This is a genomic window from Streptomyces sp. DH10 (genome assembly GCF_029813805.1).
GTDB classification, from domain to species: Bacteria; Actinomycetota; Actinomycetes; order Streptomycetales; family Streptomycetaceae; genus Streptomyces; species Streptomyces coeruleofuscus.
In genome coordinates, this window is sequence record NZ_JARVKU010000001.1 from 115,344 (window position 1) to 173,014 (window position 57,671).

Sequence of the window (57,671 nt, forward strand, 5' to 3'; positions counted from 1 at the left end):
GCGGGAGAACCGGCTCCAGGACGGGCCGTCCCTCGGCCAGGCATCCGGCCTGCGGTGTGTCGGGCCCGAACTCCACGCGCTCGCCCTCGGGGTGGGGCGGTCCGGGTCGCTGGGCACCGACACCGGAGGTCCCCAGCCGGACCACAGGTCCTGCCACGGCGCGCGTCGGTTCCTCACCGCGCGTCACCGCCTGAAGCAGGTCCACCGACGCATGGTCGGCGAGGTGGGGCACCATCACTTCGGCCAGTTCCCGGGCGGTCTCGGCCACGTCGAGCGTGGTTCCGATACGGCTGCCCAGCTGGTCGAGGAGCGCGAGCCGGCGCTGGGCCCGATGGCGGTCGGTGATGTCCTCGATCATCTCGGCCACACCCAGGACGCGCCCGGAGGGATCCTCCATCCGGAAGGACGAGACCAGCGCGACGCGCTCTCGTGCCGGATCCTGCTCCAGGCGAACGAACTGCTCGGAGTAGACCAGCGGTCTTCCGGTCTGCATCACCTGGCGTACACGGTCCACCGCCTTGCGCGCGTCGTCGGCGAGGAGCAACCGGCCGGTGGACAGCCCCCGGAAGTCCGCCGCCGGGACGCCGCTGAACCGTTCGATGGCCCGATTGACCCGGAGAATCCTCTGGTCGGGGCCGTGGATGACCAGGCCGATCGGGCACTGGCGGTACAGACCGTCGAGAACCGCGCGGTCCCTTTGCCATTCGAGGACGTCACTCGCGAGTGCCCCCGCGAGAAACCACTCAGGGCCCCGGTCGCCGCGGGACAGCTCATGGGCCCTGAGCCCCAGCTCCACGAGCCGCCCGTCGCGGTGGCGCAGGGTGAGCACGCCGAACCAGCCACCGGCTCTCCTGCACTTGGCCGCGGCCTCGGTGACAGCCGGCAGGTCACGAGGATCGACAAGGACCTCGAACGCCGGACGACCGATCACGGCTGTGTCCGGATGGCCGAGCAGTTCCTGGGCCCGCCGACTCCATCCGACCACTGTCCCCCGGTCGTCGAGCACCACCAAGGCGGCGAGGTGCAGGGCGAACGGATCGTCGTGGCTTTCGCTGAGCTCCGTCATCGGCTTCTCCACCGCTGGACACCACCGTGTGCTCGGTCGCCGATGTTCTGCCGCGGGTCCCGACCGCGGCCGGTGACCGGCATGACGGCGTCCGTGGCGGTGGCTCGGTGTTCCCGAATGCACGCCGGCCTGCTGACCCTGTAAGCCTATTGAAACCCGGCAAGGGCCGCGGCCTTGTCCGGCGCGCGGCGTGGCATCAGTCAGTGTCGAGCCCGTCGATCAGGCGGTTGAGGAAGCGGGTGAAGGTGGCCTCGGGGGTGAGGGGGCGTCCGGGGGCGGAAAGCGCTTCGGCGAGCTCCGGATGGCAGCCGTCGGCGGCGACAGCGGCGAGGTAACGGCCCTCGGCGGCGGCCCGGTCCGGCGATCGTGACACCGCGGCCTGCCCGCTTCCCCGTCGGCCACCGCATACGCCGGCAGATCAGCGGAGGCAACCACCCGCGCCACGCCCGCAATCCCGGCACCGGTGAGTCGCCGGTGGAGGCCACCACCTTCACACCGGTGCGCATCTCGCTCCACACGGACTCGGCACTGGTACTGCCCAACAGCTCCGGGCGTGGTCGAGGCTGAAGTTGCATTGACAGTACTCGATGGGCCCTCATATGGTCGACAAACGACAATGCGGCGGCGATTTTGAGCCAACCTGCGGCGTTTTTTCGCCACCTGTTGGTCAAAAGGAGAACCGAGTACAGATGATCGAGATTCACGCGAAGACTTCGGCGGCAAACACCGGCTCGGCTTCCGATCGGCTCCACACCTTGGGGCTGGCCCTTCCCGACCTCCGCGGCAACCCGTACTACGTGCACCACCGGACGGTGGACTCCAGCATCTACATCTCGGGTCAACTGCCTTACCAGGACGGTCGGCTGCTGGGTCAGGGCATCGTCGGCCGGGACGTCGAGCTGGAGACGGCTCGGGAGCTCGCGCGCCATGCCGCGCTCAACGCACTCGCTGCCGCTGTGCAGGCGGTGGGCGAGCTGGACCGGGTCCGGATCGTGCAGATGCTGGTCTTCGTGGCCAGTACGCCGGACTTCGGTGAGCAGTCGAACGTCGCCAACGCGGCCAGTGACCTGCTCATCGAGGTGCTGGGCGAGAACGGACGGCACGCTCGCACCGCGATCGGTGTCGCCGGGCTGCCTCTCAACAGCCCGGTCGAGATCCAGATGGTCTGCACCGCGGTGTAGGGCGGACACGACGGCGGTGCGGCGCGAGCGCGCGACGTCGCGGGCCGCGCCCGTTCGCGTCCAAGGGATTCAGCACCCGCGCCCCTCGATCATTCCCGGACAGAACCAGAAGGAGGGCAGCGTGAACCGGCTCCAGCGAGCACTCGAGACTCTGGTCGAGCGAATCGACACCCCCGCGCCGATCGTGCTGGTCGACGTCATGCAAGACAACATCGACCGCATGCAGGCCTTCGCCGACCAGCACGACCTCGACGTCAGGCCGCACGTCAAGACCCACAAGTGTGTGGAGATCGGGCGGCGGCAGATCGGGGCCGGGGCGGTCGGAATCACCGCGGGAAATGTCGGTGAGGCCGAGGTCTTCGCCGCGGCCGGCTTCGACGACATCTTCCTCGCCTACCCGATCTGGCCCGCGGGAACGAAGGGGAGCCGGATCCGCCGGCTCGCCGAGTCCGCTCGGCTGCGGGTCGGTGTCGACAACGTCGCGGCGATCGAGGCCCTCGCCAACGCGATGGGAGACGCACGGGACCGGCTGCATGTTGTCATCGAGGTCGACTGCGGCGCCCGTCGTTCCGGGGCGCCGCCCGAGGCTGCGGGCGACCTCGCGCTCGCCGCCCGCAAGCACGGTTTGGTGCCGGTGGGTGTCTTCACCTATCCAGGTCACGGCAGCGCAGGTCGGGACGCTCGCAGGTGCGCCGCGCAGGACCAGGAGGCCGCACTCACCACCGCGGTACGCGGTCTCGCCGGTGTCGGAGTCACCGCCGACGTGGTCAGCGCCGGCTCCACCCCCACCGTCGAGTTCTCCACCAGCAGCGTGATCACCGAAATCCGTCCCGGCGAGTACGTCTTCGGCGATCTGAACAACGCTCGGCTGGGCGCCTGCGCAGACGACCAGATCGCGCTGTTCGTCGCCGGCACCGTGGTCAGCGACTGGGTCCCCGACCAGGTCATCCTCGATGTGGGCACCAAAGCACTCGGTCGTGAAGGCAGCCCCGAGATCGGCTACGGCGGCGTCGCCGGCACGAAGGCGGTCCTGGCCAAGCTCAACGAGTACCACGGATTCCTCCCGCTGCCGGTCGGCGACTTCCGCCCTAGCGTCGGCACCGTCGTCGCGGTGGTGCCGAACCACGTATGCCCGGTCGTCATCAATTTCGAGGAGCTGATCGTCACCGACAGCACGGGCACATCTCTGCTGCGGTGGCCGGTCGACGCCCGCGGATTCCTCAGCTGACCGGCACCGGGACGAGACCTTCGTACCCGAGCCCGCAACCCGACCCACCTCTCCCAAGGAGTGCCTGACATGAGACTCGAGAACGTCACCGCCCTGGTGACCGGCGCCGGCAGTGGCATCGGGCAGGCAGTGAGTTCCCACTTCCGCCGCGAGGGCGCACGCCTGCTGCTCACCGGCCGCAAGGAGCGACTCGACAGCGCTGAACCCGACGACCTGTACGTTCCGGGGGACCTCAATGACGAGGCCTTCGTCGAGGACCTGGCCAAGCAGGCCGCCGCGTCCTTCGGCACCGTCGACGTCGTCGTCCTCAACCACGGCCTGCAGGCCAGCAGTCCGCTCACCGAGATGGCCTACGACGACGCGAAGAATGTGCTCGAGAGCAATCTGCTCAGCGCGTTCCTGGTGATGAAGCACTTCGCGCCGCTGATGCCCCAGGCGGGAGGCTCGTTCGTCTGCGTCAGTTCACGGCTCGGCATCGTCGGCAAGCCCCGGGAAGTCCTGTACTCCGCCGCCAAGGGAGGCCTCATCATGCTCGCCAAGGGCGCGGCGATCGAATGGGCCCCGCGCAACATTCGCGTCAACGTCGTCGCTCCAGGCCTGACCGCCACCCCGATCATCGAAGCGTCGATCCAGCGCAGCCCCGACCCCGAGGCCTACCGCCGCGAGCGCGAGTCCCAGATCCCGCTCCAACGCCTCGCCACCCCCGAGGAGGTCGCCGACGCGGTGCTCTTCTTCGCATCATCGGAGTCGTCGTACGTCACCGGATCGGTCCTGACCGTCGACGGCGGGTACACCGCTTTCTGAATGTCGGAGCGTTCTCCGGGACAACCGAGGACGCGGGCGAGCTCTCGACGTCTTCGCAGCGCCCGTCCGTCAATCTTCTTTCTCCGCGCCGATGAGGACGAAGGCCATCGTGACCGGTTTGCCGCTGCGGTTGCGCCAGGCGTGCCGGGTTCCGTTCTGGATGACGATGTCCCCTGCCGAGAGCGGAGTGCAGTGACCGTCGTCGAGTTCGAGGGTGATCTCGCCACGTTCCTCGACACCTGGGACGCGGTGGGCCTGCGTGCCACGCAGAGCACCGACTTCACGATCGACGACGTCTTCGTACCGGCGCGCTTCACCGGCCCGCTGATGGGCGGCAACAACATCCCCGCGCCGTTCTACGGTCTGCCGTACACCGCCACCGGCGCCTCGCACGACGCCGTGATCATCGGCTGTCTGGAGGGCGCGTTGGACGATCTCGCCGAACTGGCCGCCACCAAGCGGCCGGCGTTCGACCCCAGGGTGGTCATCGGTGAGGACCCGGTGTTCCAGGAGAGGTTCGCCGAGCTGCACCTGCGCACGGCGGCACTCAACGCCCTGCTGGAACAGACCGGCCGCGTCGTCATGGACCGGGCGTTCAGGGGCGAGGAGCCCACCCCGGGCGAGTGGTTCAGCTACACCGGCGGTCACCAGCACATCCACCACGAGGGCATCCGCATCCTCAACGAGGTCATGACGCTGTCCGGCAGCTCGGGGCTCTACAGCTCCAGCCCGATGCAGCGCCGCTGGCGCGACGTCCGCTGCGTCTCCCAGCACGTGGCGGGCAACAACGGCTCGCTGCGGCGTCTGGGCGCGGTTCTCTCGGGTCAGGGGGACGTCCTATGAGCCCGCTCGCGACGACACCGACGGATCCCGCCGTGCTGCGCCAGGCGTTCGGCTGCTTCCCGTCCGGGGTGACAGCTCTGTGCGCACTTGATTCGGACACGCCGGTGGGCATGGTCGCGAGTACGTTCACTCCGGTCTCCCTTCGGCCGCCTCTGGTGTCGGTCTGCGTCCAGGACACCTCGTCGACCTGGCCGAAACTGCGCCAGCAGAACCGCCTGGGCCTGAGCGTCCTGGCCGAGGGACAGGACCTGGTCTGCCGTTCGCTGGCCGGCAAGGACCGGGACCGGTTCGCGGGGGTCGGCTGGGAGGCCTCCAAGGAGGGCAGCGTCCATATCCACGGTGCCGCCCTCTGGCTGGACTGCTCGGTCCACGCCGAGCTGCCCGGAGGCGACCACACGATCGTCCTGCTGGAAATCCACGCCCTGAGGGCCGAACCCGACCGGGAGCCACTGGTGTTCCACGGCAGCCGGTTCCGGCGCCTGGCCGTCTGACGGTCCACTGACCGACGCGGGAGCTCCCGACCCATCTGTGCCTGTGGCAGGGGTCGGGACTCCCGCGTGGTAACCCTCCGCCGACGCCCCGCCGAGCGCCTATTCGCTTGTTCGTGCCCTGACCGGCTGCGCGGAGTCGGGTCCCATGGACACGACGGTGACCTCGGGCGCCCCCGTCTCCTTCAGCGTCAGGACCTCCTCCGCGGCGCGCTCGTTGATCTCGTCCAGGACGAGATCGGCGTTCTCTCGGTCAAGGGTGTGGTCGGCCTCGGACAGGGTGCGTTTCGGCAGCGGTGTCCGGAACCTGTTCGGCCAGTACGACGACGTTCACGGTCGCCTTCCCTCAGCCTGCGGTGATCAGCGGAACGCCGGGTAGCCGGTGATCGCCTGACCGACGACCAGCGTGTGCATCTCCCCCGTGCCTTCGTAGGTGAGGACGGACTCCAGGTTGTTGGCGTGACGCAGGGGCGAGTACTCCAGGGAGATACCGCCCGCGCCGAGGATCGTGCGGCATTCCCGGGCGATCGCGATCGCCTCCCGGACGTTGTTGAGCTTACCGACGCTGATCTGCTCGGGCCGGATGCGGTGCTGGTCCTTCAGACGGCCCAGATGCACGGCGAGGAGTGCGGCGCTGCCCAGGGACACGGTCATGTCGGCGAGCTTCTTCTGGGTGAGCTGGAAGGCGCTGATCGGCTTGTCGAACTGCACCCGGGAGTCGGCGTAGTCGATGGCAGTCCGGATCGAGTCGCGGGCGGCGCCGACCGCGCCGAACAGGATGCCGAAGCGGGCCTCGTTCAGGCAGGACAGCGGACCGCGCAGGCCCTCCGCGAGCGGGAGCCGCGCGGAGTCCGGCAGCCGGACGTTGTCGAAGTACAGCTCCGAGGTGATCGAGGCGCGCAGCGACATCTTCTGCTTGATGTCCTGCGTGGTGAAGCCGGGCGTGCCGCGCGGCACGAGGAAGCCGCGGATGCCGTCCTCGGTCTGTGCCCAGACGGTGGCCACATCGGCGATGCCACCGTTGGTGATCCACATCTTGGAACCGTTCAGGATCCAGTCGTCGCCGTCTCGGACTGCCCTGGTGCGCATCCCGGACGGGTTGCTGCCGAAGTCTGGCTCGGTCAGGCCGAAGCAGCCGATCGCCTCACCGGCGGCCAGGCGGGGCAGCCACTCCTGCTTCTGTTCCTCCGATCCCCACTTCCAGATGGAGAACATCGACAGCGAGCCCTGCACGGAGACGAAGCTGCGGAAACCGGAGTCGGCCGCCTCCAGCTCCAGGCAGGCCAGGCCGTAGCCGACCGCGTTGGTGCCGGCGCAGCCGTAGCCTTCGAGGTGCATGCCGAGAACACCCAACTTGCCGAGTTCGGGGGCGAGTTCGCGGGCGAAGTGGGCGTTCTCGAACCATTCGGCGATGTGCGGGCGCACCCGGTCGGCGAGGAACTTGGCGACGGTGGCCTGGATCTCACGCTCCTCGTCGGTAAGGACGGAGGCGATGTCGAGCAGGTCGAGGGGGTCCTTCAGGGGCTTGCCGCTCATCGTTTGGGCTCCTTGTCATCAAGGTCGGGAAATCGGGTGGTTGGTTCGGTCGCGGTGCCGGCGCTGGGAACGGGTCGAGGCATGCGCCGGGTCACAGCGAGGGATGGCCGGACGGGCCGTGGAGGAACTCCGCTGTGTGCCGGCCCAGGCCGGGCGGGGGCAGGCGGTACTGCGCGGGTGTCCCGCTCAGCGCGATGGGGTGGGCGACCTGGCGGGAGGGCCGGCCTTTTTCCCTGTCTGCGGGTGCGGCGGGGATGTCGACGATGCCGGGGAGGCCGAGCGTGTGGGCGAAGGCGAAGGCGTCGTCGATGGTGTTGACCGGTCCGGCGGGCACTCCGGCGGCCAGCAGGACGGTCGACCAGTGGTCGGCGCCGGCGGCACCGAGCCGCTCGGTCAGGATGTCCCGGAGTTCGGCCCGCTGGGCGACTCTGTCGGCGTTGGTGCGGAAGCGGTCGTCGACCGCGAGACCGGGGTCCCCGACGGCCTCGGCGAGCGCCGCGAACTGCCGGTCGTTGCCCACCGCGAGGGCGAGTGGACGGTCGGCGGTGGGAAGGGTCTCGTACGGGGCGATGCTCGGGTGCGCGTTGCCCATGCGTCCCGGAACCACACCGGCGACGGCGAAGGCCGAGGCCTGGTTGACGAGGGCCGACAGCAGTGAGCTGAGCAGGTTCACCTCGACGAGCTGCCCCTCGCCGGTGGCGTCCCGGTGCCGGAGGGCCGCGAGGATGCCGAGCGAGGCGTGCAGTCCGGTGATCACGTCGACGAGGGCGACGCCGGCCTTCACCGGCTCTCCGTGCGCCTCCCCGGTCACGCTCATCAGACCGCCGACGGCCTGCACGAGCAGGTCGTATCCGGGGATCGCGGCGCCAGCACCGCTGCCGAAGCCACTGATCGAGCAGTAGATCAACTCCGGGTTGCGCGCACGGAGCTCCTTGTGGCCGAGGCCCAGCCGCTCCATCGTGCCGGGCCGGAAGTTCTCCACCAGCACGTCGGACTCCCCGACCAGGGCGCGTGCCCGTTCGCGGCCGGCCTCGGTGTTCAGGTCGAGCACGATCGACCTCTTGTTGCGGTTGACGCTCAGGAAGTAGGTCGACGTGCCGTCCTGGTCCGCCGGCGGGTGCCAGGCCCGGGTGTCGTCCCCGGTGCCCGGCCGCTCGACCTTCACCACGTCGGCGCCGAGATCGGCGAGGAGCATGGTGGCGTACGGCCCGGCGAGAACCCGGGAGAAGTCTGCGATGCGCAGACCGTCCAGCGCGCCCCTTCCCGATGCGCCGGGATCGTCGGCCCGTGCGTCCGGAACCCTGTACTCGGTACTCACGCACTCTCCTGTCTGATCGTCCCTGCCGACCGTGGTTCGGATTGAGCCGGGAGCCGTCACCACCAGCGCTCCAAGGACATCGCCCGGTAGGTGAGTTCGACGAGAGGAAGCCCCTGGTCGAGGGGAGCCACGGCCCGCACGACTCGTACCCTCGCCCCGACCGCGACCACGACCGGCTCCGTCCTGGTGACCTGGCAGAGCAGGTTGAAGCCCTCGTCCATCGCGACGAACCACGTGTCGAGCTGGACCTGGCCGATACGGCGAACGAGCACCCCGGCACCGGCGCTGCGCTCCCGTTTGAACGCAGTGGCCCCACAAGCCCGGCAGAACGAGCGACGGTAGGACGGAGTGCCGCACCAGAGGCACCTCTGGAAGATGAGGTCACGGTGGATCGTCGGCAGGGGCGGCGCGACCGTCGGTGTCGTGTCGGCGGCAGCCGCCTCGGCGTCTTGTCCGAGCTCGTTGTCTGCGCGGGTCTCTGTCTGGAGCATCGCGGCCTCCTGCACGCACTTCGGTGACCGGAAACACTCGATCGGAATCCGATGTCCCCTTAACCCTGGCTCTGTCGCGGAGGGCCGGTCAACGACGAGTCGACGCATCTTTGTGCGTGGAAAACGACCCATCCGCCGAGGTCAGAGCCGGTGTCCCGGCGCTACGCCGGGATCGCGGGACAGCCACGGAGGACCGGATGCCCACCGCGGCGCGCAGCGCGCGGTGGACCGGGCAGCGGCGTACGCCTGCGTGTCCGCGGCGGCCGACTTCACCACCCGGTAGTGGTCCGTCCGCTCAGTGGCACAGACACACGAAGTTAACGCCGGGGACCCGGGCGTGAGACGCGTCCGCCCCACCATCGCCATACCTGTCAATCGACAGGTATTCCTTGATCGACCGGAGGTGCCGCGATGGGCCGGCCCGAACTCGCCCCTGGGCAGAATCCCGACGGTGGCGTCGCGACGAGTCCCGCCACCCTTGGCTACCAGCAGGAACTTCGCCGGGGGGTGGGCAGCTTCGCCTCGTTCGCCGCCGGCTTCTCCTTCGTATCGATCCTCACCACCGTCTTCCAGCTCTTCGGCCTCGGCTTCGGTCTCGGTGGGGCGGCGTTCTTCTGGACCTGGCCGCTGGTCTTCGCGGGCCAGATGCTGGTCGCGCTCTGTTTCGCCGAACTGGCGGCTCGCTGGCCCATCTCGGGGGCGATCTACCAGTGGTCGAGCCGGCTGGCCGGGACCACGGTGGGCTGGTTCGTCGGCTGGATCATGATCATCGGCCAGATCCTCACCGTCGCGGCGGCCGCGATCGCGGGGCAGGCGGTGCTGCCGGGCATCTGGTCCGGCTTCCAGATCGTCGGCGGAGCGGGAGCCGACCCGTCGGTCGGCTCCCCGACGGGCGCACAGAACGCGGTCCTTCTGGGCTGCCTCCTGCTGGTGCTCACCACGGTGGTGAACATCCTCGGCATCCGCCAGATGGCCGCCGCCACCAGCATCGGCGTCGCGATCGAGATCGTCGGTGTGATCGCGCTGGTGCTGGTGCTCTTCTTCCTGCCCGAGCGGGGCCCGCAGGTGGTGGCCCACCACACCGGCTGGGCCGGCGACGGCGGTTACATCGGGGCGTTCCTCGCGTCCTCGCTGATGGCGGCCTACGTCATGGTCGGCTTCGACTCGGCGGGCGAACTCGCCGAGGAGACACACAACCCACGCCGGACCACTCCCCGGACCATCCTGCGGGCGCTGATCCTCTCGGGCGTCGGCGGCGCTCTGCTGATCCTCTCGGGACTGATGGCGGCGAGCAGCCTGACCGACGGGAACCTGGCCACCGGCGGTCTGTCCTGGGTGCTCACCGACCGGCTCGGTGACGTCCTGGGCCGACTGCTGCTGTGCTGCGTCGCGGTCGCGGTGTTCGCCTGCACGCTCGCCGTGCAGACCTCCGGCGCACGGATGATCTACTCCATGGCGCGCGAGGGCGCCCTGCCGTTCCACCGGCACCTCGGCAAGGTCTCGGCCCGTACCGGTACGCCGATCACCACGTCGGTGGTGGTGGGTGTGGGCGCCGCGATCGCGCTCGTGGTCAACCTTCGCCAGACGGCCATCTTCACCGCCCTCGCCAGCCTCTGCATCGCCATGCTGTACCTGGCCTATCTGGGCGTGACGCTGCCGCAGTTGGTCGCCCGGATCCGCCACCGGGGGCTCCCGGAGGGCGTCGACGAGACAGGCCGGCCGCTGTTCTCACTGGGCCGCTGGGGGATGGCGGTCAACACGCTCGCCGTGCTCTACGGGGCCGGTATGACGGTCAACCTGATGTGGCCTCGTCCGGAGATCTACGACCTCACCGGCGGCACGTGGTGGCTGCGGTGGAGCGCGCTGCTGTTCATCGGGTTCAGTCTCGCCGTCGCCGCCGCCTACTTCCTGGCCCGGCGGCTGCACCGCCGCATCGAGTTGAGGCACGTGCCCCAGACGCACGCCGAGCCGCCCGCGCAGGTTGAGGCCGTCGCCGAGCCCGCATGAGGGGTTCGACGGCCGTGCGCCGCAACCAGACGCACTGACGACGTACTGACGAAGGGATCACGGGACATCCATGACCACAGCCGACGAGCCGACGGCCATCGCACCGCACGCCCAGGAACCCACCGGAGTCCGTGATCTGCACCTGACCGACAGTGTCCGAAGTGCCCGCGACGACGCCCGCGCCCAGTGCGGACAGGCGAGCGAGTGGATGCCGTACCTCCCGGCGTCCGGCAGCCCGCACTGCCCGCCGGCGGTGGAACCGGACGCCCTGGTATGGGCGGAGACGGTGGCACCCGGCGGTTACACCCACAAGGTCCTCGCCCGCGGCACCCGGCTGCGCTTCGACGACCCGACCGGTGACGCCTGCCCCCACCTGCTGCTCTTCAACGCCCTGGAAACGACGGAGCGGCTCAACGTCGCCGACACCCAGAAGATCCCGTGGCAGGCCTACCTCGGCGAGAACCATCCGCTGCTGTCCGGCGACGGCCGGATCCTGGCCGTGGTCACCGGTGACTCCTCCGGCCGGCACGACGCCTTCTGCGGCACCACCACCGACGCCTGGAACGAAGGCAAGTACGGTGATGCCCGCCCACACGGGCCGTCCCCCTCCGGCCGCGCGCTCTTCCTCAAGGCGGCCGCCAAGCACGGCCTGAGCCGCCGCGACCTGCCGCCCAGTCTCTCCTTCTTCCAGGGCGTACGCGTCGAGGCCGACGGTGCCCTCGCCTGGCGGGGCAGCGCCGGTGCGGGCACGCATGTCGAACTCCTCGCGGAAATGCCCTTGTTGGTGCTGGTCGCCAACGTCGCGCATCCGCTGGATCCGCGCCCCGGCTACGTCGTCGGGCCGCTGCGCGTGCACGCCTGGCGCGCAGCCGCCACCGGCCCGGACGATCCGCGGTTCACCGCCACGCCCGAGCTGCACCGGGCCTACCTCAACACCGTCGACTACTGCGAAGCCCGGGGGCTGTGACATGGCGACCACTCAGACCGAGAGCACGTCGGCCACCTGCCCGACCACCTCGGGCGGCACCCTCCCCTCCACCGTCCCGGTCGGCGCGGTGTACGCCGAGGGCTCCCCCCTGGACTGGGGAGCGAGCCTGGTCGAGGGCGCCGTCGTCCTGGACGAGAAGGTGGCCCCCAACGCGCCCTGGTCGGCGGTGGTGGCGGAGGGACACGTCCTGACCATCGTCGACGTCGGCGGCAACCAGTCGGCCGACTGCCTGCTCTACAACGCCGACGACCCCGAGGAGCGCTACAGCGTTCCCGACACCCTGGCCTGGCAGGGCAACGCCTATGTGCGCACCGGCACCGTGCTGCGCAGCGGCGAGGGCCGCCCGCTGATGACCGTCGTCGCCAACGAGATCGACCGTCAGGACACCATCGGCGGTGCCTGCGGCAAGGAGTCCAACTCCCTGCGCTACGGCCACCACGTGATGTTCCATCACGGCTGTCGCGAGAACTTCCTCGCCGAGGCGGGGCGGCGCGGTCTGGGGGTGCGGGACATCGTCTCCAACCTCAACTGGTTCATGAACGTGCCCGTCGAGGCGGACGGCGCGCTGGGCATCGTGGACGGCATGTCGGCGCCCGGCCGCCGGGTCGCGGTGCGCGCCGAGACGGACGTCCTGGTGATGGTGTCCAACTGCCCGCAGATGAACAACCCGTGCAACGACTTCAACCCGACCCCGTTGCGAATGATCGTCGTGGACCCGGCACCTGGCGGGGGCCCCGGCCCCGTCGCGGGTGGCCCGCGGTCCGCGCCGGCCCCGCGCACCCCGGGGGACGCCGCGTGAACCGCCCCACCGCTGTTCTCGTCGCCAACCGCGGTGAGATAGCCCGCCGTGTCATCCGCACCGCCCGGAAGCTGGGCCTGGGTACCGTCGCCGTCTTCTCGGACGCCGACCGGGCCGCCCCGCACGTCCGCGAGGCCGACCACGCGGTCCGCCTGGGTCCGGCGCCCGCCCGTGACTCGTATCTGCGCGGCGACGCGATCACCGAGGCCGCGCTCGCCCATGGCGCCGGAATCATCCACCCGGGCTACGGCTTCCTCTCCGAAAACACCGCCTTCGCCCGTGCCGTCGAGGAGGCCGGCCTGCGTTTCGCGGGCCCGACCGCCGAACAGATCACCGCCTTCGGCGAGAAGCACACCGCACGCGCCCTGGCCAGGGCGGCCGGGGTCCCGCTGCTGGCCGGGACGGAGTTGCTCGGGAGCGCCGAGGAGGCCGTCGCCGCGGCCGAGTCGATCGGGCTGCCCGTGATGGTCAAGGCCACGGGCGGTGGTGGCGGCATCGGCATGCGGGCCTGCGCCACCGGCGACGAGGTGCGCGAGGCCTTCGCCGGGGTGGCGGCGCTCGCCGAGTCCCACTTCGGGTCGGCCGGGGTGTTCCTGGAGCGTCTGGTACGCCCGGCCCGCCACGTCGAGGTGCAGGTCTTCGGCGACGGCACCGGCCGGATCGCCGTGTTCGGCGACCGCGACTGCTCGCTGCAGCGCCGCAACCAGAAGGTGATCGAGGAGGCCCCGGCCCCGGCCCTGCCCGCCCATGTCCGGGAACTGCTGCGGGACTCGTCGCGCCGGCTGCTCGCCTCTGTCGGCTACCGCGGCGCGGGGACCGTGGAGTTCGTCTACGACCCGTTGCGCGAGGAGGCCGCCTTCCTGGAGGTCAACACCCGGCTCCAGGTCGAGCACCCGGTGACCGAGGAGGCGTACGGCGTCGACCTCGTCGAACTCATGCTCACCCTGGCCCGCGACGGCAGGGTCGACGACGGGGTGTTCGACCGGGAGTGGACGCCCGCCGGACACGCCGTGGAGGCCCGCGTCTACGCCGAGGACCCCGGCAAGGACTCGGCTCCCTCCTCCGGCCTGATCACCCGGGCGGTCTTCCCCGGTCAGGGCGCCGACGAGATTCCCGGCGTCCGCGTCGACGGCTTCGCCGAGACCGGCCTGGAGGTCTCGCCGTACTACGACCCCATGCTCGCCAAGGTGATCGCCAAGGGTCCCGACCGCGGCACCGCGTTCGACGTGCTCGGCCGGGCCCTGGCCGCCAGCCGGGTCGACGGCGTCGTCACCAACCTGGGCCTGCTGCGCTCGCTGACCGTGCGGGACGAGGTGCGCGGGGCCGTGCACAGCACCAGCACCCTCGACACCACCGCCGACCCCGAGCCACGCGTCGACGTCCTGGTGCCGGGAGCGATGACCACCGTCCAGGACCTTCCCGGCCGGCTCGGTCACTGGCATGTCGGCGTGCCGCCGAGCGGGCCCTTCGACCCCGTCTCCTTCGCCGAGGCCAACCTGGCCGTCGGCAACCAGGCCGGGGCGCCCGCACTCGAGGTCACCGCGGGCGGGCTGACCCTGCGCTTCTCCGCCGCCTGCGTGATCGCCGTCACCGGCGCCCCCGTCCCGGTCACGGTGGACGGCGCCGCGGCGGCCCTGTGGGAGCCGGTGCCGGTCCCGGCCGGCGGCACCCTGGTCCTCGGCGCCTGCCGCGGTCCCGGCCTGCGCAGCTACGTGGCCGTCCGGGGCGGCCTCGACGTACCCGCATACCTGGGCAGCGCCTCGACGTTCACCCTCGGAGGCTTCGGCGGACACGGCGGTCGGGCACTGCTCGCCGGGGACGTCCTGCGGACCGGGGCCGCCGCGACCGCCGGTGGCGGGCCGACACCGCCCGAGCGCCGGCCGGCGATCACCCCGCACTGGCGGATCGGTGTCACCGAAGGCCCGCACGCGGCGCCCGAGTTCTTCACCCGCGAGGACATCGACACCCTCTACGCCACCGACTACCGGGTGCACCACAACTCGGCCCGCACCGGTGTCCGCCTGATCGGACCCAGACCCCAGTGGGCCCGCCAGGACGGCGGCGAGGCAGGGTTGCACCCCTCCAACATCCACGACACGCCGTACGCGGTGGGCGCCCTCGACTTCACCGGCGACACGCCGATCATCCTGGGCCCCGACGGGCCGTCCCTGGGCGGTTTCGTCTGCCCCGCGGTGGTCGCCAGCGGGGATCTGTGGAAGCTCGGTCAGCTCCGCCCCGGAGACACCGTCCGCTTCATACCGGTCAGGGAAGCCGAGGCGGCCGCCCTGGATGCCCGCCGTGCCGCGCCCGCGCTGATCAGCGCGGGCGGAGACGGCGACGACGGCATACTCGGCCGCCTGGAGGCCACCGACGACCGCCCTTGCGTCACCTATCGCCGGGCCGGCGACGACAACGTCCTGGTCGAGTACGGCCCCATGGTGCTCGACCTCGGGCTGCGGATGCGCGTGCACGCCCTCCAGGAGGCCTTCGCCGCACACGCGCCCGACGGCATCGTCGACGTCACCCCGGGCATCCGCTCACTGCAGATCCACACCGACACCCGGCGGCTGAAGGCCCGCGACCTCACCGTCCTGCTGCGAGAGCTGGAGGAGGAGATCGCGCCCACGCATGAGCTGGTGGTCCCCTCCCGCACGGTGCGGCTTCCGCTGAGCTGGGACGATCCGGCGACCCGGCTCGCCATCGAGCGCTACATGGCGGGGGTGCGCGACGACGCCCCGTGGTGCCCGTGGAACATCGAGTTCATCCGCCGCGTCAACGGCCTGGCGACCGCCGACGACGTCTACCGCACCGTCTTCGACGCCTCTTACCTGGTGCTCGGCCTCGGCGACGTCTATCTCGGCGCCCCCGTCGCCACCCCGCTCGACCCGCGGCACCGCCTGGTGACCACCAAATACAACCCGGCACGCACCTGGACAGCGGAGAACTCCGTGGGCATCGGCGGCGCCTATCTGTGCGTCTACGGCATGGAGGGTCCCGGCGGTTATCAGTTCGTCGGCCGCACGGTGCAGATCTGGAACCGGTTCCGCAAGGGCGGGCTGTTCGAGGACTCGCCGTGGGCGCTGCGCTTCTTCGACCGCATCGAGTGGTACCCGGTCACCGCGGAGGAGCTGCTCGAACTGCGCGCCGAGACCGACGCCGGCCGCGGCGCCTTCCGGACCGAGGAGGGGACCTTCTCGATCGCCGAGTACAACGCCTTCCTGTCCGCCGAGGCCGATTCGATCGCCGCTTTCCGGAAGCGGCAGAGCGCCGCGTTCGAGGCCGAGAAGGATCGCTGGCGGACCACGGGCGAGTTCGACCGGGACGACGATCCCGGACCCGTGGCCGCGAGTGCCGTCGCGGTCGCCGTCCCGGACGGCGCGGTCCCGGTCACCGCGCCGTTCACCGCCACCGTCTGGCAGACCGTCGCCGAGCCGGGCGCCGTCGTCGCCGAGGGTGACCCGATCCTTTCCCTGGAGGCGATGAAGATGGAGTCGAAGGTGAGCGCCCCCGCCGCCGGCACGCTGCTGGAGATCTACGTCAAGCCCGGTGAACAGGTCGCCGCCGGCCAGGTCCTCGCGGCGGTGAGGGCATGAGCGCCGTGACGACGACCGCACGCGTCGAGGCCGCGTACGACCGCATCGAGAGCGCCGGCCGGCCCGAGATCTGGATCCACCTCAGGCCCCGCGACGAGGTGCTCGCCGAGGCGGCCGGGATCGACCCGACGCTGCCCCTGGCCGGGCTGGTCGCGGCCGTGAAGGACAACATCGATGTGGCCGGCCTGCCCACGACCGCGGGCGCCCCGTCGTACGCCTACCTGCCGCCGACCGACGCGCCCGCGGTGGCGCGACTGCGCGCGGCCGGCGCGGTGGTGCTCGGGAAGACCAATCTGGACCAGTTCGCCACCGGCCTGGTCGGCACCCGCAGCCCCTACGGGGCGGTACGCAACGCCTGGGACACGACCCGCATCTCCGGCGGCTCGTCCTCCGGCTCCGCCGTCGCGGTCGCGTTGGGCATCGCCGACTTCGCGCTCGGCACCGACACGGCCGGCTCCGGACGGGTGCCCGCCGCCCTCAACGGCATCGTCGGGGTCAAGCCGACGAAGGGTTTGGTGCCCGTGACCGGGGTGGTTCCCGCGTGCCACGCCCTCGACTGCGTGACCGTCTTCGCCCGCGACCTGCGGCTCGCCCGCGTCGCCGCGGAGATCGTCGAGGGCCCCGACCCGGCCGACCCGCTCTGCCGCACCGGCCCCCAGCTCTCGCTGCCACCCGCGCGCCCGAAGGTCGCCGTCCCGGGGCCACAGCACCTGGAGGGCATGGCCCACGGCTGGCGTGAGGCCTTCGACGCCGCGGTCGCCCGCCTGGCGAGCACCGGGACGGAGATCGTCGAGGCCGACATCACGCCCCTGCTGGAGGCGGCGCAACTGCTGTACGGCGGTGCGTTCGTCGCCGCGCGGTACGCCGCCGTGGGCGAGCACCTGGAGAAGCACCGCGACCTGGTCGGTACGGATCTCGACCCCACCGTCGCCTCCATCGTGCTGGCCGGGCGGGAGAAGACCGCCGCCGACTGGGCCGCCGACACCGCCCGCCTCGCGGCCCTCGGCGCCGCCGGACGCGCGGCCCTCGACGGCTGCGCCGCGCTCCTGACCCCGACCACCACCTGGCACCCCACCCTCGACGAGGTGGCGGCCGATCCGGTCGGCGCCAACGCCCGGATGGGGCGCTTCACCAACTTCGCCAACCTGCTGGACTACGCCTCGCTCGCCGTCCCCGCCGGGTTCGTGGACGGCCTGCCGTTCGGCGTGATGTTCACCGGTCCGGCGTTCTCCGACCGCGCCCTCGCCGCCCTCGCCGAGCGGCTCGCCAACCCGGGGCTCGACCTGTTCGTGGTCGGCGCCCACCTCACGGGGCAGCCGCTCAACGCCCAGTTGGTGCAGGCGGGCGGCACGCTGGTGGGCCCGGCACGCACCGCCGGCGGCTACCGGCTGTACGCCCTGGCCACCGAACCGCCCAAGCCGGGCCTGGTCCGGGCGCCCGAGGGCGGGCCGGGCGCCGGCACCGGGCCCGGCCGGGCCGCGGGGGTGGACGGCGGGGCGGGAAGGGGCATCGAGGGTGAGATCTGGCGGCTGCCGGCTTCGGGGTTCGGGGCGTTCACCACCGCCGTTCCCGCGCCGATGACCATCGGTACCGTCGAACTGGCCGACGGACGACAGGTCAGCGGCTTCCTCGTGGAGCCGTACGCCGTCGAGGGCGCGCCCGACATCACTGGCTTCGGCGGCTGGCGGGCCTATCAGGCGTCCGTATGACCGTCAGGCGACAGGGCACCATGCCCAAGCCGCGAGTCCACAAGGCCTCAGGCGTCTGACCCGGCCGCCGTGGTCGCGTACCGGGCACCGCAGAGGTCCGCGACCCAAGGTGGCAGGATGGAAATATGTCGATCACGCGTCCCCGCCAAGGCAGACCCCGGCACGCGCCGCCGTCCGACCCTGACGCCTCCGCCCGGGAACAGATCCTCGACGCCGCGGGCGCGCTCTTCGCCGAACGCGGGATCGCCAGCACGAGCACCCGGATGATCGCCGAACGGGTGGGCATCAGACAGGCCTCCCTGTACTACCACTTCGCCACCAAGGAAGAGATTCTCGCCGAGCTGCTGGCCACTTCCGTGCGGCCCAGTCTCCATATGGTGGAACGGATCCAGGCACTGGTGCCCGAGCGGGCGACACCGGCCGCGGCGCTCTATGCGGTGGCCGCGATGGATGTACGCACCCTCTGCCGCACTCCGTACAACATCGGCACGCTCTATCTGCTGCCAGAGGTGCGGGCCGAGCGTTTCGACGCCTTCCGAGCCGAGCGGGGCCGGCTCCAGGAGAGCTACGGCACTCTCGGCGCTCAGGCGGCGGCTGAGGGCGTCGCCCGCAGCATGCCCGCCGACAGGCTCGGTGAACTGCTGATCCAGTTGGTCGAGGTCGTCATTCAGATACGGCGTTCTCGTGAGCCGGAAGCGGCCGACACCGATGTCATCGCGTCGTCGTGCCTGCGGCTGTGCGGACTGGGCGAGTCGGAGGTGGCCGCCGCCAGGGACGAGTCACGGGTCCTGCTGAGCCGCTTCGGCTGACCGCCGGCTCAACGGGCGAATCGAGGGGTGTCGAGCGAGGCACTGTCTCCGGCCGGTGACGGCTGCTCACGGCCGGCTGAACCGCTGTCGCTGTGCGGCCCCGCGGGGAAGGTACGCGAGCGCATCGAGGCGTGCCGCGCCGCCGAAGACGCGATTGAAGCCGTCCCGCCTTCTCTTGTCGATCGATTGCCGAGTGTGCGGATACTCGGCAGACGATCAGACGTGTCGCCTGGCGAACCGTTCCTCCACACCCCGCGGAGTTCCCCCTTGGTAGACCGCGCCGTACGCCGACGCCGACAAGCTTTGTTCCTCTTGTTCTTCCTTCCAGGCATCGCCATGTCGTCCTGGGTCACGCGCACCCCCGATGTCCGCGACCAACTGGGCTTGTCCACAGGTCAGATGGGGCTGGTCCTGTTCGGTCTGTCCATCGGTTCCATGAGCGGCATCCTGTGTTCCGGCCGTTTCGTATCCCGGTTCGGCACCCGGCCGGTCATCGCGCTCGGCACTCTCCTGATCATCGCGGGCACGGTCGTCATCGGTCTGGGCAGCGCCGTGCGGTCGGCACCCCTGGTCACCGCGGGACTGTGCCTGTTCGGCGGGGGCATGGGCGGGGGCGAAGTGGCGGTCAACGTGGACGGCGCCGACGTGGAGCGCATCACCGGGACCGCCGTGCTGCCCACGCTGCACGGCTGCTTCAGCCTGGGCACGGTCATCGGCGGGTCGGCCGGAATGGCGGCCACCGCCGCCGCGTTCCCCGTCCACTGGCATCTGACCGTGGCCGCCCTGGTCGCCACGGGGATGCTGGTCCACGCCCTTCGTGCCGTTCCCGCCGCTGTCGGCAGCAGCACCGCGCCGTCGACGCCGGGGCCGGGGCCGGTTCCGGGGCCACCATCCAAGCCGCAGGTGTGGAAGGACCGGAAACTGCTGCTGATCGGCGCCATCGTGCTGGCCATGGCACTGGCCGAGGGCGCCGCCAACGACTGGCTGCCGCTGCTCATGGTCGACGGCCACGGCCTTGACGCCGCGATGGGCTCGCTCGTCTTTGTGGGGTTCGCGGCGGCGATGACCCTGGGCCGCTTCAGCGGCAGCTTCTTCCTCAGTCGGTTCGGGCGGGCCGCTGTCGTGCGCGCGAGCGCCGTCTCCGGTGCCGTCGGACTCCTCCTGGTCATCTTCTCCGACAACGCGGTCATCGCGGCAACAGCCGTGCTTTTCTGGGGCCTTGGGGCCTCCCTCGGTTTCCCGGTCGCTCTGTCGGCGGCGGGGGACTCAGGCCCCGACCAGACCGCCCGCGTCTCGCTGGTCGCCGTCATCGGCTACGTCGCCTTCCTCGTGGGGCCGCCCGCCCTCGGGTTCCTGGGCGACCACTACGGGCTGCGCTCGGCCATGGTGGTGGTTCTGGTGTTCGTGGCCGCGGCCATCCTCATCGCTCCCGCAGCCGACACCCGTGACCGCGCCGCCGCGGTGGACCCGGCCCAGCGCACGCGACCCGGCACAACTCCCGCAGGACAACACCAAGGAGACCGCTCATGAGCCCGCAGGAAGCGTCCGGCACGATCGGCGTCCTCCTCCCCCGCGACATCCCCCGGGCCGACGTCATCGCCTTCGCGCAGGAAGCAGACGCCTACGGCTTCGACGAACTGTGGGTCGTCGAAGACCTCGGCTACCGCGGAGGGCTTGTCCAGGCCGCCACCGTGCTGGCCCACACCCGCCGGATCCGTGTCGGAGTCGGGCTGCTGCCCGCCGCGGCCCGCAACGTCGCCTTCGCCGCGATGGAAGTGGCCACTCTCGCCCAACTCCACCCGGGCCGCCTCGACATCGCGGTCGGACACGGCATGCCCGACTGGATGCGCAGCGTCGGATCCTGGCCGGCCAGCCCTCTGACATTGCTGGGCGAGTACATCCGCACGCTCAAGACACTGCTGGCAGGTCGGCCTGCCGATACGGACGGTCGCTATGTCCGGCTCGACGGACTACGCCTGGACCCATCGGCGCTGCCTCAGCACGCCCCCGACATCTTCGCCGGCGTGCGCGGTCCCAAGTCGCTCGCTCTCGCCGGTGCAGTGGCCGACGGCACCCTGCTCGCCGAGCCGGTATCACCCGAGTACGTCCGCCAAGCCCTGACCAGCATCAACCCGCAGCGCCCGCACCGGATCACCGCCTACAACATCACCGTCGTCGACGACGACCCGCACAACGCCCTCCGCGCGGCACGGCCCGCCCTGCAATCCTTGGGCGATCCCGACTGGGCGCCCCACATCGTCCCCCTCGGCTTCCATGACGAGATCGCCGCGCTGCGCCACACCAGCAACAGCGCCCAGGAGTTCGCTCAGGCGATACCCGAGGAGTGGGCACACCGGCTGGCCCTGACGGGCACCCCAGGCCAGGTCCGTGCCCGCGTACAAGACCTCTTCGAGTCAGGCGTCACAACCACCGTCCTCAGCCCGGTCGGGCCCGACTACCGGTCCGCGCTCGCCAGTCTGGCCGAGATCCTCTGACCAACGGAGCGTAGTCAGCACAAGACCAGCACGGGAGTCAGCTCCACATCGGCACCACCATCGACTGGTACGACAACTCATTCGGCCAAAACCAGGACTCGCGGTGTCCGGCATGCGGACACGAAGACTCAGGCCTCGGTGCCGGCGGTTCCCCGATCCTGCGCGTTGGAGGACCTCAGCGCGAGGGCCGCGATGTCGTCGTCGAGCTTTCCGCCGCTGTGCTGCAGCAGAGCCCGGTGCAGCTGGTCGAGCAGCTCGCGGGGCTGCCCCAGGCCCTGCCGCCGCATCCAGTCCGGCAGCGGGAAGAACTCGCCCGCGTGGTCCCGGGCCTCCGATACGCCGTCCGTGTAGAGCAGCAACTGGTCCCCCGGGGCGAAGGCGACGACGTCGACCCAGTAACGGTCACCGATGAGCGCTGCGAGGTTGAGAGGCGGGGAGGCGATGGTCGGAACCAGGACCCGGACCATTCCGTGATGCGCGAGCAGCGGCGGGGGATGCCCGCAGTTGAGAAGTCGTACGCAGCCGCCACGGTGCGGGATCTCGGCGAGGAGAGCGGTGGCGAAGTGCTCGGGCTGGTCCTGGGCCGGAAACGCGGCGCTGTGCCGCGTGACGGCGGTCTCGAGACGGTGGATGATGCCCCGCAGGTCGGGCTCGTCGTAGGCGGCCTCTCTGAAGCAACTGACCACCGCCGAGGCCGCCCCCACTGCGGACAGGCCCTTGCCCCGTACGTCGCCGATGAGCAGCCGGACCCCGTGCGGTGTACCGATGGCCTCATAGAAGTCGCCGCCGATCCGGGCCTGCTCTTGGGCCGCCAGGTACAGCGACTCGATCTCGACGCCCTCGATGCGGCGTGGCAGCGGGCGCAGCAGCACCTTCTGGGCCGCGTCGGCGACGAGCCGGATCTGGAAGAGCATTTCCTCACGCTGGAGTCGGACATGACTCCCGTATGCGGCCGCCAGGGTGACCGCGACGATCGCGGCCGCCGTGTACTGCGTCCCCAGATCGGTGTAGAAGAAGCTGAGGACGATCATGAGCAGCAGGCAGAACGCCCCCAACAGGATCGTGGGGAGCACGGGCCACATCGCGGCGGCAAGGGCGGGCGCGGCGGGCAGGAGGCGGCTGAAGGCGATCTCCCTGGGCGTGGAGAACGCCAGGCCGGCGATGAGGGCGGTCAGGATGACGGGTGACAGCCGGGCAGCTTCCCATCGGCCGCTGTAGGCGGGGCGACGCCGCCACAGCCGTGCAGACATGATCACAAAATGCATAATATCGGCCTAATAAGACATCGGGTGCGGAAGGATCATGCGCCGCACGCGAGAACTGCGCGTCGGACGGCCACGTCCGGAGGAGCCGAAGCCACGCAGCGCATGCCACCCGGACGCCCGAGGTCAGCCGGGCACGGGTCGGCCGAGCCCTGGTCACTGAGGATCACCGATGCTAGAAAGGTCGCATGGCGAATCCTTTCGCCCGTTTTCGACACCTGTCAGGCCAGCGCCTCCTCAGCAAGGGCACGCGGAGCGTGGCCGGGCAGGTGCTGGTTTTCCAGGTGGCTCTGGTAGTGCTGCTCGTGACCTGCGGCGTCTTCGCTCTCATCCTGCAGTCGGAGCGGGACTCCAGCGCCGAGGCCAGGCGGCGCTCCACGGCCGTGGCACAAACCTTTGCGCACTCACCAGGCGTCCTGGCGGCATTGCGGACCCCGGATCCGAGCAGGATCCTCCAGCCGCTCACCGAGGCGGCACGCCGGGCCGCCGACGTCGACTTCATCGTGGTCATGGACACGGAGGGCATCCGGTACACGCACCCGCTGCCGGAGCGAATCGGAAAACGGTTCGTGGGCGAGATCGGGCCGCCGCTGGCGGGGAAGGTCTACGTGGAGAGCGTCGACGGCCCGCTCGGTCGCGAGGTGCAGGCCACGGTGCCGATCGAGAACGCCGACAGCCAGGTGGTGGCCCTCGTCTCGGCCGGTATGAAGGTCGAGAACGTCGAAAGCCAGTTGGCCCGGCAGCTACCGATCATCCTGGGCGCCGGGGCCGCAGCGCTCGCGCTGTCCATCGGTGTCACGGCGCTGGTGGGCAAGCGGCTGCGACGCCAGACACACAGCCTGGCCCCGGACGAGATGACCCTGATGTACGAGCACCACGACACTGTGCTCCACTCCGTTCGGGAAGGGGTACTGATCGTGGCCGCCGACGGGCAGCTGATGCTGGCGAACGACGAAGCCAGACGCCTGCTGGAGCTGCCCCCCGACGTCGAGGGGCAGCTCGTCTCGGAGCTGCCGGGCCTCGATCCCGAGACGAAGGCGCTGCTCGCCTCCGGGCGCGAGGCCACCGACGAGGTGCACCTCGCGGGCGAGCGGCTGCTCGCGGTCAACCAACGGCCCACGGACTTCGGGTCAGGCCCCGGGGGAACGGTGGTGACACTGCGCGACTCCACCGAGCTACAGGCGGTGACCGGCAGGGCGGAGGTGGCACGGGAGCGGCTCAGGCTGCTGTACGACGCCGGACTCCGCATCGGTACCACCCTGGACGTGCTGCGCACCGCCGACGAGCTGGCGCAGGTCCCGGTTCCTCGCTTCGCGGACTTCGTCACCGTGGACCTGGCCGACGCCGTCCTGCACGGCGAGGAGCCGGCCCTCACGGCGACGGACATGCGACGCGCGGCCGTGTGCGGCATTCAGGACGACCATCCGCTCTCCGAACAGGGCAGGCTTTTCGACTACCTTCCCGCCACGCCCCAGGCGCGCGGCTACGGCAGCGGCCGGTCCCAGTTGGTGAGCGATCTGCCGGCCGCCACGGGCTGGCGCGTGCAGGATCCCGAGCGCGCCAGGGCGATCATCGACCACGGCATCCACTCCCTCATCAGCGCCCCCATCCAAGCCCGTGGCGTCGTGCTGGGCATGGCCAATTTCTGGCGCGCGCACCAGCATGAGCCCTTCGACGAAGAGGATCTGTCGCTGGCGGAGGAGCTGGTGGCCCGTGCCGCGATAAGCATCGACAATGCCCGCCGTTACACCCGCGAGCACGCTCTGGCAGTCACCCTCCAGCGCAGCCTGCTGCCTCAGGCCGTGCCGGAGCAGAACGCCCTCGACATCGCCTACCGCTACCTCCCCGCCCAGTCGGGCGTGGGCGGAGACTGGTTCGACGTGATTCCCCTGCCGGGGAGCCGGGTGGCACTGGCCGTCGGCGATGTGGTCGGCCACGGCCTGCACGCCGCCGCCACGATGGGACGGCTGCGGACCGCGGTGCACAACTTCTCCGCTCTCGATCTGCCACCCGACGAGCTGCTGAGCCATCTGGACGACCTGGTCGGGCGCATCGACCAGAACGAGACGGCGGAGAGCGCAGCGGGCGTCGTGGGCGCCACCTGCCTGTACGGGATCTACGACCCCGTGACGCGCAACTACGTCATGGCGCGTGCGGGGCATCTGGCGCCCGCGCTGGTCCAGCCCGACGGAACCGTCACCTTCCCGGACGTGCCGGCCGGTCCGCCCCTGGGCCTCGGCGGCATGCCGTTCCAGACCGCGGAGCTGTGCCTCGCGGAGGGAACCCAGCTCGTCCTGTACACCGACGGACTCATCGAGGACCGCAGACGCGACCTGGACGTGGGAATGGAGATTCTGCGCGACACGCTGACGGGCCAGTCCGGCCGACCGCCCGAGGAGACCTGCCAGGACGTGCTGGACAGGCTGCTCCCCGATCGTCCCAAGGACGACGTCGCCCTGCTCGTCGCCCGCACTCGGGTACTGCCGCGCGACCACATCGCCGACTGGGATGTACCAGCGGACCCGGCCGCCGTCTCGGGTATGCGCGACGCTGTGTCCCGAAGGCTCGAAGCATGGGGCCTGTCAGAGTTCGGCTTCACCATGGAGCTGATCCTGAGCGAGCTCATCACCAACGCCATCCGCTACAGCGCCGGACCGATCCACGTGCGGCTGATCCGCGACCGCACGCTGATCTGCGAGGTGGCCGACGGCAGCAGCACCTCACCGCATCTGCGGTACGCCGCGACGACGGACGAGGGAGGCCGTGGCCTGTTCCTGGTGTCGCAGATGGCTGAGCGCTGGGGCACCCGGTACACCCCGCAGGGCAAGGTGATCTGGGCCGAACAGGCCCTGCCCGAGGTCGGCCGGCAGCCCGTCCCGGCACCGGCCGACGCGGACACGCCCCCGGAGGCAACCGACCCGAAAACCCTGACATAAGGGCGGCGGCGATCAGGTGATGACGTGTGGCCCTCCGCGCGGCAGGTCGCGCGGAGGGCCACGGTGCGAGCGTTACCGCTCCCTGGGGCCCTGACCGTCACATGTCGACGAGCCCCCTGGGCGGACTGTCACGGCGCCATCTCGTACGCCCCGGCCAGTGCCTCCACGCGCTCCCAGACCCGTCCCGAACGCGCTTCGTCGACGACGGGACGCCGGACGGCACCGAGCGCCCAGCGCTGCTGATCCACCGTGGCGGAGTCCTTGCCGTGCAGTTCGACGGCGAAGGCCGAGAAGTCGCGGACGAGGACGGAGAACAGCTCGTCGAGCACATCCTCGTCCAGGTCCGTGAGGCGGGCCTGCTCCAGGATCAGCTGGCCGTGCACCACCAGCGCGAACAGCTGGCCGACGGCGAGAAGAAGATCGAGGTCGCGGCTCTGCTCCTCGTCGGGGGCCGCGGTGGCGACGAACTCGCACAGGGCGTCGGCCTGCTCCCGGAAGCGGGCGACGTTCGGCACGCCGGCGTATGCGTCGTAGGCGGGGCGCCAGTCGTGGAAGCGGACGGAGCCGAGGCCACGGGCCGGTCCCTGCGCGAAGAGGAACGTGTCGTCGGCCGCGTCGAGACGGGTCGGCACGGCCGCGAACTCGGCCGGGTGCAGTAGGTGGTTGCGCATGAACTTGAGGATCAGCGCGAGGTTGACGTGAACCGTGCCTTCGAGCTTGGGCAGCCCCCGGATCTCGACTGCGGCCTGGGCGAAATAGGTGTCCTTCTCGAAGCCCTTGGCGGCGATCACGTCCCACATCAGGTCGATGACCTTCTCGCCCTCCGTGGTCACCTTCATCTTCGTCATCGGGTTGAAGAGCAGGTAACGGCGGTCGTCCGGCGAGGCGGAGCGGAAGTAGTCGACGGCGCGGCCGCTGAACAGCTTCATGCCGACCAGGCGGACGTACGCGTCGGCCAGCTCGCGGCGCACGTGCGGGAAGGCGGTGACGGGGCGGCCGTACAGGATGCGGTGCTGCGCGTGGGTCACCGCCTCGTACATCGCGTGCTCGCAGATGCCGATCGAGGCGGTGCAGAGGTTGAACTTGCCGACGTTGACGGTGTTGAGGGCGGCGTCGAAGGCGGCGCGGCCCGTGTGCAGGACGTCGTCCGGGCCCACCGGGTAGTCCTCCAGGCGGAACTCGCTGACGTACTTCGAGGAGTCCACGACGTTCTTGACGAGGTGATAGGCCGGGTGGCGGCTGTCGGCGGCGAAGAAGACGTAGCCGTCCGGGCCCTCGATGTCGGCGCGTCGGCCGAAGACCGAGACGAGCCCGGCGGCATTGCCGTTGCCGATGTAGTACTTGGAACCCGTCGCCCTGAAGCCACCGTCGCCGTCCGGCGTCAGCAGCATGTCGGTGGAGTAGATGTCGGCGCCATGGGTCTTCTCGGAGAGACCGAAGGCGAACACCTCGCCCTGGGCGAGGAGTTCCGCCGCGCGGGTACGCGCCGCGGTGTTGTCGCTCTGCCAGACCGGTCCGAGGCCGAGGATGGTCACCTGCCACGCGTACCAGTAGTCGAGACCGTAGAACCCGAAGATCTCGTTGAGGGCGGCGATCCGGGCCGTGTCCCAGCGCTGGTCCTCGCGCCCTGCGGCGGACGCCGGGGTGAGGAAGGTGGCGAACAGCCCCTCCTTGGCCGCGAACGCGAGGAAGTCGGCCAGCCAGGCGCGGGAACGGTAGTCCTCTATGAGCCTGCGCTTGCCGCGGTCCTCGAACCAGTCGACGGTGGCACGCAGCAACCTGCGGGTCTCGGGGTCGAACTGCGCCGGGTCGTAGGTACGGGGGTTGAAGAGGAGGGGGTCGGCCATGGAGGTCCGCCTTCCGGTGGTTGAGGGTGGAGGGTGCGGGTCTGAAGGTCGCGGGGCGCGGGCTGCGGTGGCCGGCAGGTCAGGCTTGCGGGTGTGACGTGCCGAGCCGGCGGAGGGTGGCGAGTACGTCGTCGAGCCAGGCGATCGTCATCCGCTCGTACGCGATGCCGCCACGCAGCACGACATGCTGTAGCTCCTGACCGGCGTCGAGCGAGGTGGGAGCCGCCGGGCCGGTGAAGTCGCGCAGCTCCCCGGCCAGATAGTGCGCGAGCCGGTCGATGTGCACCTGGCGGTGCCGCTCGACCTCACGGATCAGCACGGACGGGTCGTCGAAGGCCGCGCCGCGGATCTTCACGGCGAGTTCGTGCCGCATGCTCTCGGGTTGGATCGATTCGTGCAGCCACTGAGAGAGGGCGGCGCGGCCGGGGCCTACGACGGAGTACTCCTTCTTGTCCGGTCGGCTCTGCTGCGACAGCTCACGGACGGCGAGCAGGCCCTCGCTCTCCATGCGCTTGAGAACGCGGTAGATCTGCTGGTGCGTGGCGGTCCAGAAGTATCCGATGGACCGCTCGAACCGCCGGGCCAGCTCATAACCGGAGCCCGGCTTCTCCAGCAGGGAGACGAGGATCGCGTGCTCGAGCGCCATACCTCGATCCTCTTATGCAACTCGTTGCATAGCCAAGTGGCGCTGCCCAGGTGAGACAGGGCTCACGCGGGGCGGCGGTGGACGACCCACATCTTCATGCTCGCGGGCTCGATTGAGGCTCTCGCGGAGACTCGGGCGGCGCCCTCATGGTGGCCGCACGCACCTTGGCACCCAGAACTGCGGTGTCCCACCAAGCTCAAGCACAACAAGCCCGCGACCGCTGTGACCGTCCGGAGTGATCGGTGAGCAGCGCCGGTGCGCGTCAGCCGTTCGCACCGAGCCGGCTGTCGCGCTCGCGCACACGCTCTTCCGGCAGTGGCTGTTCCGCCCAGATCGTCTTGCCGGCGGAGGTCTGACGACTGCCCCAGCGCTCGGCGACCTGGGCGACGAGCAGCAGGCCGCGTCCGCCCTCGTCGTAGGTGCGGGCCTGCCGCAGGTGGGGGGCGGTGCTGCTGCCGTCGGAGACTTCGCAGATGAGTGCGCCGGCGCGGATGAGCCGCAGCTCGACGGGGCTGCTGCCGTATCGGATGGCGTTGGTGACCAGCTCGCTGACGATCAACTCGGTGGCGAACTCGAGCTCGCCCAGCCCCCAGGTGTCCAGCTGCTCGGCCGCCACCTTGCGGGCCCCGGCGACGGCCGCGGGATCCATGGGCAGCTGCCAGGTGTGTACCTGGTCCGCGCCGAGAGTGGAGGTGCGGGCCAGGAGCAGGACGATGTCGTCGGCAGGGGGGTCGGGCAGTACCTTGCGCAGCACTTCGTCGCAGGTTTCCTCCAGGCCGGCGGCCGGGCGGCGCAACGCTTCACACAGCAGGTCGAGTCCGACGTCGATGTCGCGGTCGGGGGCCTCGATCAGGCCGTCGGTGTAGAGGGCGAGCAGGCTGCCCTCGCCCACATCGACCCGGGCGGCCTCGAAGGGCAGTCCGCCCAGGCCGAGCGGTGGCCCGGCGGGCAGGTCCAGTACTTGGACGGTGCCGTCGGAGGTCACCAGCACGGGCGGCGGGTGCCCGGCCCGTGCCAGGTCGCAGCGGCCGGTGACGGGGTCGTAGACGGCGTAGAGGCAGGTGGCACCTACCTCCCCCGAGGCCTCCTCCGCCTGCCCTCGAGTATCCGGGCCTTCCTCCCGGTCGAGGCGGATGACCAGGTCGTCCAGCCGGGTAAGCAGCTCGTCGGGCGCGAAGTCGGCGTCGGCGAGCGTGCGTACCGCGGTGCGCAGGCGGCCCATCGTGGCCGAGGCGTGCACGCCGTGGCCCACGACGTCGCCGACCACCAGCGCGACCCGTCCCCCGGACAGGCCGATCACGTCGAACCAGTCTCCGCCGATCTCGTCCCCCGAACCGGCGGGGAGGTACCGGTGGGCGAGGTCCACCGCCACCGCTCCCGTCAGCCGCTCGGGCAGCAGACTGCGCTGGAGGGTGAGCGCGGTCCGGTGCTCGCGGGTGTAGCGGCGGGCGTTGTCGATGCTCACCGCCGCCCTGGCGGCGATCTCCTCGGCGAGCGTCAGGTCGTCCTGGACGAAGGGATCCGCAGTACGGTGCCTCAGGAGCTGCATCACGCCCAGGGTGACGCCCCGCGCGCTCAGCGGCACCATCATCACCGAATGGATCTTGAATCGCCTCATGCTCTCGGCACGGGCCGGGGAAGCCGTCGACCATGCACGCAGCAGTGGATCGCCCGCACTGTAGTGGCTGCCCCGGCGGGTGATCAGCGCCTGGGCCGGTGGGGAGCCGGGCGGGTAGACGTCGGTGCCACCTGTGGGAACGACGGATTCCGGGTCTCCCGGGAGCACCGACCGCTGTGCGGTACGGCGGCAGACGACCGGCGTGCCGGGGGGTACCGTTCGCGGCTCGTGTCCCTGGACGACCGACTCCAACAGGTCGACGGTGGCGAAGTCGGCGAACCCGGCTACCGCGACCTCGGCCAGTTCCTGGGCTGTCCGGGTCACATCGAGCGTGCTGCCGATGCGCGCGCTGGCGTCGTTCAGCACGGCGAGGCGACGCCGAGCCCAGTACTGCTCGGTGATGTCGATCACCAGCGCCGACATCCCCAGCACCGCGCCCGCCCGGTCCTTGAGTGGGGAGAGGAACAGATGCCACGCATGGTCGCGGACCTCACCCAAGGCCCGGAACGGCTGCCCCTCGCGGGAGATCCCCTCACCGGTGTGCACGACCTGGTGCTGAAGGCGGTCGATCTCGTCCATGGGCGGGGTGGGATAGATCTCCCACAACGTAAGGCCTCTCATCTCCTCCGGTGTCAGCCCCATGGCACGACTCATCACCTGATTGCAGGTGACGAACCGCGCCTCGCTGTCGTAGACGGCCACGGGCAACGGGAGCTGCGCGAGCGTGAGGTCCCACAGCGCCGCCATCCCCGCATCCGTCGGTCCGGAGGCGTACGTCACCGTCGCCGGGGTGACGATCCAGTGAGTGGCGCCGTACACGTCCGCCAGCGGGGTGCCCCGGATCTGCACGGTGACACGGTCTCCGTGCCGGTTCCGCAGCACCACGTCGCTCGTCCACGGTTCCCTGGCGGCAAGGTGGCGCCGCATCGCGAAGGGCAGCCTCGCGGCGAGCAGGCCGGCGACCTGCCGACCCACCACTTCCTCGCGCTCGTAGCCGAGCAGTCGCCCAGCTCCGGCGCTCCACATCGTGACGGCTCCGCGGGCGTCGATGACGACCGCGAAGTCGTCGGGTGCGGCTGGTCCCCTTGCTCCTGTGGTCGTGTCGGGCTCGTTGTCCATGGAGTATCCCGACCTCGTTCCTCAGCGCCCAGGCACAGCGCTGCGTCACCCGTCACGGGTGCTGTCTCCAGCATCCCGCCGCGGGACACGGCGCTCAACCGGCCGCAGCGGGCGGGCGACGGACCTCGGGGACGGACCGAGCCGGAGAGCGCCGACGCCGACGGCACGACGAGGGCCCAGTGCTGGTGGTCGACGAGACCGGGGACGTGAAGAAGGGCACGCACACCGTCGGCGTCCAGCGCACCTGTACACCGGCACCGCCCGGAGGATCAGAATGCCCGGAGTCCGTCGACGGCGGGAGCGGTGGTCTTGGCCCCGGAGTGGGACTCACCTGTCAGAGCGGCCTCGGCGGCTTCGACGGTTTCGGTGACCACCAGGCGTCCGTCGGCCGGGACACGGTCGCCGGCTTCCAGCAGGACCACGTCGCCGGGCACGAGGTGGCGCGCCGGAACCATACGGAGCTGGCCGTCGCGGCGTACCGGGCGGTGGGGACCAGCATCTGACGCAGCGCTGCCAGGCTGCGCTCGGCGCGGCGTTCTTGCAGGTAGCCGATGGTGGCGTTGATGAGAAGGACGAGGGTGATGACGATGGCGTCCTCGACGTCGCCGATGATCCCCGCGACGACGGCTGCGACGAGCAGGATGCCGATCAGCCAGCTGCGAAACCGGTCCAGCAGGCGCAGCCACTGCGGTCGGCGGGCCGGTTCGGCAAGTTCATTGGCTCCCCAGGCGGCCTGCGCGGCGGTCTCGGCGTCCTCCAGGCTGGTGACGTCGAGCCTGGTGACCAGCAGACTGTCCTGCGGCCCGCCGAGGACCTTCTCGACCTCCTCGGGGCGACGGCCGGTGGCGACGACCTGGTGGCCGGCGGCGAGGGCCTCGCGGGCGATGTCCGTGACCAGACCGCGTCCGGCGCCGGTGACGAGAATGACCTTGCTCATGCGGGTTCCTTTCAGGCGCCGTGCATCCGGCATCTGGTGTGTGCGGTGGTGATGGGTCGTGCCGTCCCGGCGGCCGACCAAGCGGGGATGGGTCGGCCGGGCCGGACGGCCGTCAGGCTTGTTCGGTGGGCATGATCCACAGTTCGGCGATGGAGGCGTGGCGGGGCCGGGTGACCATGTAGGCGATGCCGTCGGCTATGTCCTCGGGGGCGAGGATCTCGGTCGTGTCGAGGAAGGGCTGGATCATCTCGCCGTGGATCTCGGGCTTGTTGTGCGAGTCCAGTTCGGTGTTCACACCGCCCGGCTCCAGGACACCGACGCGCAGGTGCCGTTGGGTGACTTCCTGGCGCAGGGACTCGGTGAAGCCGTTCACACCGAACTTGGTGAGGTTGTAGACGCCGTAACCGTTCCAGGCCACGCGGCCCGCGATGGAGCTGATGTTGACGATGTCGGCGACCCGGCGCGTCCCGTCCTCGGCGGCCTTGAGCAGGTGCGGGAGGGCGGCGCGGGTGGTGTAGAGCAGACCCTGCACGTTCACGGCGATCATGCGCTCCCACTCCTCGGCGTCCGCGCCGACGACGGGGCCCAGCAGCATCAGGCCGGCGTTGTTGACCAGGATGTCCAGCCGACCGAGGTGCTCGACGGTCCGCTCGACGGCAGCCTCCGCCTGGGCGCGGTCGGTGATGTCGGCCTCCACCACCAGCGCGGTGCCACCGGCCTTCCCGATCTCGGCGGCGAGTCCGTCCAGACGGTCCTTGCGGCGAGCCACCAGGGCCACGGACGCACCATGCTCGGCGAGTTGGCGGGCGGTGGCCTCGCCGATCCCGCTGCTCGCGCCGGTGACGAGAGCAACAGTGCCAGTCAGTTTCGATGCCATGGGGGTGTCTGTTTCCTTGGTTCTCTTCGTCGGTTCTCTGCATGTGCGGCACAGGGCCGGGGCGGGCCTGTGCGTGCCGTGGGCGCGGCGAGCGCCGGTCATCGCGTCGGCGTGGGGGGTGAATGCGGGTGCGGTACAGAGTTCCGCTGCTATGCGGCGGGGATGGCGCCCATCTGCCGGAGGATGCCGAGCATGTCGAGCTGGGCGCGCTCCTCGACGATCTTGCCGTGGGACAGGCGGTAGAAGGCCATGCTCTCCGAGCGGATCGCCTTGCCCGTGGCCTCGACCCCGGCGAAAGGTCCTTCGTGGGTGCCCGTCATGGTGTAGCGGATGGCCACGGTGTCGCCCTCGGCCCGCATGTCCTGCACCGTCCACTTGAGGTCGGGGAAAGCCTTCAGGTTCGCGGCGACGATGCCGAGGTAGGTGTCCCGGCCCTGCCACGTCTGGCCGCCGGAGTGCACGACGATGTCCGGGCTGACGAACTTGCTCGCCAGAGCGGGATCGCGACCGGGCAAGTACTCACTGGTGTAGCGCTCCATGATGCGCTTGTTCATCTGAGCGGTCCCGTGGTTCCAGGAGACTGATTCCGCCGTGACTCGAGACGGCGACCCGGAACCGGTGGTGCGGTCGGCCGTATCGGCCGCCGCTCCCGATCCGAAGGCCGCGAGGCTGAGCGCTCCCAGCGCCGTGACTACGGCGGCCGGCTTGGTGTATCGACGCATGATCGTCCCTCTGACTCCGTTGATCACAGCGCCGACGGCGCCGCGAAGGGGCTGGAAAGCGACGGAACAAGCGCCGCCATATCCGGGCCATTCACACCGCCGTGGGGCGGGGCACCACCAACAGAACCGGTTGTCACGGGAGCGTGGGAGTCCCTGATGAGGGGGTCACTGACAGGGACCCCCAACGCCGCGGAAGCGCTCGTAGAGTGGAGCCCATGGCAGGAAGAAAAGACCCCTACGGCACCAACCGCGACATCCGTGATGATTTCCGCGCAGAGATCCGGGAATTCCTCGGCACGCGACGGGCCAAGGTCACCCCCGAACAGGCCGGACTGCCGACCTACGGCGGAGAGCGCCGACGCGTCACCGGACTGCGCCGCGAGGAGGTCGCCCTGCTCGCGGGCATCTCCAGCGAGTACTACACCCGGCTGGAGCGCGGCAACGCCACCGGCGTCTCAGAGAGCGTCATCGAAGGCATCGCGCAAGCGCTGCAGCTCGACGAAGCCGAACGCATCCACCTGCTCCACCTCCTGCGCGGCGCCGGCACGACCCGCCCGCCACGCCGCCGTCCCGCCCAGCAGCGCGTGCGGCCCGCAGTGCAGCGCGTCCTCGACTCGATGAGCGGCACACCCGCGTTCGTCCTCAGCGGGCGGGGGGACATCCTGGCCACCAACGACCTCGGGCGCACCCTGTACTCCCCGGTCTACGCCGACCCTAAGCGCCCGCCCAACAACGCCAGGTTCGTCTTCCTCGACCCGCAAGCGACCGAGTTCTTCCGCGACTGGGACCAGGTCGCAGGCGACTGTGTCGCCATGCTGCGCGCCGAGGCCGGCCGCGATCTCTACGACCGGCGGCTGACCGACCTGATCGGCGAACTGTCCACCCGCAGCGAGGAGTTCCGTCACCGGTGGGCCGCCCACAACGTCCGGATGCATACCACCGGCGTGAAGCTTCTGCACCACCCGGTCGTCGGCGACCTCGACCTGCCTTTCGAGACCTTCCCGGTGGGCGGCGACCCCAGCCAGGTCCTCCTCACCTACACCGCTGAGCCCGCCTCACCCTCGCAGGACGCCCTGAATCTGCTGGCCAGTTGGTCCGCGGCCAACGACGACATCGAGCGGTCCACGCCGGCCGACGATTCCGAGCCGGCCGACTCGGCCGAGACACCCGACTGATCGGTCGAAACGGCTCGGCCGCTGCCAGCCGTGCGGTTCCGTTCGGGGCGACGGCCATGAGATATGACCAGCCGCGCTGCCCACCAGCAGACGAAGAACCCGCTCGTCACTCTCCGGCGCAGCGCTTCTCGGACCAGACGCGAGCGGGGCTGCCGACCGACCGCGTGCCACCAGAAGTGTGTGGAATCTCCACAAGACGGCAGCCTGAGCGACGCCGCCCTTCCGTAACGCCTGACTCAGCCACCAGCCAGGTCAGCATTGGTGCGGACACCACCGAACCTGCAAAACGCCTCCGCAAGCGCTGAAGCTGGGAAAAGGACCTCTCACCCCAACCTGACGAGGCGTCAGCAAAGTCAGTATTACGTCAGTAAGAGTCCTGCCACAGCCGCCCACAGACAGCCACACTGTGGAATCGCCAACCGCACCGGCCAGAGCCAGCCGGCCGTTCCGAAGTCTTGCGGCAGGTGGAAGGTAGCGAGAATCACGCGACAGCCTTCCACCCGGCCGCCACCAACGCTGACACGTTTTCGCAGGTCATCGCACTCTCCCCCGCGGTTTCAATGGCACCCGCGGCAGTTCCGGTGCGGGCAGCGGATCCCCGTCGTACCCCTTCACCTCCCCGAACCGTGTCCCTTCTATCCAGTCCCGACGCGCCTGTACGATCCCTTCCTGAGATCGCCCGATCCAGTTCCAGAACAAGTGGAACAGGCCTACATCGGCGAGCGGGCCACCGAGCAGGGCCATCTCTGAGTCCGGTACGGCGCGTGGGGCGGGTGAGGCCGGCGGGTCGAAGACAGCGCCGTCGAGCCGGTAGTCCTCGGTGCACCAGGGTGCGGCGCCGCTTGGCGAGCGATCGGCTTCCCAGGCTCTCGGCCAGTTCGCCGAATGCGTCCCCAATCCACAAGCACACTCACGGCAAGCATCTGACGGTCACGACACCAGAGCTGTCGCCGGCTCCGGCATGCACAGCCGAGCTGCCGCGCCACACAACCGCGCAGACGGTGTTCGCTCGCGGGCGCCGCACCACGCACAGGCCCACCATTCCGCTCACCTCAGACCTAATCCCCGTGCTCCCAGGTCTCAGCTCCATGCAGGACCAGGCGACGGCTGCTGTCCGATCGATCCCAGATGACCGAGTTCAACGCAGCGTAGTCAGCACCAAGTCAGCACGGGAGAGGTGAAGACGGGTGATGAGGTGCGCTTTTAGTCAGCACCAAACCAGCACGGGAGTCAGCACGCCATCGCTAAATCATCCCGAATGACGCAACACGGACACTGTCCGATCTGCCACCGAGCAAGCCCTCGAAACTGCCCACGAAACCCCTACATAGGGGCGGCACGCACACACTGCCCGCGAACTATGTAGTCCCACCACATGTGCCCCTGACCTGCGCGTTCCTACGGTGTTCCGACACCGACCCGTCCCCACCGCACACGAGGAAGTGGCGCGCATGACCTCCGCAACAACCGCTCCCCCACCCCCCGCCAGCCTCAAACGCATCGTCACCGCCAGCCTCATCGGCACCACCATCGAGTGGTACGACTTCTTCCTCTACGGCTCCGCCGCCGCGCTCGTGTTCAACAAGCTGTTCTTCCCGGACTCCGACCCGCTCGTCGGCACGCTGCTGTCGTTCCTGACGTACGCGGTCGGGTTCGCCGCCCGGCCGCTCGGCGCGCTGGTGTTCGGGCACTACGGCGACCGGCTCGGGCGCAAGAAGCTGCTGGTGCTGAGTCTGCTGCTGATGGGCGGGGCGACCTTCGCGATCGGGCTGCTGCCGACGCACGCCACCATCGGAACGGCCGCGCCGGTCCTGCTCACCGTGCTCCGGCTGGTGCAGGGCTTCGCGCTCGGCGGCGAGTGGGGCGGTGCCGTGCTGCTGGTGTCGGAGCACGGGGACGCGCGGCGGCGTGGGTTCTGGGCCTCGTGGCCGCAGACCGGCGCACCGGCGGGGCAGCTCCTCGCCACCGGTGTGCTGTCCCTGCTGACCGCCGTGCTGTCGGACGCCGCGTTCGGCGACTGGGGATGGCGGATCCCGTTCCTGCTCTCCGGGGTGCTGGTGATCGTCGGTTTGTGGATACGTCTGTCTGTCGATGAATCGCCGGTCTTCAAGCAGGCGTTGGCGCAGGCCGAGGCCCGCAAGGCAGACCGGGCCGCGACCGCCGAGAAGCTGCCGCTGGTCGCCGTGCTGCGGCATCACTGGCGTGACGTCCTGATCGCGATGGGCGCGCGCATGGCGGAGAACATCAGCTACTACGTCATCACCGCGTTCATCCTCGTCTACGCCACCACCTCGGCCGGCCTCTCCAAGCAGACCGCGCTCAACGCCGTACTGATCGCCTCGGCCGTGCACTTCGCCGCCATCCCGGCGTGGGGCGCGCTCTCCGACCGGATCGGCCGCCGTCCCGTGTACCTGATGGGTGCCGTCGGCGTCGGGCTGTGGATGTTCCCGTTCTTCTCGCTGATCGACACCGGCGGCTTCGGCAACCTGATCCTCGCCGTCACGGTGGGATTGGTGCTGCACGGGGCGATGTACGCGCCCCAGGCCGCCTTCTTCTCCGAGATGTTCGCGACGCGGATGCGCTACTCGGGAGCGTCCATCGGCGCCCAGTTCGCCTCGGTCGCGGCGGGTGCGCCCGCGCCGCTGATCGCCACCGCGCTGCTGTCCGACTACGGCAGCTCCACGCCGATCGCCCTGTACGTCATCGGCGCCGCCGTCCTCACGGTCATCGCGGTGGCGGCGGCCAAGGAGACCCGCCACCGCGATCTGGCCGACGTCGCCGCTCCCGCCGACGTGGACCGGACCACGGCACCGGCGGCGGACGTCCGGACACCCTGAGTTCTCCCGGCACTGGCCCCCGTGTGTGCGTCCCCGCGTGCGGGGGCCCGCCCATGGGGGTCAGTGCCGCCCCGACAAACGGTGCAACCGCAGGGCGAGTTGTATCTCCAGGGCGCGGACCGGGTGCTGCCAGTCGTCGCCGAGGAGGCGGCCGACGCGCTCCAGGCGCTGGGCGACCGTGTTCACATGGACGTGCAGTTCGTCCTTGGTGCGGGCGGGGCTCATGCCGCAGGCGAAGTACGCGTCGAGGGTGCGCAGCAGCTCGGTGCCGCGTCGTCGGTCGTACGCCACGACCTGGCCGATGGTGCGGTCGACGAAGCCGGGGATGTCCCGGTCACCGGCCAGGAGCAGTCCCAGGAAGCCGAAGTCCTCGGCGGCGGCGCCGTCCCCGGAGCGGCCGAGGAGCCGCAGGGCGTCGAGGCAGCGCCGGGCCTCGGCGTAGGCCGTGGCCACGGCGTCAGGGCGGGTGGCGAGGTTCTCTTCGGGTGCGGAGGCGCCGACGGTGACCGGTGCGTGGACCGCCGTGCCCAGGTGCCGGGCAGCGCGACGGGCCAGTTCGGTGGCGGTGTCTCCGGGCCCGAGGGGCAGCAGCAGGACGGTGCCGCCGTCGCGTGCGGCGGCGAGGCCGTGCCGGGTCGCGGCGAGGTGGGACGCGGCGGCGGCGAGGCGTCTGCGGGCGTCCGCCTCCTGGTCGGCGTCGGGCGCGTCGCCCTCCAGACGCGCGGCCAGTACGACGTGGACGGCGTCGAGGTCGGCGTGGAGGCGGGCCGCGCGCTCCCGCAGCAGGCGCGGGTCACGGTCGCGGGCGTCGAGCAGGTCGTCCAGGAGTTCGCCGCGGACGCGTTGTTCGGCCTCGGCGGCGGACCGGCGGGCCAGGAGCAGCAGGGAGGTGACCATGGCGGCACGCTCCAGAGTGCGCTGGTCGACGGGGTCGAGCCCCGGGTGGCCGCGCAGCACGAGCGCGCCGAGCAGTTCTCCGCCGGCGGCGACGGCGGCGATCCAGTCGTCCTCGTGCCGCACCGCGTGGCCCTCCGCGCGGGACGCCTCCAGGGCCTCGGCCGGTGCCGCGGTGGCCTCGGCGAACTCGACCATGCCGTCGAGGACCTCGGAGACGGCGGCGGCCACGTCGTGGACCCCGCCGCCGCGCAGGACGAGCTCGGCGAGCCGGTCGTGCACGTCGGAGGCGCGCTCGATGACGCCGCTGCGGTCCTGGATGATCTCGTTGGCCCGCTCCAGGTCGGCGAGGGCCGACCTGGTCTCGGCGAGCAGGTTGGCGGTGTCGATGGCGGCCGCGGCGAGGGCGGCGAAGGAGCCCAGCAGGGCGATCTGCTCCCGCTCGAAGACCCGCGCGCGGCGGTCCGCGGCGAACAGCACGCCGATGACGTGGTGCCCGAGCGTGAGCGGCACGCCGAGGATGGCCACGAGCCCCTCGTCCCGCACGCCGGCGTCGATGGTGAGGGTGTGCTGGAAGCGGTCGTCCTTGAAGTAGTCGTCGGTGACATAGGGGCGTGCGGTCTGTGCGACCAGGCCGCCGAGCCCCTCCCCCATGCCGAGCCGCAGCTGCTGGAACCGGGCCGCGACCGAGCCCTCGGTGACCCGCATGTAGGTGTCGCCCCTGGCCGGGTCGTTCAGGCTGAGGTAGGCGACGTCCGTGCCCAGCAGCGACCGGGCGCGCTGCACGATCGCCTGGAGCACGGCGTCCAGGTCGCGCAGCCCGGCGAGGTCGTGGGCGGTCTCGAACAGGGCGGACAGCTCGGCCTCGCGGCGGCGCCGTCCCTCCAGCTCCGAACGCACGCGCAGGGCGAGCGGCTTGGCCCGCTGGAGCGCGGCGATCCACTCCGCCGGGCGCCCTTCGGCGCGCGCGAGCAGCACCGGCTGCTCGTAGGCGTCGGCGGACGCGCCCCGGGCCAGGAGCTCGAGGTACGGCGTCTCCGCGGCGGCCGGGGGTGGTTCGGCGATGCCGGCGGAGCGCTCGGCCGGCTGCACGTGATCGCTGGACATGTTCACAGGATTCACCATGACCGGGCCGTCCCGTCAGCCCTGTGGACGACTCCCGACGGACGCTCAGAGCCGCTCAGTGGGCGGTCCAGCCGCCGTCGAGCACGAGCGAGGTTCCGGTCACGAAGGACGCCTGCGGACCGCACAGGTACGCCACGGCCTCGGCGACCTCCTCCGGCTCGATGAGCCGCTTGACGGCACTGTCCTGGAGCAGCACCTCCGACAGCACCCGCTCCTCGGGGATGCCGTGCGCCCGGGCCTGGTCGGCGAGCTGCTTCTCGACCAGTGGGGTGCGCACATAGGCGGGGCTCACACAGTTGGAGGTGACACCGTGGGGTGCGCCTTCGAGGGCGGTGGTCTTGGAGAGTCCCTCCAGCCCGTGTTTGGCGGCCACATAGGCCGACTTGTAGGCCGAGGCGCGCAGCCCGTGGACGGACGACACGTTCACGATGCGGCCCCATCCCTGTCCGTACATGTGGGGCAGGGCACCGCGGATCAGCCGGAAAGGTGCCTCCAGCATCACGGTGAGCACCGTGTGGAAGACGTCGGGTGGAAACTCCTCGATGGGGCTCACGAGCTGGAGCCCGGCGTTGTTGACGAGGACGTCGGTGCCCGCGGCGGCGAGTTCGGCGGCGTCCAGGTCGGTGAGGTCGAGGACGTGCGGTTCCACGGTGCCCGCGAGGTCACCGCCCTGTCCGGCGAGCGCCTCCAGGCCCGCGGCGTCCCGGTCGACCGCTCTCACCTTCGCCCCGGCGGCCGCGAGCCGCAGCGCGCAGGCACGGCCGATGCCGCCGGCGGCGCCGGTGACGAGCGCGGTGCGGCCGCCGAGGTCGAGCGGGCAGGCGTGGGGTGCCGGAAGGACATGAGGCGCGGTCATGCCTCGACCCTAGGCAGCGCTCCCGCCGCGCCCCATGTGGTCACGCCCTACAGTTCAGCCGGATGCAGTGGGGTCGAACCATGTGGGGGCGTCCGACAGGGCCTGCTTGATCCGCAACAGCCCGAACTCCTCCAGCGCGGGCAGGGCATCGATGTCGAACCAGGCCACATCCAGCGACTCGTCGTCGTTGACCCGCGCCTCGCCGCCGACGGCCCGGCAGCGGATGGTGATGTCCATGTACTGGCAGATGTCGCCGTTCTCGTAGGTGACGGGGTCCAGTGCCTGGACGAGGACGACCCGTTCGGCGACACAGCGCACGGCCGTCTCCTCGTAGACCTCCCGCACGGCGCAGGCCGCCGGCTGCTCCCCCGGATCCGGGATGCCCCCGATCACGGACCACCTGCGGGTGTCGGCCCGGCGGTTGAGCAGCACTCTGCCCTCGTCGTCGAAGACGAGGGCGGTGACTCCGGGAAGCCAGAGCAACTGATGTCCGGTCGAGGCACGGAGAGTGCGGATGAAGTCGGGAGTAGCCATGCCGCCGACCCTAGTGGGCGGCTTTCGGTGCCCCGGCGGGTTTCAGGCGGCGTGCGTCCGGCGTACGGCTACACGTCACCGGCGCGTCGCCCGCCCATTCCGGCCGCCACGGCCCAGCCCAGGCCGCCGGCCGCGACCAGCACGAGAGCGATCTCCGGCAGGATGCCCAGCTGCGTGGCGGGCGTCTGCGAGGAGCGCAGCGGCACCTTCTGCACCAGTGAGTCGGCGACGAACATCCCGGTCTTCTGCGTGATCCTGCCGTCCGGCATGATGATCGCGCTGACGCCGCTGGTCACCGGCACGGTCACGGTCCGGCTGTGCTCGACCGCGCGTACCCGGGACATGGCGAGCTGCTGGTAGGTCATCTCGCTGCGGTCGAAGGTGGCGTTGTTGCTCGGCACGGAGATCATCTGGGCGCCGTCGGTGACCTCGGAGCGCACGGTCCAGTCGAAGGCCGCTTCGTAGCAGGTGACGAGACCGACCTTGGCGCCGTCCATGGTGAACACGCCGGGCTTGGTGCCCCGGCTGAAGTCCTGGCGCTGCATCGAGGTCCAGTTGCTGTTGATCGCCCCGATCAGCGAGCGGAACGGCAGATACTCGCCGAACGGCTGGATCTGGCGCTTGTCGTAGGTGTCGACGGGCCCCTTCGCCGGATCCCACAGGATCTGCTCGTTGTAGAGCTTGCCGTCCCGTTCGACGACGCCGCCGACCGAGATGGGCACGCCGACGGCCTTGGCCGCCGTGTCGATCACGGCGCGGGCGTCGGGGTTGGCGAACGGGTCGATGTCCGACGAGTTCTCCGGCCACAGTACGAAGTCGGGCCTGGCGACCTTGCCCGCCTTGACCTCCGCGGCAAGGCGTTCGGTCTCGCGCGCGTGGTAGTCGAGAACGGCCCGCCGCTGGGAGTTGAAGTCGAGGCCCGCCCGCGGCACATTGCCCTGGACCACGCCGACGGTGACGCTGCCGTCCTCGGCCTTGTCGCTGACCAGCGGGCGGGCGGCGACGGCCGCCACGACCGGGACGGCCAGGCTCAGCAGACCCACCGCCGCCGTGGCCCGTCGCACCGTGCCCGTCCGCCGGGTCTCCGCGGCGAGGCGGACGACCTCGTACAGTCCGAAGCCGCACAGGACCACCGCGAAGCCGAGCACCGGGGTGCCGCCCAGCGCGGCGAGCGGCAGGAACACACCGTCCGCCTGCCCGAACGCGATCTTCCCCCAGGGGAAGCCTTCGAACGGCACGCGCGCGCGTGCCGCCTCGCCGGCGATCCACAGAGCGGCCGCCCACACCGGCCATACGGGCAGCTTCGACACGGCGGCGACGCCCGCGCCGACCAGAGCGACGAAGACGGCCTCGATCGCCACGAGGGCGAGCCAGGGGCCTGGACCGACCTCCACTCCGGTCCACACCAGCAGCGGCAGCAGGAAGCCGAGCCCGAAGAGGTAGCCGAGGCCGAGCCCCGCCTTCCAGCCGCGTCCGCGCAGCACCCAGCCGAAGACGGCGAAGGCCGGCAGGGCCAGCCACCACAGGGTGCGGGGCGGGAAGCTGACGTAGAGCAGGACGCCGGAGAGCGCGGCTGCGGCGGCCGGGAGGAGGCGCCGAAGCCACCGGGCCCAGGCCCGCGCCTCGGGCGCGACCCGCGGCTCCAGCTGGTCCGGCTCGCCGACGGAGGTTGCGGTGACGGTCACTCCCGGAGTGTAAGGCGAGTGACCTTGACACCGACAGCGCGGTCCACCGGGCGGCGGCGTCACGCGCCGCGGACCCGACCGCGCGGAGCCTCGCCGTGTATCTGCCGCAACGTTCCTGCTCATTTCGTGACGACACATCCACAAACCGTCCACCAGCGGCTACGGTGTCCCGAAGCCTCAGTCGCACGGCCGGTGGCGGCCCGTGCGACAGGGGTCTTCACAGGCCGGGGGCGACGCGTACGGGGGGCGGGGCGGGGTGGGTTCCAGTGGGCTGACGTCCGCGTCCGGGCAGGACGCGGACGGTGAGAGACCAATGGCTGTGGACGCGGCGGGCGTCGTGGTGCTGGGAGCTTGCGCCGGCTGGTCCCTGATCACGGCGGCGGTGCACGGCGGCAGGCCCGAGGGTGTGCTGCTCGCGGTGCTGGCTGTGGCGGCCGGGTACGCCGCCGGCCGGATCGGCGGGGCGCTGCTGCCGGTCGGCGCGCCCTGCGCCGGGGCGCTGGCCGGCGTCGGGCTGACCGTGGCCGTTCCGCACCTCGCGCCGGGCCCGCAGATCGCCACACCTCTCGGGCATGCCGGGGCGACGGCTGCCGTGCTGACGCTGTCGGCCGGTGCCGCGTGCTGCGCGGCCTGGGCCGCTCGCCTTCCGGCCGTGCGGTTCGCCCTGTGGCTGCTGGCCGCCGGGGCGGCGGTGCTGGCGGCCGTGCTCGGCTCGGCCACCGGCTGCGTCGCCTCGGTCGCGGTGCTGTTGTGCTCGCTGGCCGCCGGCCGCACCCGGCATCTCGGCGCGGGCCTCGCCGTACTGGGCACGGTCGCCGTCCTCGTGACCGGCCTGACGTGGGCGGTCGCGGCGCGGGCCGTACCGGGCGGGCTCATGACCGCCGTCGAGGAGCGGCTCACGCCGCACCGAGTACAGCTCTGGCAGGACGCCTGGCACCAGCTGCGCGACGATGCCGTCCTGGGGATCGGCCCGGGGCGCTTCGGAGAGCTGAGCACGACGTCCGCACAGTCACTGCTGTCCGACGGCAAGCCCCACTCGGCACCCCTTCAGCAGGCGGCCGAACAGGGCATCGTCGGTGTGGTGCTGCTGGCGGCGGCGTTCGGCTGGATGCTGTACGCGCTGTGGCGCGGCCCCCGCCCGACGCCGGTGGCGCTCACCGCCGGCGCGGCCCTGACGGCGCTGGCGGCCATCGCCGCGATCGGCAACGCGCTCAGCTTCACGGCGGTGTCGGTGGGTGCGGGACTGCTGGCGGGCATGGCCACGGCCCGGCCGCTCGTCGCCGAACCGGCGGGCACCGCCCCGGACGCGCGTCCCAGAGGCGCCGGACGCACCCCGGCGTGGTGATCAGAAGCCTGTTCAGTGCGTGGCAGCGCCCGGCTTGGCCCGTCCCAGCCGCGCCTTGATGACCTGTACGGCCGCCTCCGCGTCGTCCACGGTGATCGTGAAGGTGTGTCCGTCCCACAGCTCCAGCACGACGCCCTCACCCCGCCGTACGACCACCGCCGTGCCCTTCTCCGGCCGCCATCGGTAGCCCCAGCCACCCCAGTGGCGGGGAGTGACGTGCGAGATGTACGTGGCGCCCGCCACGTCGGAGAGCGGGATGCGGCGGCGGGGCAGGCCGATGTGGCCGCAGCGCACTTCCAGGTTCCGCTCGTCGACCCGCAGGGCGACATGCACGAAGGCGAGCGTTCCGAAGAGGACCAGCAGCCCGGCGGCGATGCAGCCGACCACGGCCATGACCAGGGGGACGATGCCGGACGTCCACGCCGAGTCGACCGCCAGTTCGATGCCCAGCGCCATGCAGGCGGCGCCGATGAGCGCCAGCAGCCACTGGACCCGGTTGGTGGCCCGGCCGGTCCAGACGTCGGGGTGGGCGTGGGGAGCGTTCTCGCCGTGGCGGTGGTCCCTCATGCATATGAGGTTACTCAGGTTTCGCTCCGCTGGTACCTCATGGCGGAGCGTGACTGCGCCGACAGTGCGGCGGGAGCCGGCCCGGCACCCGACGACGCTCGGTGACCTGTGCCCGTCAGCCGGTCGGCGTGACCGCCTGCAGCAGCCGTCCTTCGTCGTACGCCAGGGCGGCTGCGGGGAGCGTGCCCTCACGTCCGCTCAGCAGGACGGTCAGGGTGCCGTGTGGCGTGGCCCCCGGGGCGGGCTGCTCGCCGAGCCGGCGCAGGGCCTGCGCGACCACGGCGCCCGCGGAGCCGTGCAGGACGAGGGGCGGCCGGCCGGGGCGCTGGACGGCGGTCCGGATGCGCTCGGCGACCAGTTCGTAGTGGGTGCAGCCCAGGACGACGGTCGTCACGTCGTCGGGCGTCAGCGCGGCGGCCGCGGACACGGCGGCGTCGATCGCCGCCTCGTCCGCGCGTTCGACGGCCTCGGCGAGGCCCCAGCAGGGCACCTCGGTGACGGGGACGCCGTCGGCGAAGTCCCGGATCAGGGTGCGCTGGTACGTGCTGCGGGTGGTGGCCGGGGTGGCCCAGATGGCCAGGTGTCCACCGCCGGCCGCGGCCGGCTTGATCGCCGGGACGGTGCCGATGACCGGGAGCTCCGGTTCCAGACGGGCGCGCAGGGCGGTGAGCGCGTGCACGGTCGCGGTGTTGCAGCCGACGATCAGCGCGTCGGGGCGGCGCGCGGCGGCGGCCTCGGCGACGGCCAGGGCGCGCTCGGTCAGGTCCTCCGGGGTCCTCGGGCCCCACGGCATGCCGTCGGGGTCCAGGGAGAGTACGAGATCGGCGTCGGGGCGCAGTCGCCGAACGGCGGCGGTGGCCGCCAGCAGACCGATTCCGGAGTCCATGAGCGCGATCTTCACCCGATCACGATAGACGATGAGCGGTCCCGGGCCGTTCCGGTGGGGCAGACTGCGCGCGTGAGCGCCGTTGTGTGGACTGCCGCTGGATCGCTTCTCGCCTGGCTGTGGCTGCTGCTCTGTCAGGGCTTCTTCTGGCGCACGGACGTGCGGCTGCCGCCGCGCCGGGAACCGGACGCGTGGCCGTCCGTGTGCGTCGTCGTCCCGGCCCGCGACGAGGCGGCGATGCTGCCCGCCGCGCTGCCGTCGCTGCTCCGGCAGGACTATCCGGGACGGGCTGAGGTCTTCCTCGTCGACGACGGAAGTACCGACGGCACCGGTGACCTGGCGCGTGAACTGGCGCGCGGGACCGGCGGGCTGCCGCTGACCGTGGGCTCGCCGGGTGAGCCGCCCGCGGGCTGGACCGGCAAGCTGTGGGCGGTGCGCCACGGCATCGGCCTGGCACGCGCGCGTGACCCCGAGTTCCTGCTGCTGACGGACGCCGACATCGCGCACGCGCCGGACAGTCTGCGGGAGCTGGTGGCGGCGGCCCGTGCGGGTGGCTTCGACGTCGTCTCGCAGATGGCCCGGCTGCGGGTGGAGAGCATGTGGGAACGGTTCGTCGTGCCCGCCTTCGTCTACTTCTTCGCGCAGCTCTACCCCTTCCGCCGGATCGGCAAGGAGGGAACACGCACGGTGGCCGCGGCCGGCGGCTGCGTCCTGCTGCGGACCGAGGCCGCCGAACGGGCGCGGATCCCGGACGCGATCCGGCATGCCGTGATCGACGACGTGGCCCTGGCGCGGGCGGTGAAGCGCAGCGGCGGCCGCGTCTGGCTGGGGCTGGCCGACCGGGTGGACAGCGTCCGGCCGTATCCGCGGCTGGGCGACCTGTGGCGGATGGTGTCGCGCAGCGCGTACGCCCAGTTGCGGCACAGCCCCCTGCTGCTGGCCGGGACGGTCGCCGGGCTGACGCTGGTGTACCTGGTGCCGCCGGCGGCGGTCGTGCTGGGGCTGGTGGCGGGGAACGCGGCGGCCGCGGTCGTCGGAGGGTCGGCCTGGCTCGTGATGACGGGGACGTACGTGCCGATGCTCCGCTACTACCGGCAGCCGCTGTGGCTCGCTCCCCTGCTGCCGTTCACCGCGTTCCTCTATCTCCTCATGACGGTCGACTCGGCGGTGCGGCACTACCAGGGACGCGGTGCGGCCTGGAAGGGCCGCACCTACGCCCGCCCGGACGCCGTGCCCGACGAGGGCTGACGGCCGCGGGAGGCGTCACTTCCGGCCGGGGGTCCAGTTCATGCCCCACCCGTAGGCGTAGTCGACGGTCCGCTGCGGGCTCACCCCGCGCTCGGGCACGAGGTAGCGCGCCTCCCGCTGGACGACCAGGTCGCCGCCCGTGTTGGTGATCAGGGCGAGCGCGCACACGGGCGAGGGAATGGTGCACTCGTCGAGGGAGAAGTCGATGGGGGCGCCGTGCTGCGGCTGGAGGGTGACGGTGGCGTTCAGGTCGGCGAACGAGCGGGCGCCTTCGTAGATGGTGACGAAGACGAGGATGCGCCGGAAGTCGTTCTTGTGGTCGAGATTGACGGTGAGGTTCTCACCGGTCGACACGGCGCCGGTGCGGTCGTCGCCGTCGAGGTGGATGTACGGGGGCTGGTGCAGTGCCCCGAAGGCGTTGCCGAGGGCCTGTACGACGCCCTTGCTGCCGTCGGTGAGTTCGTACAGCGCGCACAGGTCGAGGTCGAGGTCGGAGTGCATCGCGGCCGGGCGGCCGAACTTGCTGCTCCACCCCGAGAACTGCTTGCGGACCTGCCAGTTGAGGTTCACGTGCAGGGCGCCGGAGGTGCCGCCCTGCTTGGTGAGCGACACGGAGGGGGCCGCCTTGGTGAGCGTCACCTTGGTGAGGCGGACGGGCTCGGGCGGTGCCGCCGGGGGCGCGGCGGGCGGGGGCGTGTGCGCCGGGGGCGCGGCGACGGGATGTGCGGGAGCCGGGACCGGAGCCGGGGCTGCCTGCTGCGGCTCGTCCACCGTGATGCCGTAGTCCGTGGCGAGTCCTTCGAGTCCGCTGCTGTAGCCCTGGCCGACGGCACGGAATTTCCAGGCGCCCTGGCGGCGGTAGAACTCGCCGAGGACGAAAGCGGTTTCGGTGGTGGCGCCCGGGTTGTCGAAGCGGGCGACCGGGGTTCCCCGGGTGGAGTCCTGGACCTCGATGTACAGGCCAGGGACCTGCCCGAACGCGCCGCCGTCGGAAGAGGCGGCGAGGACGATCGTCTCGATCTCGGGCTCCACGCGCGAGAGGTCGACGAAAAGCGTGTCGGCCACTCGGCCGTCGGCGTTGCGCTTGCCCTCGTGCCGGATCGCGCCGGAGGAGTGCGCGGGCTGGTTGTAGAAGACGAAGTCCGCGTCAGAACGGACCTTTCCGCTTACCAGCAGCAAAGCGGAGGCGTCGGCGTCGGGCACTCCCGGCCCGGCCCGCCAGCCCAATTCGACCCGCAGCGCCGCGGTGGGCACCGCGGTATTTGAACCTTTCAGCATTTGCATGTCCGCCCCCATTGCGTGTCACCGCGCCGGGCACATCCCGGCCGTCCGTCGAGTTCCGTTCGCACAACCTATTCCTCCCCGCGTCGAACTCCCACGCACCGCGGACGGAAGCCCGGTGGCCAACCTCTGGTAACCCGCCCGGAACTCGGCCTTTACAGGATCGGAGCCTTGTTCGGCGCCCCTTTTTGCCGAGTTCGCTCGCATTGGGGATACCCGGTCACTGCGGACACGGAAAACAACCCTCTTATCGGTCTCCCCAACCAGCACATCGTGGGCTTAACTTATGTGCCATGACCTCCCCCCGCTCCACCTATGGCGGCGGCTACTACTCCGCCTCCTTCCCGGACACCCCGATCTACGACAGGCTCGTCGCCGAGCGGGGCACCCCGCAGATCGCTCCGATCCGGGTCCCCGCTCAGTACGACACGCCGGGTGGCAACCTGCCCGCCCTCCCGTCGGCGCTGCCCGCTCTCCCGGCAGCCCCGTCCCAGCCCGCCTACGGCTATCCGCAGGCGCAGCAACCCGCCCCGCTCCAGCAGGCGCCGGCGGCGTACATCCCGCAGCAGGCCACCGCACCGCGCGGCTATCCCGGCCCCCAGCCGCAGCAGCCGCGCCCGGCGGCACCCGCGGGCTACGAGGCGATGCGCCCCGCGGCTCCCCGGCCCGCCCAGGCTCCCTATCAGGACCCGTACAACAACCAGCAGTACCGCGGTTACTGAGCCGCCCGCCCGGGGGCTGTCGGTGCCTGCTGGCACGATGGCCCCATGGGGAACGCGCACCTGCACTCGATCCACGTCCATCCGGTCAAGGCGGTCCGGGGCCTCGCGCCCCGGGAGGCCGTCGTGGAGCCCTGGGGACTGACCGGAGACCGGCGCTGGGCACTGGTCGACGACGAGGGCAAGGTCCTCACGCAGCGTCGGCAGCCGCGCCTCGCCCTGGCCGCCGCCGAGCTTCTGCCGGGCGGCGGCGTCCGGCTGTCCGCACCCGGCATGGAGCCCCTGACGGTGCCCGTCCCCCGGCCGTCGGACACGCTGGCGGTGGAGATCTTCCGTGACAAGGTCGACGCGGTCCCGGCCGAGGACGAGGCCGCGCACGCCTGGTGCAGCGCCTACCTCGGCATCGACGCGCGTCTCGTGTACATGGACGACCCGGCCACGCGCCGGCCCGTCGACCCGGAGTACGCGCGTCCCGGCGAGACCGTCTCCTTCGCCGACGGCTTTCCGCTGCTGCTCACCACGACGGCCTCCCTCGACGCCCTCAACGCCCTGATCGCGCAGGGTGATCACGCGGACGAGGGTCCGCTCCCCATGGACCGTTTCCGGCCGAGCGTGGTCGTGGCGGGCACCGACGCCTGGGCCGAGGACGGCTGGACGCGCCTCGCCATCGGGGACGTGTCCTTCCGCGTCGCCAAGACCTGCGGACGGTGCGTGGTGACCACCACCGACCAGGGCACGGGCGAGCGCGGCCGTGAGCCCCTGTACAGCCTGGGGCGGCACCGGCGGCTCGACGGCAAGCTGGTCTTCGGGCAGAACCTGGTGCCCCTGTCCCGGGGCACGGTCCGGGTCGGCGACCCGGTCGGCATCCTCGAGTAGCCGGACGGCCGTCGGCGTCCCCGGGTGGGAACCGCCCCAAGCGCCCGGGCGTTGGGCCTGTGTGAGAAGTTCATGAGAGTCGCCGGTGAGAGGTGATTTCGCTCTCTCTTCGCCCGGTTGGCGCGTGGACGGCTCGTCAGGGGGTTATCACGGAGCGGGGAAGGGGGTGCAGGCGGTGCGAGCGATCAGCGGACTCTGGCGCTGGCGGCGCAACCCGCTGTGCCGCGCGACCGATCTGGCCGAGGCATGGGTCGCGCTGGCGGCCCTGGTGCTGATCCTCCTGGCCGCGCCGGTGGCCGGTTCCCTCGTCGGGGGCACCGCCGAGGACGCCCTCCAGCGCTCCGTCCGCGAGCAGCGCGAAGCGCGGCACCTGGTGACGGCCACGGTGGTCCGCAAGCTCGACCCCTCCCCGCTGGACGCCGACCCGGAGACCTCCACGGGCCGGGATCTGCGCAACCGCGTCCTCGCCGACTGGACGGCACCGGACGGCACCGCACATCAGGGCCCGGTGCTGGCGAGCCTCAAGGACCCGCAGCAGGGCGACGAGTTCCGGATATGGACCGACCGGCACGGCCAGATGGTGGCCCGCCCCCTCGACTCCGCGACGGCGTCGACGCACGCGGTCCTCGCCGGCTTCGGCGCGGCCCTGGCGGTCTGCGGTCTCGTGGAGGGCGGCAGACGGCTGATCGTCTGGCGCATGGTCCGCCGCCGGTACGCCCGTTGGGACCAGGCATGGGACAAGGCCGGCCCGGACTGGGGCAGGACGGGCACCGGCAGCTGACAGCCTTCCGGCTCTGGTCAACCCACCACCCGCGCGCACGCTACGGTGGTCCGGCCGAACCGTTCGGCACAACCCGCGCGCGAGCGAGCAGGAAGGGCGCGCCGGTTTCGATGCCGCGTGCGCGCCCAGGCCCGAGGGCCCGGCCCGGTCGCGGTCCCGACACCGGTGGCAGCGTCCCGAAGGCGAACGAGCCATCAGTACGACCGAGGTGGGGGCACAGCTACACCATGGCACAGGGCACGGTCCAGGTGACGCACACCGGCACGTCGCGGTGGCGGCGCCGCACAGGTGAGTACGCATCGCTCGCCGCTGCCCTGGAGGCCGCGGCCGACGGAGACGTCCTCACGGTCGCCCCCGGCACCTACCGGGAGAACCTCGTCGTGCAGCGTGCGGTGACCCTGCGCGGCCCCGAGGGCTCCCCCGGCTCGGTGCGGATCGCGCCCGCGGACGGCGTGCCGCTGACCGTGCGCGCCTCGGCGGTGGTCCAGGACCTGCATGTGGAGGGCCAGGACGCGGCCGCCCCGGCGGTGCTGGTGGAGGAGGGCACTCCCGAGCTGAGCAACGTACGGGTGGTCACGCGGTCGGCGGCCGGGATCGAGGTGCGCGGCAGCGCCCGGCCCACGGTCCGGCGTTGCGCCGTCGACAATCCGGCGGGCATCGGCATCGCCGTACTCGACGGTGCGGGCGGGGTGTTCGAGGAGTGCGAGGTCGTCGCGGCCGGCCAGGCGGGCGTGGCGGTGCGCGGCGGCGCCCACCCCCGTCTGGAGCGCTGCCGGGTGCACCACACGTCGGGCTCGGGCCTGTCGGCGACCGGGGAGAACTCGGCGCTGGAGGCGGTGGGCTGCGAGATCTACGAGGTCCGGGGCAGCGGTGTGCAGATCACCGGCCGGGCCACCGCGCACCTCACCGACTGCGATGTGCACCGCACGACGGCCGACGGAGTCACGCTCGACACGGACGCCGTGCTGACGCTGGCCGACTGCCGTATCCACGACATCCCGGAGAACGCGGTCGACCTGCGTTCCCGCTCCGTCCTCACGCTGACCCGCACCACGGTGCGGCAGTTCGGGCGCAACGGCCTGTCGGTGTGGGACCCGGGCACACGCGTGGACGCCAACCAGTGCGAGATCTTCGACAGCACCGGCGACTACCCGGCGGTGTGGGTGAGCGACGGCGCCACCGCGGTGCTCGACTCGTGCCGGGTGCACGACGTGCCGGACGCCCTGTTCGTCCTCGACCGCGGCTCGCGCGCGGACGTCGTCGACAGCGACCTGTCGCAGGTGCGCAACACGGCCGTGTCGGTGAGCGACGGCGCGACCGCTCAGCTCGACGACTGCCGGATCCGGGACGCGGCGACGGGCGCCTGGTTCCGTGACCACGGCAGCGGCGGCACCCTCAGCAACTGCACGCTGGACGGCACCCAGACCGGTGTCATCGTCACCAAGGGCGCCGACCCCACGGTGGAGCGCTGCACGATCGACTCACCCGCGGAGGCGGGGGTGTACGTGTCGGCCGGAGGCCGCGGCAGCTTCCACAACTGCCGGGTGACGGGCAGCGGCGGCTACGGCTTCCATGTCATCGACGGCAGCCGTACGACGCTGCGGAAGTGCCGCACGGAGCGGTGCGCGCGCGGCGGCTACGAGTTCGCGGACAGCGGCGCGGACGCGTCGTCCGGGTCGGGCCCCCTGGTCGAGGACTGCACCAGCGACGAGAGCGCGGGACTGCGGGCCCCGACGTCCCCGGAGACGGCCGTACAGACGGTGGGCCACTCCCCCGGCCTGCTGGGCGCGGTCCCGGGTCAGCGCACCGAACCGGAGCGCCCGGCCCCGGCCCCGGTCGCGGAGCCCGAGCAGTCGGCCCGCAGCTCCAAGGACGTCCTCGGTGAACTGGACGCGCTGGTCGGCCTGGAGAGCGTCAAGCGCGAGGTGCGCGCCCTCACGGACATGATCGAGGTCGGCCGGCGCCGGCAGCAGGCGGGCCTGAAGGCGGCGTCGGTCAAGCGGCACCTGGTCTTCACCGGCTCCCCCGGCACGGGCAAGACGACGGTCGCGCGGCTGTACGGCGAGATCCTCGCGTCCCTCGGTGTGCTGGAGAAGGGCCACCTGGTCGAGGTGTCCCGCGTCGACCTGGTGGGCGAGCACATCGGCTCGACGGCGATCCGCACGCAGGAGGCCTTCGAGAAGGCGCGCGGCGGCGTGCTGTTCATCGACGAGGCGTACGCGCTGTCCCCGGAGGACGCGGGCCGCGACTTCGGCAAGGAGGCCATCGACACGCTGGTGAAGCTGATGGAGGACCACCGGGACGCGGTCGTGGTGATCGTCGCGGGCTACACGGCCGAGATGGAGCGTTTCCTGTCGGTCAACCCCGGTGTGGCGTCCCGGTTCTCGCGGACCATCACCTTCAGCGACTACGGCCCCGAGGACCTACTGCGGATCGTGGAGCAGCAGGCCGAGGAGCACGAGTACCGGCTGGCGCCCGGCGCGGCTCAGGCCCTGCGGACGTACTTCACGGAACTCCCGAAGGGCCCGGCGTTCGGCAACGGCCGTACCGCGCGCCAGACCTTCGAGGCGATGGTTGAGCGGCACGCGAGCCGGGTCGCCCAGTTCGCCGAGCCGAGCACGGACGACCTGACCCTGCTCTACGCGGAGGACCTGCCCGAGCTGCTCTGAGGATCCGCCTCCGGGCCGGGGCAGGGCTGCTCGGCCGTGTGCCGGGGTGCCGGCAGCTCCGGCCGCAGCCGGGCCAGCAGCTTGCGGCGCTCCTCGGCGAACGCCGGGTCCGCCTGGTAGTCGGAGTGGCCGAGGATCGGCGCGGGCAGCGGGTGCAGGTCGTTCCGGCCGTAGGAGAGGGGATCCTGCAACGGCACGTGGTCGACCCCGAGGTCGTGGTCGCCGGGCAGGCGCACCGGGCCGCCGATGGGGTCGGTGAGCCGGTACAGGTTGCGCCAGCAGTCGACCTCCCGGTGCAGGGAGCCGAGCGCGGCGGGGCCGAAGTGTGCAGGGAACCAGCGGCCGTAGAGCCGCTCCAGCGGGGAGCCGTAGGTCAGCAGCGCGACGCGTTTGCGGGTGGGCGGCGTGAGTTGCCAGGCCGCGGCGGCGGCGAGCACGCTGCCCTGCGAGTGGCCGGAGATGACCAGCCGTCCGCCGGTGACGCGGGTCCAGGTCGCGATCCGCCAGGTCAGGTCGGGCACCGCGCGCTCGGCGTAGCAGGGCGGGGCGAAGGGGTGGGCGGCGCGCGGCCAGAAGGTGCCGACGTCCCACAGGATGCCGATGGTGCGGCGGGCGGCGGCGTCCTTGTAGGCGCGCCTGCCCCAGGTGACGAACAGGATGAAGCCGAGGCCGATCAGCCAGGAGCCGAGGGCCTGGGAGGTCTCGGCGGCGCCGTGGACGACGGGGTAGGTGCCCCGCGCCGCCTCGCCCGGTGTCTCGTCGGTGGTCAGGGCGCCCACGAGGGCTCCCGCACCGAGCAGCAGGGTGACACCGGATGTGACGGCGATGACGCGGGGTCCCCGGTCGGTGAGGGAGGCCATCGCGCGGGTGTAGGCGATACGGCGGGTGCGGGCGCGGTCCTGGGCCTCGTCCGCGTAGTCGCGGGCCACCGCCTCGCGTTCGGCGCGGGCCAGCTGCCAGGCGCGGTGGGCCAGCCAGCCGAAGAGCATCAGGAGCACCACGATCAGGGGCGGGATCACGGACGCCTGCCAGGTCAGCAGGACCGGCGGGCCGTCGATCGACGTCCCGGTGCCGTCCAGCCAGTCGGACACGCGCTGCGCCACACCACCGGACATCACCCCGCCCAGGGCGCAGGCCAGCATCGCGACGGCCGGTCCGCCGAGGCCGCGCAGCACGGCCCGCCGGTCGGGGTCGGTGCGGTGCAGTGCGTGGGCGACGCCGGCGAGGACGATCACGAGCAGGCCCTGGACCAGGGCGAGACCGCCGAAGGTGGCATCGCCCGGCAGCCGGCCGGCCGACTCCCAGCCGGGGCGCTCCCATCCCGCGTACAGCAGGGCGAGGGCTAGCAGGACGAGGGCGGCGAGCGGCAGGCGTCGTACGAAGCGCTCGTCGAGTTCCCGGTCGATGCGTCTCTCGCTGCGGCCCCGGCGGCACACCACCCACACCACGGCGGCCGCGCAGGCGGCGAGGGCCGCCTCCAGGAGCAGGCCCAGGATGTTCAGTACGGCGGGGCCTCCGGGCTCGCGGTCGTGGCGGGCAGCGGCGCTGGCGACCGCGGCGGCGACCGTGACCAGCCCGGCGGCGGTGTGCGCGGCGCGCAGCCGGGCCACCAGCCGGCGTCCGTACCAGAAGCCGGGCCGGCCGAGCGCGGTCGAGCCGTCGCCGTCCTCGTCGGGCTCGGGGTCGCGGGCCAACGGCTGCTGGGACTCGTAGTCGCTCCAGGTGCGCCGGGACAGGTACCACAGCAGGACGGTCAGGGCGGTCGGGACGAAGGACGCCAGGGCGAGCCTGCGGCCGGGGCTGCTCCACCAGCCGCCGTCCGAGACGGTGGGCGAGAGGAAGCCCAGCCAGGAGTGCCGGTCGGCGCACGCGCGGGTGCCCGCGCACTGCCAGGCCGCCAGATCGAGGGCGACCTCGCAGGCCGCCGCGACGAGCAGCACCGTCAGGGTGAGCCCCGTGAGCCGCACCAGGAGGCCGTACAGGCGCACCGTGCGGCGGCGGCCCCGGGCGCTGGGGCGCATCCAGTGGGCGAGGTTGACGACCATGAACGGCAGCAGCAACAGCCACAGGGCGCGGGTGCCGTTGCCGGAGGTCAGGTTGCACCAGACGTAGGCCTCGGGCACCGGTCCGTCGCGGCGGCGGTCGTCGGGGCTCTTCTCCGCGTCTACGTCGTCGGCGCGCCGGAAGACGGCCGCGATGTCGTCGCCGGTGATCCGCACCGTGCGCGGATCGTTGAGCATCTCCTGCGGCGTGGTGCCGCCCACGCCGTGGACCAGGAGTTCCAGGGCGGTCCCGGTCTCACCGGGCCGCCGGGCGGGCTGGTCGGGCCCGCCGGTCGAGTCGTGTTCCCGCGCACGTTCCACTGATTCGCACTTCCCCCGTGACACGCCGTCGGCTCTGTCCGTGCGGGCACAAGGATCTCCACTTCCGCGGCGCCGCACACCTCCTGTCACGGAATCTCTCCGATCCGTAACACTGCGGAGCGACGAGCGAGACCCCCGGGCGGCGTCCGCGCGACGAGCGGTCGGGTGGCGCCGTCGACGCCGCGACATGCAAGGATGGGGCGTCCGCGCACCGGAGCCGGGGGAGAATGTCCTGGTTGCGGCAGGTGCGCAGGGCCTGTCGGACGGCATTGAGGCGAAAGGACCGGAGCGTACGTGAGCGAGAATCAGAACCTCCTCGCGGAGCAGCGGCGATCCCTGATCCTCGACGAGGTCCGCCGCCGGGGCGGTGTCCGGGTCAACGAGCTGACGCGCAAGCTCGGCGTGTCGGACATGACGGTCCGCCGCGACCTCGACGCGCTCGCCCGCCAGGGCGTGCTGGAGAAGGTGCACGGCGGCGCTGTCCCGGTGGTCGAGGCGAGTACGCACGAACCGGGTTTTGAGGCCAAGTCGGGGCTGGAGCTGACCGCCAAGGAGGACATCGCACGGGCGGCGGCCAAGCTGGTCGCGCCCGGCGCGGCGATCGCCCTGTCCGGCGGCACGACGACGTACGCGCTGGCCCAGCAGCTGCTGGACGTGCCCGACCTGACGGTGGTCACCAACTCGGTGCGGGTGGCCGACGTCTTCCACGCGGCGCAGCGCACCTCGGGTCCGCGGCAGGGCGCGGCCACGGTCGTGCTGACCGGCGGTGTGCGCACCCCGTCCGACTCGCTGGTGGGGCCGGTCGCCGACCAGGCGATCGCGGCACTCCACTTCGACCTGCTGTTCCTCGGGGTGCACGGCATATCGGTCGAGGCCGGCCTGTCGACGCCGAACCTCGCGGAGGCGGAGACGAACCGGCGGCTCGTGCAGTCGGCCCGGCGGGTGGTGGTGGTCGCCGACCACACCAAGTGGGGCAAGGTGGGCCTGAGTTCGTTCGCCTCGCTGGAGCGGATCGACACGCTCGTGACGGACGCCGGCCTGCCGGACGAGGCGCGCGGGGTGGTCGTGGAGCATCTGCGGCGGCTGGTGGTGGCCGGGGAGCCCGACGAAGAGGCAGACAGCTGACGGGTCGCCAGCTAGGGTGACGCTGCCGGTCATCGCCCGCTCCCTCACCAGGAGGGCTTCGTCCATGGCTCACCGTCTGCGCCCGGTGGGGCTCGACTTCGTCGGGACCGCGCCCGTACGGCATGTCTCCGAGCGGGACATCTCCGCTCCGGTGGAGGCGGTCTACCGCGCGCTGGAGGACGTGCCCGGCTGGGTCGACTGGTTTCCCCAGGTGACGGCCGCCCGCCCGATCGACGGCGGGAAGGGGCGCGACATCCGGCTCGTGGGAGGCGTCCGGTTCCGGGAGTCGGTCATCGCGGCGGAGGGACCCGAGGTGTACGCCTATCGCGTCGATGTCACCAACGTGCCCGGGGTGCGGGCGATCGCCGAGGAGTGGCGGCTCGCCCCGGCCGCTACCGGGACCCGGGTGCGGTGGACGTTCGCGACCGACGGTACGGCGGCGTACCGGCTCGCCATGAGGCCGGTGCGGGCGGCTCAGGCCAAGGCCTTCCGGGACGCCGTCACGGCGCTGGACCGGAGGCTGGCGGCGTCGTAGCACCCCCGGTCGGCGGGCCCGGAGTCTCGGTTCAGTCGGGCCAGACGCCCGTGTCGAGCAGCGAGTCGATCGCGGCCGTGTACGGCTCGATGCCCAGCCCCTGGGCGGCCAGCCAGGTGTCCGAGTAGTACTTGTCGAGATACCGGTCCCCCGGGTCGCACAGCAGCGTCACGACGCTCCCCTGCCGTCCCTCGGACACCATCTCCGCGACGATCTTCAACGCGCTCCACAGGCCCGTGCCGGTCGAGCCGCCCGCCTTGCGGCCGATGGCGCGCTCCAGTGCACGTACCGCGGCGACGCTGGCCGCGTCGGGCACCTTCATCATCCGGTCGATCGCGCCGGGCACGAAGCTCGGTTCCATACGGGGCCGGCCGATGCCCTCGATACGGGAGCCGCAGTCGTAGGTGACGTCCGGATCGCCGGTGGTCCAGCCCTCGAAGAAGCACGAGTTCTCGGGGTCGGCCACGCAGACGCGCGTGTCGTACTGCATGTAGTGGACGTAGCGCGCGAGGGTCGCCGAGGTGCCGCCGGTGCCCGCCGTGGCGACGATCCACGCCGGCTCGGGGAACCGCTCCATCCGCAGCTGCCGGAAGATGGACTCGGCGATGTTGTTGTTGCCGCGCCAGTCCGTGGCCCGTTCGGCGTAGGTGAACTGGTCCATGTAGTGGCCGCCGGTCTCGGCCGCGAGGCGGGCGGACTCCTCGTACATCGTGCGGGGGTCGTCCACGAAGTGGCACCGGCCGGCGTGGAACTCGATGAGGCGGATCTTCTCGGCGCTCGTGGTGCGCGGCATGACGGCGATGAAGGGCACGCCGATGAGCTTCGCGAAGTACGCCTCGGAGACGGCCGTC

Annotated in this window: 44 protein-coding genes and 4 pseudogenes (2 of these 48 cut by a window edge); 25 read left to right on the top strand and 23 right to left on the bottom strand. The window is 71.3% G+C overall.

Annotation, left to right across the window (positions count from 1 at the left end; genetic code table 11):
- A protein-coding gene (locus tag QC385_RS00495) for a SpoIIE family protein phosphatase (protein ID WP_279539223.1) crosses the window boundary here: on the bottom strand, window positions 1-1,066 show its 5' end (the start). It extends 1,355 nt beyond the left edge of the window; only the first 1,066 of its 2,421 coding nucleotides appear in the window; it begins with the start codon at window positions 1,064-1,066; its stop codon lies off the left edge, out of view.
- 196 nt (window positions 1,067-1,262) lie between these two features.
- A pseudogene (locus tag QC385_RS00500) lies at window positions 1,263-1,448 on the bottom strand (TetR/AcrR family transcriptional regulator); the annotation flags it as partial.
- A 307-nt stretch (window positions 1,449-1,755) separates the two neighbouring features.
- On the opposite strand from QC385_RS00500, the gene QC385_RS00510 reads away from it, so the two are divergent.
- From QC385_RS00510 to QC385_RS00530, 5 genes are all read left to right on the top strand, one after another.
- A complete protein-coding gene (locus QC385_RS00510) occupies window positions 1,756-2,247 on the top strand; it encodes a RidA family protein (protein WP_279539224.1) in 492 nt (163 codons plus the stop codon).
- A 121-nt stretch (window positions 2,248-2,368) separates the two neighbouring features.
- Complete coding sequence (locus QC385_RS00515) at window positions 2,369-3,475, top strand: alanine racemase (RefSeq protein WP_279539225.1); 1,107 nt, start codon at window positions 2,369-2,371, stop codon at window positions 3,473-3,475.
- A 69-nt stretch (window positions 3,476-3,544) separates the two neighbouring features.
- Entirely contained in the window at window positions 3,545-4,279 is a 735-nt protein-coding gene (locus tag QC385_RS00520; RefSeq protein ID WP_279539226.1) for an SDR family NAD(P)-dependent oxidoreductase, read from the top strand.
- A gap of 192 nt (window positions 4,280-4,471) precedes the next feature.
- Window positions 4,472-5,122: a hypothetical protein gene (locus tag QC385_RS00525; protein WP_279539227.1), complete on the top strand. Its 651-nt coding sequence runs from the start codon at window positions 4,472-4,474 to the stop codon at window positions 5,120-5,122.
- Entirely contained in the window at window positions 5,119-5,613 is a 495-nt protein-coding gene (locus QC385_RS00530; protein WP_279539228.1) for a flavin reductase family protein, read from the top strand. Before QC385_RS00525 ends, QC385_RS00530 begins: the two co-directional genes overlap by 4 nt.
- A gap of 357 nt (window positions 5,614-5,970) precedes the next feature.
- Here the strand turns inward: QC385_RS00530 and QC385_RS00535 are convergent, their stop codons facing one another.
- From QC385_RS00535 to QC385_RS00545, 3 genes are all read right to left on the bottom strand, one after another.
- On the bottom strand, window positions 5,971-7,146 hold the full coding sequence (locus tag QC385_RS00535; RefSeq protein WP_279539229.1) for an acyl-CoA dehydrogenase family protein: 1,176 nt from the start codon (window positions 7,144-7,146) through the stop codon (window positions 5,971-5,973).
- A 91-nt stretch (window positions 7,147-7,237) separates the two neighbouring features.
- Window positions 7,238-8,464: a CaiB/BaiF CoA transferase family protein gene (locus QC385_RS00540; protein ID WP_279539230.1), complete on the bottom strand. Its 1,227-nt coding sequence runs from the start codon at window positions 8,462-8,464 to the stop codon at window positions 7,238-7,240.
- 56 nt (window positions 8,465-8,520) lie between these two features.
- Window positions 8,521-8,955, bottom strand: a complete 435-nt coding sequence (locus QC385_RS00545) for a zinc ribbon domain-containing protein (protein ID WP_279539231.1) — start codon at window positions 8,953-8,955, stop codon at window positions 8,521-8,523.
- A gap of 411 nt (window positions 8,956-9,366) precedes the next feature.
- On the opposite strand from QC385_RS00545, the gene QC385_RS00550 reads away from it, so the two are divergent.
- From QC385_RS00550 to QC385_RS00585, 8 genes are all read left to right on the top strand, one after another.
- Window positions 9,367-10,962: an amino acid permease gene (locus QC385_RS00550; protein WP_279539232.1), complete on the top strand. Its 1,596-nt coding sequence runs from the start codon at window positions 9,367-9,369 to the stop codon at window positions 10,960-10,962.
- Window positions 10,963-11,032: 70 nt separating this feature from the next.
- Window positions 11,033-11,929, top strand: coding sequence for an urea amidolyase associated protein UAAP1 (locus QC385_RS00555; RefSeq protein WP_279539233.1), 897 nt, complete (start codon window positions 11,033-11,035; stop codon window positions 11,927-11,929).
- A gap of 1 nt (window position 11,930) precedes the next feature.
- The gene (locus tag QC385_RS00560; RefSeq protein ID WP_336621259.1) at window positions 11,931-12,749 is read left to right on the top strand and encodes an urea amidolyase associated protein UAAP2; all 819 of its coding nucleotides are present in this window, start codon (window positions 11,931-11,933) and stop codon (window positions 12,747-12,749) included.
- On the top strand, window positions 12,746-16,342 hold the full coding sequence (gene uca / locus QC385_RS00565; protein WP_279539234.1) for an urea carboxylase: 3,597 nt from the start codon (window positions 12,746-12,748) through the stop codon (window positions 16,340-16,342). Before QC385_RS00560 ends, uca begins: the two co-directional genes overlap by 4 nt.
- Window positions 16,339-18,051 (top strand): allophanate hydrolase, encoded by a 1,713-nt coding sequence (locus tag QC385_RS00570; protein ID WP_279539235.1) that lies wholly within the window; start codon window positions 16,339-16,341, stop codon window positions 18,049-18,051. Before uca ends, QC385_RS00570 begins: the two co-directional genes overlap by 4 nt.
- 125 nt (window positions 18,052-18,176) lie before the next feature.
- Complete coding sequence (locus QC385_RS00575) at window positions 18,177-18,860, top strand: TetR/AcrR family transcriptional regulator (RefSeq protein ID WP_279539236.1); 684 nt, start codon at window positions 18,177-18,179, stop codon at window positions 18,858-18,860.
- A gap of 267 nt (window positions 18,861-19,127) precedes the next feature.
- The gene (locus QC385_RS00580) at window positions 19,128-20,390 is read left to right on the top strand and encodes an MFS transporter (protein WP_279539237.1); all 1,263 of its coding nucleotides are present in this window, start codon (window positions 19,128-19,130) and stop codon (window positions 20,388-20,390) included.
- Entirely contained in the window at window positions 20,387-21,355 is a 969-nt protein-coding gene (locus QC385_RS00585) for an LLM class flavin-dependent oxidoreductase (RefSeq protein WP_279539238.1), read from the top strand. The genes QC385_RS00580 and QC385_RS00585 overlap by 4 nt, the downstream gene beginning before the upstream one ends.
- A gap of 128 nt (window positions 21,356-21,483) precedes the next feature.
- Here QC385_RS00585 and QC385_RS00590 read toward each other — a convergent pair whose 3' ends face one another.
- A complete protein-coding gene (locus tag QC385_RS00590) occupies window positions 21,484-22,605 on the bottom strand; it encodes a PP2C family protein-serine/threonine phosphatase (protein WP_279539239.1) in 1,122 nt (373 codons plus the stop codon).
- Between the two features lie 200 nt (window positions 22,606-22,805).
- On the opposite strand from QC385_RS00590, the gene QC385_RS00595 reads away from it, so the two are divergent.
- Complete coding sequence (locus tag QC385_RS00595) at window positions 22,806-25,553, top strand: SpoIIE family protein phosphatase/ATP-binding protein (RefSeq protein WP_279539240.1); 2,748 nt, start codon at window positions 22,806-22,808, stop codon at window positions 25,551-25,553.
- A 128-nt stretch (window positions 25,554-25,681) separates the two neighbouring features.
- Here the strand turns inward: QC385_RS00595 and QC385_RS00600 are convergent, their stop codons facing one another.
- From QC385_RS00600 to QC385_RS00610, 3 genes are all read right to left on the bottom strand, one after another.
- Window positions 25,682-27,400 (bottom strand): acyl-CoA dehydrogenase family protein, encoded by a 1,719-nt coding sequence (locus QC385_RS00600; protein ID WP_279539241.1) that lies wholly within the window; start codon window positions 27,398-27,400, stop codon window positions 25,682-25,684.
- Window positions 27,401-27,479: 79 nt separating this feature from the next.
- Window positions 27,480-28,046, bottom strand: a complete 567-nt coding sequence (locus QC385_RS00605; RefSeq protein ID WP_279539242.1) for a PadR family transcriptional regulator — start codon at window positions 28,044-28,046, stop codon at window positions 27,480-27,482.
- A gap of 262 nt (window positions 28,047-28,308) precedes the next feature.
- Window positions 28,309-30,783 carry a SpoIIE family protein phosphatase gene (locus QC385_RS00610; protein ID WP_279539243.1) on the bottom strand — a complete coding sequence of 825 codons (2,475 nt, stop codon included), beginning with the start codon at window positions 30,781-30,783 and terminating at the stop codon, window positions 28,309-28,311.
- A gap of 164 nt (window positions 30,784-30,947) precedes the next feature.
- On the opposite strand from QC385_RS00610, the pseudogene QC385_RS44165 reads away from it, so the two are divergent.
- Window positions 30,948-31,054, top strand: a pseudogene (locus QC385_RS44165) (transposase); the annotation flags it as partial.
- Here QC385_RS44165 and QC385_RS00615 read toward each other — a convergent pair.
- The 4 genes and pseudogenes from QC385_RS00615 to QC385_RS00630 all read right to left on the bottom strand — a co-directional run bounded on the left by QC385_RS00615 (window position 31,053) and on the right by QC385_RS00630 (window position 33,151).
- A complete protein-coding gene (locus QC385_RS00615) occupies window positions 31,053-31,238 on the bottom strand; it encodes a P-type ATPase (RefSeq protein WP_279539244.1) in 186 nt (61 codons plus the stop codon). The pseudogene QC385_RS44165 and the gene QC385_RS00615 sit on opposite strands and share 2 nt — an antisense overlap.
- Window positions 31,239-31,456: 218 nt before the next feature.
- Window positions 31,457-31,753 (bottom strand): annotated as a pseudogene (locus tag QC385_RS00620) (SDR family NAD(P)-dependent oxidoreductase); the annotation flags it as partial.
- A 79-nt stretch (window positions 31,754-31,832) separates the two neighbouring features.
- The gene (locus QC385_RS00625) at window positions 31,833-32,597 is read right to left on the bottom strand and encodes an SDR family NAD(P)-dependent oxidoreductase (protein ID WP_279539245.1); all 765 of its coding nucleotides are present in this window, start codon (window positions 32,595-32,597) and stop codon (window positions 31,833-31,835) included.
- A gap of 149 nt (window positions 32,598-32,746) precedes the next feature.
- Complete coding sequence (locus QC385_RS00630; RefSeq protein WP_279539246.1) at window positions 32,747-33,151, bottom strand: ester cyclase; 405 nt, start codon at window positions 33,149-33,151, stop codon at window positions 32,747-32,749.
- Window positions 33,152-33,534: 383 nt separating this feature from the next.
- Between QC385_RS00630 and QC385_RS00635 the strand changes: the two genes are divergently transcribed.
- Entirely contained in the window at window positions 33,535-34,494 is a 960-nt protein-coding gene (locus tag QC385_RS00635; RefSeq protein ID WP_279539247.1) for a helix-turn-helix domain-containing protein, read from the top strand.
- Window positions 34,495-35,028: 534 nt separating this feature from the next.
- Here QC385_RS00635 and QC385_RS00640 read toward each other — a convergent pair.
- Window positions 35,029-35,259 (bottom strand): annotated as a pseudogene (locus tag QC385_RS00640) (pirin family protein); the annotation flags it as partial.
- A gap of 686 nt (window positions 35,260-35,945) precedes the next feature.
- Between QC385_RS00640 and QC385_RS00645 the strand changes: the two are divergent.
- On the top strand, window positions 35,946-37,331 hold the full coding sequence (locus tag QC385_RS00645; RefSeq protein ID WP_279539248.1) for an MFS transporter: 1,386 nt from the start codon (window positions 35,946-35,948) through the stop codon (window positions 37,329-37,331).
- Window positions 37,332-37,391: 60 nt separating this feature from the next.
- Here the strand turns inward: QC385_RS00645 and QC385_RS00650 are convergent, their stop codons facing one another.
- From QC385_RS00650 to lnt, 4 genes are all read right to left on the bottom strand, one after another.
- Window positions 37,392-39,332, bottom strand: a complete 1,941-nt coding sequence (locus QC385_RS00650) for a helix-turn-helix domain-containing protein (protein ID WP_279539249.1) — start codon at window positions 39,330-39,332, stop codon at window positions 37,392-37,394.
- Between the two features lie 73 nt (window positions 39,333-39,405).
- On the bottom strand, window positions 39,406-40,206 hold the full coding sequence (locus tag QC385_RS00655) for a 3-hydroxybutyrate dehydrogenase (RefSeq protein WP_279539250.1): 801 nt from the start codon (window positions 40,204-40,206) through the stop codon (window positions 39,406-39,408).
- A 54-nt stretch (window positions 40,207-40,260) separates the two neighbouring features.
- Window positions 40,261-40,740 carry an NUDIX hydrolase gene (locus QC385_RS00660; RefSeq protein ID WP_279539251.1) on the bottom strand — a complete coding sequence of 160 codons (480 nt, stop codon included), beginning with the start codon at window positions 40,738-40,740 and terminating at the stop codon, window positions 40,261-40,263.
- A 68-nt stretch (window positions 40,741-40,808) separates the two neighbouring features.
- The gene (gene lnt / locus QC385_RS00665) at window positions 40,809-42,425 is read right to left on the bottom strand and encodes an apolipoprotein N-acyltransferase (protein WP_279539252.1); all 1,617 of its coding nucleotides are present in this window, start codon (window positions 42,423-42,425) and stop codon (window positions 40,809-40,811) included.
- A 313-nt stretch (window positions 42,426-42,738) separates the two neighbouring features.
- Here lnt and QC385_RS00670 point away from each other — a divergent pair, with 313 nt between their 5' ends.
- Window positions 42,739-43,770, top strand: a complete 1,032-nt coding sequence (locus QC385_RS00670; RefSeq protein ID WP_279539253.1) for an O-antigen ligase family protein — start codon at window positions 42,739-42,741, stop codon at window positions 43,768-43,770.
- 12 nt (window positions 43,771-43,782) lie between these two features.
- Here QC385_RS00670 and QC385_RS00675 read toward each other — a convergent pair whose 3' ends face one another.
- Window positions 43,783-44,337 carry a hypothetical protein gene (locus QC385_RS00675; protein WP_279539254.1) on the bottom strand — a complete coding sequence of 185 codons (555 nt, stop codon included), beginning with the start codon at window positions 44,335-44,337 and terminating at the stop codon, window positions 43,783-43,785.
- A gap of 115 nt (window positions 44,338-44,452) precedes the next feature.
- The gene (locus QC385_RS00680) at window positions 44,453-45,238 is read right to left on the bottom strand and encodes a glutamate racemase (RefSeq protein WP_279539255.1); all 786 of its coding nucleotides are present in this window, start codon (window positions 45,236-45,238) and stop codon (window positions 44,453-44,455) included.
- Window positions 45,239-45,277: 39 nt separating this feature from the next.
- Between QC385_RS00680 and QC385_RS00685 the strand changes: the two genes are divergently transcribed.
- A complete protein-coding gene (locus QC385_RS00685) occupies window positions 45,278-46,471 on the top strand; it encodes a glycosyltransferase (protein WP_279539256.1) in 1,194 nt (397 codons plus the stop codon).
- 15 nt (window positions 46,472-46,486) lie between these two features.
- On the opposite strand, the gene QC385_RS00690 is transcribed toward QC385_RS00685, so the two are convergent.
- Window positions 46,487-47,749, bottom strand: a complete 1,263-nt coding sequence (locus QC385_RS00690; RefSeq protein WP_279539257.1) for a TerD family protein — start codon at window positions 47,747-47,749, stop codon at window positions 46,487-46,489.
- A 296-nt stretch (window positions 47,750-48,045) separates the two neighbouring features.
- Here QC385_RS00690 and QC385_RS00695 point away from each other — a divergent pair, with 296 nt between their 5' ends.
- The 4 genes from QC385_RS00695 to QC385_RS00710 all read left to right on the top strand — a co-directional run bounded on the left by QC385_RS00695 (window position 48,046) and on the right by QC385_RS00710 (window position 52,797).
- Window positions 48,046-48,474, top strand: a complete 429-nt coding sequence (locus QC385_RS00695) for a DUF6643 family protein (RefSeq protein ID WP_086854233.1) — start codon at window positions 48,046-48,048, stop codon at window positions 48,472-48,474.
- Window positions 48,475-48,519: 45 nt separating this feature from the next.
- Window positions 48,520-49,347, top strand: a complete 828-nt coding sequence (locus QC385_RS00700) for an MOSC domain-containing protein (RefSeq protein ID WP_279539258.1) — start codon at window positions 48,520-48,522, stop codon at window positions 49,345-49,347.
- A 175-nt stretch (window positions 49,348-49,522) separates the two neighbouring features.
- Complete coding sequence (locus QC385_RS00705; RefSeq protein WP_279539259.1) at window positions 49,523-50,128, top strand: Rv1733c family protein; 606 nt, start codon at window positions 49,523-49,525, stop codon at window positions 50,126-50,128.
- 227 nt (window positions 50,129-50,355) lie between these two features.
- A complete protein-coding gene (locus tag QC385_RS00710; RefSeq protein ID WP_279539260.1) occupies window positions 50,356-52,797 on the top strand; it encodes a right-handed parallel beta-helix repeat-containing protein in 2,442 nt (813 codons plus the stop codon).
- Here the strand turns inward: QC385_RS00710 and QC385_RS00715 are convergent.
- Window positions 52,767-55,160, bottom strand: a complete 2,394-nt coding sequence (locus QC385_RS00715) for a hypothetical protein (protein WP_279539261.1) — start codon at window positions 55,158-55,160, stop codon at window positions 52,767-52,769. The two genes, QC385_RS00710 and QC385_RS00715, sit on opposite strands and share 31 nt — an antisense overlap.
- A gap of 294 nt (window positions 55,161-55,454) precedes the next feature.
- Between QC385_RS00715 and QC385_RS00720 the strand changes: the two genes are divergently transcribed.
- Complete coding sequence (locus tag QC385_RS00720) at window positions 55,455-56,285, top strand: DeoR/GlpR family DNA-binding transcription regulator (RefSeq protein WP_184980610.1); 831 nt, start codon at window positions 55,455-55,457, stop codon at window positions 56,283-56,285.
- Window positions 56,286-56,349: 64 nt separating this feature from the next.
- Window positions 56,350-56,820, top strand: coding sequence for an SRPBCC family protein (locus QC385_RS00725; protein WP_279539262.1), 471 nt, complete (start codon window positions 56,350-56,352; stop codon window positions 56,818-56,820).
- A 31-nt stretch (window positions 56,821-56,851) separates the two neighbouring features.
- On the opposite strand, the gene QC385_RS00730 is transcribed toward QC385_RS00725, so the two are convergent.
- Window positions 56,852-57,671, bottom strand: partial view of a PLP-dependent cysteine synthase family protein gene (locus QC385_RS00730; protein WP_279539263.1) — the 3' portion only. 305 nt of this gene lie beyond the right edge of the window; only the last 820 of its 1,125 coding nucleotides appear in the window; the start codon falls outside the window, past its right edge — the gene reads right to left on this strand; it ends in the stop codon at window positions 56,852-56,854.

Coding starts and splice junctions, on each gene's coding strand:
- QC385_RS00700 (WP_279539258.1), top strand. CDS start 48,520: ATGGGGAACGCGCACCTGCACTCGATCCACGTCCATCCGGTCAAGGCG.
- QC385_RS00630 (WP_279539246.1), bottom strand. CDS start 33,151: ATGAACAAGCGCATCATGGAGCGCTACACCAGTGAGTACTTGCCCGGT.
- QC385_RS00545 (WP_279539231.1), bottom strand. CDS start 8,955: ATGCTCCAGACAGAGACCCGCGCAGACAACGAGCTCGGACAAGACGCC.
- QC385_RS00615 (WP_279539244.1), bottom strand. CDS start 31,238: ATGGTTCCGGCGCGCCACCTCGTGCCCGGCGACGTGGTCCTGCTGGAA.
- QC385_RS00690 (WP_279539257.1), bottom strand. CDS start 47,749: ATGCTGAAAGGTTCAAATACCGCGGTGCCCACCGCGGCGCTGCGGGTC.
- QC385_RS00520 (WP_279539226.1), top strand. CDS start 3,545: ATGAGACTCGAGAACGTCACCGCCCTGGTGACCGGCGCCGGCAGTGGC.
- QC385_RS00595 (WP_279539240.1), top strand. CDS start 22,806: ATGGCGAATCCTTTCGCCCGTTTTCGACACCTGTCAGGCCAGCGCCTC.
- QC385_RS00560 (WP_336621259.1), top strand. CDS start 11,931: ATGGCGACCACTCAGACCGAGAGCACGTCGGCCACCTGCCCGACCACC.
- QC385_RS00575 (WP_279539236.1), top strand. CDS start 18,177: ATGTCGATCACGCGTCCCCGCCAAGGCAGACCCCGGCACGCGCCGCCG.
- QC385_RS00510 (WP_279539224.1), top strand. CDS start 1,756: ATGATCGAGATTCACGCGAAGACTTCGGCGGCAAACACCGGCTCGGCT.
- QC385_RS00645 (WP_279539248.1), top strand. CDS start 35,946: ATGACCTCCGCAACAACCGCTCCCCCACCCCCCGCCAGCCTCAAACGC.
- QC385_RS00555 (WP_279539233.1), top strand. CDS start 11,033: ATGACCACAGCCGACGAGCCGACGGCCATCGCACCGCACGCCCAGGAA.
- QC385_RS00695 (WP_086854233.1), top strand. CDS start 48,046: ATGACCTCCCCCCGCTCCACCTATGGCGGCGGCTACTACTCCGCCTCC.
- QC385_RS00655 (WP_279539250.1), bottom strand. CDS start 40,206: ATGACCGCGCCTCATGTCCTTCCGGCACCCCACGCCTGCCCGCTCGAC.
- QC385_RS00605 (WP_279539242.1), bottom strand. CDS start 28,046: ATGGCGCTCGAGCACGCGATCCTCGTCTCCCTGCTGGAGAAGCCGGGC.
- QC385_RS00625 (WP_279539245.1), bottom strand. CDS start 32,597: ATGGCATCGAAACTGACTGGCACTGTTGCTCTCGTCACCGGCGCGAGC.
- QC385_RS00610 (WP_279539243.1), bottom strand. CDS start 30,783: ATGGACAACGAGCCCGACACGACCACAGGAGCAAGGGGACCAGCCGCA.
- QC385_RS00530 (WP_279539228.1), top strand. CDS start 5,119: ATGAGCCCGCTCGCGACGACACCGACGGATCCCGCCGTGCTGCGCCAG.
- QC385_RS00670 (WP_279539253.1), top strand. CDS start 42,739: ATGGCTGTGGACGCGGCGGGCGTCGTGGTGCTGGGAGCTTGCGCCGGC.
- QC385_RS00660 (WP_279539251.1), bottom strand. CDS start 40,740: ATGGCTACTCCCGACTTCATCCGCACTCTCCGTGCCTCGACCGGACAT.
- QC385_RS00550 (WP_279539232.1), top strand. CDS start 9,367: ATGGGCCGGCCCGAACTCGCCCCTGGGCAGAATCCCGACGGTGGCGTC.
- QC385_RS00710 (WP_279539260.1), top strand. CDS start 50,356: ATGGCACAGGGCACGGTCCAGGTGACGCACACCGGCACGTCGCGGTGG.
- QC385_RS00590 (WP_279539239.1), bottom strand. CDS start 22,605: ATGTCTGCACGGCTGTGGCGGCGTCGCCCCGCCTACAGCGGCCGATGG.
- QC385_RS00585 (WP_279539238.1), top strand. CDS start 20,387: ATGAGCCCGCAGGAAGCGTCCGGCACGATCGGCGTCCTCCTCCCCCGC.
- QC385_RS00635 (WP_279539247.1), top strand. CDS start 33,535: ATGGCAGGAAGAAAAGACCCCTACGGCACCAACCGCGACATCCGTGAT.
- QC385_RS00570 (WP_279539235.1), top strand. CDS start 16,339: ATGAGCGCCGTGACGACGACCGCACGCGTCGAGGCCGCGTACGACCGC.
- QC385_RS00725 (WP_279539262.1), top strand. CDS start 56,350: ATGGCTCACCGTCTGCGCCCGGTGGGGCTCGACTTCGTCGGGACCGCG.
- QC385_RS00650 (WP_279539249.1), bottom strand. CDS start 39,332: ATGTCCAGCGATCACGTGCAGCCGGCCGAGCGCTCCGCCGGCATCGCC.
- QC385_RS00535 (WP_279539229.1), bottom strand. CDS start 7,146: ATGAGCGGCAAGCCCCTGAAGGACCCCCTCGACCTGCTCGACATCGCC.
- QC385_RS00675 (WP_279539254.1), bottom strand. CDS start 44,337: ATGAGGGACCACCGCCACGGCGAGAACGCTCCCCACGCCCACCCCGAC.
- QC385_RS00600 (WP_279539241.1), bottom strand. CDS start 27,400: ATGGCCGACCCCCTCCTCTTCAACCCCCGTACCTACGACCCGGCGCAG.